Raw genomic sequence first — 57,671 nt, 5'->3', positions numbered from 1 at the left:
TGGCTGCGCTTCGCCGGACCTCTTGTGAAAGACCCAATGGTTTCTCCGCCAGTGAACGCGAGCAGCCAGTCATCAAAGGCCTCATAGGCTCCCGACGAGTTCGGGCACGAGGGTGAACAGGTCACCGACGAGGCTGTAATCCGCGACGCCGAAAATCGGCGCTTCTTCATCCTTGTTGATCGCGACGATCACTTTCGAGTCCTTCATGCCGGCGAGGTGCTGAATCGCACCCGATATGCCGACCGCGATATACAACTGGGGCGCGACGATCTTGCCCGTCTGCCCGACCTGATAGTCGTTCGGCATGTAGCCCGCATCGACAGCTGCACGCGATGCGCCCAGCGCTGCACCGAGCTTGTCTGCCAATGGCTCCAGCACCTTCGTGTAGTTCTCGCCGCTGCCCAGACCGCGGCCGCCCGACACGATAATCTTTGCCGACGTCAGCTCCGGACGATCGAGCTTCGTCACTTCGCGGCTCACGAACTGCGAGATGCCTGCGTCGGCTGCGGCTTCGATCTTCTCGAGCGAGGCGCTGCCGCCTTCCGCGGCGACCGGATCGAAGCCCGTTGCGCGCACCGTGATGACCTTGACGAGGTCAGCCGATTGCACAATCGCGATCGCGTTGCCCGCGTAGATCGGGCGCTCGAACGTATCAGCACTAACGACTGCCGTGATGTCGCTGATCTGTGCGACGTCGAGCTTCGCGGCGATACGCGGCACGATGTTCTTGCCGTAGGCGGTAGCCGGAGCCAGGATGTGCGAATAATCCTTTGCGATATTCAGCACGGTCGCTTCGATGTTTTCCGCGAGACCGACTTCGAGGTGCGCCGCATCGGCCAGAAATACTTTGCTGACGCCCGCGATGTTCGCTGCCGCGTCGGCCGCGCCTCGCGCGTTGTGACCCGCAACAAGCACGTGAATGTCACCGCCGAGCTTCGTCGCGGCGGCAATGGTAGTCAGCGTCGCTGCCTTGATCGACGCGTTATCGTGTTCTGCTATTACCAGGCTAACAAGATTCGTCATTTGCCCTTTCTCCGCGTTCTATCTAAAGCACCTTCGCTTCGTTCTTCAGCTTCTCGACCAGCGTCTTCACGTCCGGCACTGTCACGCCGGCGGAGCGCTTGGACGGCTCGGCGACTTTCAGCGTCTTGAGACGCGGAGTGACATCCACGCCGAGGTCTTCGGGCCTGATCGTTTCCAGCGGTTTTTTCTTCGCCTTCATGATGTTCGGCAACGTCACGTAGCGCGGCTCGTTCAGACGCAGATCTGTTGTCACCACGGCGGGAAGCGTCAGCGAGAGCGTTTCAGCTCCGCCGTCCACTTCGCGCGACACGGTGGCCTTCCCGTCAGCCACAACCACCTTCGACGCGAACGTCGCTTGCGGAAGGTTAGTTAAAGCGGCAAGCATCTGCCCGGTCTGGTTCGAGTCGTCGTCGATGGCCTGCTTGCCCAGCAATACCAACGAAGGCTTTTCCTTGTCGACCAGCGCCTTCAGCAGTTTGGCAACGGCCAGAGGCTGCAGGTCTTCGGATGACTCGATCAACACAGCACGATCCGCGCCGATCGCCAGCGCCGTACGCAGCGTCTCCTGCGCCTGAGTGACACCGCAAGAAACCGCCACCACCTCGCTAACCACGCCGGCTTCCTTCAACCGCACCGCTTCCTCGACCGCGATTTCATCGAACGGATTCATCGACATCTTCACGTTGGTAGTGTCGACCCCCGTGCCGTCCGACTTGACCCGGACCTTCACGTTGTAGTCGACCACTCGCTTTACACCTACCAGCACTTTCATACCGTCTCCTTCGAATATGTCGAAGCCGTGCGCGTCGTCATCGGCGAACGGATCAGGTCAGCCGCGCGCTCGGCCAGCATCAGCACCGTCGCATTGGTGTTGGTCGAGGTTATCGACGGCATCACCGAGCCGTCGACGATGCGCAGGCCGGTCGTTCCGCGCACCCGCATTTCAGAATCGACGACGCTCATTTCGTCCTCTCCCATCCGGCACGTGCCAACCGCGTGATACACGGTCGAGCCATTGTCACGCACGTATTGCAATAACGCCTCGTCGGTGTCCGCGTGACGGCCCGGTACGGTTTCGTCGACGATATAGCGGGCGATCTCGGGCTGCGCGAAGATCCGGCGGCCGATCTTGAGTCCTTCCACCATCGTGTTGCGGTCCAGTTCGCAGCTGAGGTAGGACGGTGCGATCGTCGGCTCTGCCGTGATGTCGCTGCTGGTGATATGGACGTGCCCGCGGCTTTCCGGGCGCATCTGCCAGACGCCGCAGGAGACACCGGGCTCAGACTCCAGTACGCCAATCCGTCCCTCGACGAAGCTGCCTGGCGCAATCACGAACTGCACGTCAGGCCGGGTCGCGAGCGGCGTCTGTGCAAAGCCGCCGACGATCGCCGCGCTATACGTCAGTACGCCGGTGCCCGACACGACGTAGCGCATCATCTCGCGCGCGAGCGCGAGTCCGTGCGAGCGCTCGTTCGCGGTACCTGCACCCCGTACTCGATAGCCGAGCCGAACTACATAGTGATCTTGCAGATTGTTGCCGACGCCCGGCAATGCGATGCGAGTTCGAATGCCCGCATTGTCGAGCACGTCCTTATCGCCGATGCCACTCATTTCGAGCAGCTTGGGCGTGCCGATCACGCCGGCGCTCAAAATCACTTCGCGGGTCGCGCGAAACTGCATGGAAGCGCCTGCGGTCGTCGCATTGATGCCGCTCACGTGCGTCCCGTTCATTTCGAGCCCGGACACCTGGACGCCGGTCACCACCGTGAGATTCGGCCGCGCCGTTGCGGGCCGCAGATAACCGCGCGCAGCGCTGGACCGGCGACGTCCGTCGCGCGTTTGCTGGTAGTACCAGATCGACGGACCGCGCGTGTCGCTGTTTGGATCGTCTACAAACTCAAGACCGGCCGTTTGGGCGGCTTGCACGACCGCACCGCAAATCTCCGGCGGATTCTTCACCCGGCTGACCTGAATCGGACCCTGCGTGCCGCGTTTCGGACTGTTGCCCTCGGTCCACGTTTCGGAGCGGCGGTAGAACGGCAGACAGTTGCCGAAGGTCCAGCCCTTGGCGCCTGACTGTTCCCAGCTATCGATATCCTCCGCGAACGGGCGCACATAAAGCAGGCCGTTGATCGCACTGGACCCGCCGAGTCCGCGTCCGCGCGGAAACAGGATCGCACGGCCGCTGGTCTCGGCGTCGGCCCGCGTGCGATAGCGCCATGTCACGGTTGGATGATCGAGCAGTCGCACGAAACCGGCCGGTACGTGGATGAACGGGTGACGATCGCGCTCGCCGGCTTCGACAAGAATCACTTTGACGTTCGGATCTTCGGTCAGGCGGTTTGCGAGCACGCAACCCGCCGTTCCCGCGCCGACGATCACGTAGTCCGTTGTGTACGATTTCATGACTTCGCTCCGGCGACGGCCGCTTCACGACCTTCGAGTGCCGCGATCTCATCCTCGGCGAAACCGAACTCGACAAGCACTTCAGCCGTGTGTTGTCCGAGCGTAGGAGGCGCACGGCGGTAAGCTACCGGGCTGCCGTGAAAATTCACCGGACTCGCGATGTTCGTCACCCTGCCCGCAACCGGATGTTCGATCTCAACGACCGCGTGGTTATGCGCGATCTGCGGGTCTTCCGTCAACGCGGTGTGATAGTCCTGCACGATCGCGCATGGCACGTCCGCCGCACTTAGATGCGCCACCCAGTACTCTGCGGTATGCAGCAGAAACTGCTGTTCGAGGATCACGTCGAGCGCGTGCCGATTCGCTGTCCGCGCGGTGTTGCCGATGAAGCGTTCATCGCTCAGCAAGTCTTCGCGGCCCAACGCCCGGCAAAGGTTCTGCCAGAATTTTTCGGTGAAGCAGGCCGCGAAGAAATAGCGGCCATCGGAGCCCTGATAGTTGCGATACGGCACCATTGTCGGATGGCCGCTGCCGAGGCGCTCCGGCGCTTTGCCGCTTCTCAGCGTCTCGCCGTCGCGCGGGATGGTGCTGAAAAGCGCAGCCGACAGCAACGACGTATCGATGCGCTGCCCTTCGCCGTGCCGTTCGCGATGCAACAACGCCGCCGAAATCCCGAACGCGATCAGCGCAGCCGCGCCGAAGTCGGGCAACGGTGCCCCGAGCCGAACCGGATTGCCGCCGGCTTCGCCCGTCATGTCCATGAGACCCGCCACGGCCTGCACGATCGGATCGTTCGCGGGCCATGCGGCGTAAGGACCGCTTTGTCCGAACGCCGACACGCTTGCATAGACGATCATCGGATTGCGCGCTTTCACGGCCTCGTAGCCGATGCCGAGCCGATCCACCGTGCCCGGTCGGAAGTTTTCGACGACGACATCCGCCTGCTCCGCCATGCGCAGGAATGCATCGCGTCCTTTCGGCGACTTCAGGTCCAGGCGGATGCTGCGCTTGTTACGGTTCTGCGACAGGAACTGGACGCTTTCCCCTGCGACGAATTGATTACCGAGATTGCGCGAGAGGTCACCGGCCTTCGGTTCCTCGACCTTGATCACGTCCGCGCCGAGATCGGCGAGCAGCACCGTACCGACCGGACCCGCGGTCATGACGGTGAGATCGAGAACGCGGTAGCCCGACAACGGGCCGACTGGCTTCTTATCCATGATTTGCCACCTGGGAATGCGATGCGTCCGTGAGTTCGGCACGCGGGTAATCGAGCACGTCGAAGGCGAGACGGAACGGGTCGGCCTCACCGCGCGTGATGGTCAATGCGTGACTGAAATGCGCGTCGTCGCGCTCAGGACAGTCGGTGCGATAGTGGCTGCTGCGCGATTCGCGCCGCTCGATACACGCCTGCACGATGACGTCGGCAGTCGTCGCCATGTTGTCGATCGTCAACGCGTCGATTACTTGCGGCGGCGTGGCCCCGCCCCCTGAGGCGAACGCCGCGCGCGCCTCGCGAGCGGCAGCCAACGCGATGTTCAGGCCGCTTTCCGTCTTCTCGACGAGGCAATGCGCCTGCATCGCTGCGCGCAGATCGGAGGCGATACGTTGAGCGTCGAACGACGCATTCGGTTTGAGCGCCGTTTCGAGGCGCCGTGCAAGCGGCGCCACATCGGACGTGCCCGGCGCCGCGCTGCCGCGTGCGAATGCGGCCGCACCCGCGCCTGCGCGATGGCCGAAAACCTGCCCTTCCGCAAGCGAGTTGCCGCCCGGACGATCTGGACCGCGCACGCCGCCCGCGAGTTCGCCGATCACGAAGAGCCCCTGGATGGTCGACATCGCGTCGGTGCTGGTCATTCGGACACCGCCATTCAGGCATTGAAAAGCAATCCCGACCTCGAGCAGGTCACGCTTCGGATCGAGTCCCTTGGCGCGCATCCAGCGCATGGTGTTCGGAATGGTGGCCGCCAACCGTTCCTCGGCGATGTCGGCGAAAGAGAAATGCACCGCGCCGCGTTCCGTGCCCCTGCCCTGCGCGATTTCCGTTGCGATCGCGATATCGATATAGCGCGACTCGTTCGAGATCGTGAACGGGAACACTTTCTCGTCCATCGCAGCCTCGGGGGTCACGCCCGTCGGTAGATAGTCCGGGAGGAATTCGTGACCGTCGCGATTGAGCATCTTCGGATGCAGGATGAAGCACGACTTGCTGAAAAGTTGCACGTAAGGGTGCACCATCGCCGGCCCGAACTGGTGGAACTCCATGTTCACGAGTTCTGCGCCGTGGCGGAAGCAGATCGCCTGGCCGTCACCGGTCATCTCCGCGGTCGACACCTGCTGCGAGAACAGACCGTGCGCGCCGCCCGTGCCAAGCACGACGGCCCGCGCTGAGACCACCAGCAGCCGCCGCGAATCGAGGTCCATCGCAACCACGCCGCTCACGCGCCCTGTCGAATCGCGCAGGAGGTCGATCAGCGCCGCCGGCTGACGGATCTCGACACCGAGCTTTCTGGCTTCGTCCGCGAGCGCGCTCACGAAGGCCTTGCCGGTTTTGCCCTTCACGCCGAGCGCGCGCGCATAGCTGCCGAAGTCGCTGCGGATGAGCTTATAGCCGTCGTCGACGCGGTCGAATGGCACGCCGAGTTCGATCAGGTCAGCGATGCGCTTCGGTGCGTCCTCTGTCAGCACGCGCACCAGGTCACGGTCGATGAAGCCGGCTGCCGGACGCATCGTGTCTTCGTAGTGCACCGTTGCGCTGTCGTCGGGACTGCCGTAGCCGGATGCCCCCATGCTCATGATTTCGCTAGCGCCGTGCACCGTGCTGCCACCCTGTCCGACCGGCGCCTTGGCCAGCATGAGGACCTTCGCACCCGCCTGTGCCGCGGAAACGGCAGCACGCGACGCCGCGCCGCCACCGCCGACCACGACTACATCGGCTTGCGCGTGGTCGACGCCAAAGCCGAATTTCTCCAACGTCCGAACTGCCGTCACGTCTGTCTCCGCTTACGATTTGAGCGCGCGTGCCACGATGTTGCGCTGAATTTGATTGGTGCCACCGAAGATCTGGAACATCTTGGCTTCGCGGTAATGACGCTGCATCGCGTATTCGGCGGAGTAGCCATTGGCACCCATGATCTGGATGCCGTCGGTCGCGACCTGCACGTAGGTGTCCGACGCGAAGTACTTCGCCTGCGACGACTCCACGTCGCAGTTTTCGCCTTCGTCGAGCAGCTTCGCCGCCCGAAACGCCATCAGCCGGGCGGCATCCACGCGCGTCTGCATATCGGCGAGCAGATGCGACACGGCCTGGAAATCGATGATCGACTGCCCGAACTGTTTGCGGTCGTTCGCATACCAGCGCGCAAGATCGATCGCCGCCTGCGCGCCGCCCACACACATCGCCGACAACGCAATGCGCTCCTTCGACAGCACCGTGGTGAGCTTCTTCCAGCCGACGTGCAGGCCGCCCACAATCATGTCTTGCGGGACACGCACGCCGTCGTACACCACTTCGCAGGTCCGGATAGCGTGGCCGCCGAGCAGATCGATCGGATTGATGGTCAGGCCTCTCGATTCTTTCGGTACGAGGAAGAGGCTGATCCCGTCGTGCTTCTTCGCTTCCGGATTGGTACGCACCGCGGTTAGGATGTAGTCGGCCTGCAGCGCGCCGGAAATCCACATCTTGGTGCCGTCGAGAATGAAGTCGTTTCCGTCGGCCACGCCGCGCGTGGTCAGCGAGGCGGCGTCCGACCCGGAGCCGTTTTCGCTCAGCGCAAAGGCAAGAAAGGCACGCCCTTCGGCCAGCTTCGGCAACACCAGCGCCTTGATGTCGTCTGTAGCGAAGCGCGCCAGCGCGCCGCCCGACATGTTCACGTTGGCGTTCCAGAAGCGCGCGAGCGCAATGGTGTGATACGCGACGACTTCCAGATAAGCGGCCATGTCGAGATAGCCGCCGATGCCGCCGTATTCTTCGGGCAGCGTGATGCCGAACCAACCCTGTTCGGCGGCCACCTTCACGAGTTCCAGTGGGAAGCGCTTCTCTTCGTCGCACTGGCGCACGTATTCCGGCGATGCATGGCGCGTCAGCACCCGATTCACCGAATCTCTAAACTCGAACTGATCGGCATTCAGATAGGGTTTCAGGTCGCGCCGTTTGACCAGATTGCTTGCGTATTCGGGATTCACTATGTCTCCTTCTTGACCGATCAGGATGCCTTGCGTTGCGCCGTCTCTTGTTCCGCTTGCCCGAGCGGGATGGCGCGCAACATCTGCGAACGCGACTTCGCCCCCGTCATCAGGAACGCAAGGTCCGAGCCGCTGAGAATGAAACGCGCGCCTTTTTGCACGTATGCGGTCATCAATGCCTCGTCGTACACGCCGCCCACGCCCGGCACCTTGCCGTGCCGGTGACATGCGGCGCACACGGCGTCGATGGCGGCCGCCACACGCACGTGGCCGAGTTGTCCGGTGATACCGAGATCCGCCGCAAGATCGGTCGCGCCGACGAGCAGCACGTCAATGCCGGGCACGGCGGCGATCGCGTCGGCGTTTTCGAGCCCTTCGCGGGTTTCGATCATCGCCACGACCAGCACTTCGTCGTTGATCGCGCGAACCACATCGGCGATCGGAAGTGCCTGGAAGCCGACCTGCGGCAACATGCCCGGGATCGACCGTCCGCCGGCAGGCGGGAAGCGGCACATGTCGGCGATTCGCGCGGCCTGTTCAGGCGTACTCACGTGCGGCACAACGATGCCCATCGCGCCGGTATCGAGCAGACGAGTGGCGTGGAACGGCTCGTGCCCCGGCACACGGATGATCGGCGTCACACCGCCCACCAGAGCAGCGGCGCAAATCTGCGCGGCCGTGTCGATGTCCATCGAATTGTGTTCCATATCGATGAACAGCCAGTCGAAACCCGCCGTCTGCGCGATCTGCGCGATGTCGACGGTGCGGGCCTGGCGCAGCCCCATGCCGAGTGCCAGTTCACCCGCGGCGAGTTGCGCTTTTGCGTGATTCTTGATGCTTCGCATGATCAATCCCATTCAGGCGGTGGCGTCGAGCGGCTCGTCGTTCGCCAATTCCAGGTTGATGAATTTACTGTCCATGTATTCGCGGATCGCATTCGGTCCGCCTTCCCGGCCGAATCCGCTGTCCTTGCTGCCGCCGAATGGCGTCTCCGCCGTCGACGCTACAAACGTGTTCACGCCGACTACGCCGGCCTGCAGACGCTCCGTGGTTTCCAGCGTGTTGCGCATCGAGCGCGTGAAGACATACGCCGCGAGCGCGAACGGCAGCCGGTTCGCCTCGGTGATGACTTCGTCCATCGTAGTGAATGGGGTGAGCGTGCCGACCGGGCCGAACGGCTCGTCGTTCATCAGGCCGATGTGCGAAGTGGGGTTGGCGACGAGCGTCGGCTCGTAGAACCAGCCGCGCCCGAATTGCGCGGGGCGCCGGCCACCGCACAGCACGGCGGCGCCTTCACTCACGGCTTCATCGACGAGTCGTTCGATTGCGTCGCGGCGCTTCGACGTGGTCAGCGGACCCAGATCGGTGTTCTGCTGCAACGGATCGCCGACCCGAAGCGCTTTGGAGCGCTCGACCAGCGCTTTCACGGTCTTATCGAAGATCGATTCATGGATGTAGAAACGTGTCGGCGAGGCGCAAACCTGACCCGCATTGCGGAACTTGCCCAGCGATGCGAGATGCGCAAAAGCGCCGATGTCAGCGTCGCGATGCACGATCACGGGCGCATGGCCGCCGAGTTCCATCGTGACCTTCTTGAGGGTCTTCGCGGACATTTCGACGATCTGTCGGCCGATCGGCACCGAGCCGGTAAAGCTGATCTTTGCGACGCGCGGGTCGGCCATGATCGTCGACGTAATCGTGTCCGCTTTGCCGATCACCAGATTGACTGCGCCTCCGGGGAACCCGGCATCGACGAAACAGCGCACCAGTGCCATCGTCGCGCCGGCCGCTTCGTTTGATGGACGGATCACGATCGCGTTGCCGGCGGCCAGCGCCGGGCCCATCTTGCGGGCCAGCAGGAGCAGCGGGAAATTCCACGGCGTAAACGCGGCGACCACGCCGAGCGGCTCGTAATGCACCAGATACCGTCCACCCTTGACGCGACTTTCGTAAGACATGCCGAACACACGGCGCGCTTCATCGGCGAACCAGTCGATCGACTCAGCGGACGCATTGGCTTCGCCACTGGCCTGTGCGATCGGCTTACCTGTTTCCAGCGCCACGATGCGCGCGAGCTGCGGCGCGCGTTCGCGGATGAGCGTCGCCGCGCGGCGCAGCAGCGCTGAGCGCTCCCATGGCGTCAGCTTGCGCATGGCAGCTGCGGCCTCGGTCGCGGCGTCGACGGCCTCGATGACCTGAGCCTGGCTGGCCAGTGGCATATAGCCCAGCCGCTGTTCCGTCGCCGGATTGATTGAAAGCTGGCCGTCGTCAGCCGTCGCGGCTTGCCAGCGGCGTCCGAGCAGCAAGCCGTGCTCGCGGTAGTGCGCCTCTAGTTCCATTTACTTCCTCCTGACAGGTATCGCAGACGTCCCGGTTTGTAGGTGCTTTCCCGGGGACTTTATTGCATGCACTCTTTTACTTATATCAACACCTTGACATCAAAGTGTCAACACTTTTATAGTTTGTGTCAGCGAAATGCGATTCGTCGCATGCACTCTCAGTAGCCGAGGTTCATAAGAAGAACGACACAGGCGCTGCCGAATGCCTCATCCAGCATTTCCTTTCCATGGAGCGAGACGAAAATGAGTTTGTATTCCCGTCGTACCTTTCTGCAAACGCTCGGAGCCGCCACGGTGGCGGCAACGGGGACCGGCGCCTTGCCGTCGCTCGCTCGGGCGCAGACAGCGCAGTTCAAGCTGAAGTACGCGAACAACCTCGCGCTGTCCCATCCGCTCAACATTCGCGCAAAGGAAGCCGCGGACGCCATCAAGAAGGAATCCGGCGGCCGTGTCGAGTTGCAGATTTTCCCGAACGGTCAGATGGGCACGGACACCGACATGCTGTCGCAGGTTCGATCGGGCGCGATCGACTTCCTTACCCAAGGTGGCGTGGTGCTGTCGACGCTCGCGCCAGTCTCGGCGATCAACGGCATCGGCTTCGCGTTCAAGGATTACAACCAGGTATGGGCAGCAATGGACGGCGAGCTCGGGAGCCACATCCGCAAGGCGATCTCGAAAGTCGGGCTCGTCGCGATGGAAAAACCGTGGGACAACGGCTTTCGGCATCTCACGAGCTCGGTCAAGCCAGTGCAGAGCCCGGCCGACCTCAAAGGCCTGAAGATTCGCGTGCCGGTCAGCCCTCTTTGGACCTCGATGTTCAAGGCGCTCGATGCCTCGCCCACCAGCATCAACTTCAGCGAGGCGTATTCGGCGCTGCAAACCAAGGTCGTTGATGCAGAAGAAAACCCCCTCGCGCTGATCGAAACCGGACGCTTCTATGAAGTCCAGAAGTTCTGTTCGTTGACCGGCCATATCTGGGACGGCTTCTGGTTTCTCGGCAACGCCCGGTCGTGGGAGAAGCTACCGCCGGACTTGCAGACCATTGTGGCGACACACCTGAATTCGGCCGCAGTGGCCGAACGCGCAGACGTCGCCGCACTGAGCACGTCGCTGATCGAGAAGTTGCAAACACACGGAATGGCGTTCAACAGGCCCGATATCCAGCCGTTCCGTGCCTCGCTTCAGAAAGCCGGTTTTTACGATCAGTGGCGCAAGAAATACGGCGATGAAGCTTGGGCATTGCTCGAAAAGTACACGCAGAAGTTCGCATGAGCGCGGACCATCGAAGAGTTTCCGGAGAGCGAGCCATGACTTCCCGAGTTCATCCCGAGCAGGTATTCGCCCACAAGGTCGGCGCGCCGAAAGACCGACATGCGACATCGAAAGTCGTGCGCGTCGGCAGCGCACTGGAAACGGCCATCAAGTGGATCACCGAAGTGCCCGCCGCGTTGCTGCTGGTGGCCGAGGTCGTGCTGTTGCTCACGAACGTTACCTGCCGCTACGTGCTGCGGGATCCGTTGATCTGGGGCGACGAACTCGCGTCGATCCTGTTCATCTGGCTGTCGATGCTCGGCGCGGTGGTGGCGTTGCGGCGCGGCGAACATATGCGCCTGACGATATTCGTCGCCAGAATGTCGCCGCAACGCCGCGCGTTTGCGGAAACGCTTGGAAATTTCATCGTGATGACGTTCGTACTGCTGCTGGTGCGGCCGGCGTCCGAGTGGGCGATGGACGAGTGGATCATCAGTACGCCGGCGCTGGATCTGCCAAACACCGTTTCCGCAGCCGCGATTCCCGTGGCCGCCGGCCTGATGCTCGTCCTCGCCATTACCCGGTTGCTCGAACGCTCGTCGCTGCGCGATTGCGTGAAGGCTGTCGCGCTGGTAGGCGGGGTCGCTGTTGCCCTCTACTTTGCACGGCAAGCACTCGCGCCACTGACCGCAGTCAGCCTGATTCTTTTCTTCGCCGTCGGCGTGATTACGATCATCTGTCTCGGCGTGCCCATCATGGTCGCCTTTGGCGTATGCACGTTTGCTTATTTGGCAACCGTCACTGGCGCTCCATTGTCGATCGTCGTGAGCACCATGAATCAGGGGATGTCCAGCCTGATCCTGCTCGCCGTCCCGCTCTTTATCCTGCTCGGTGCGTTGATGGAGGCGATGGGGCTCGCCGAAGCGATGATCCGCTTCCTCGCCTCGCTGATCGGACATAAGCGCGGCGGCCTCGCCTACGTGCTGATTGGCGCCATGTACCTGGTGTCGGGCATCTCCGGTTCGAAGGTGGCGGATATGGCCGCGCTCGCGCCGGGCCTGTTCCCGGAAATGAAAAAGCGCGGCGCGAATGAAGGCGACCTCGTCGCAATGCTCAGTTCCTCGGCGGCCATGTCCGAAACCATTCCGCCGAGTCTGGTGCTGATCACCATTGGTTCGGTCACCGGCGTTTCGATTGCAGCGCTATTCACAGGCGGCTTCATGCCGGCCGTGGTCGGCGCGGTAGCGCTGGCGGCAGTCGTCTGGTTCAAAAGCCGCGGGGAAATCCTGCAAGGCGTGCAACGGGCCTCCCGAGTTGAGATCGGCCGCGCATTTCTGGTCTCGCTACCTGCCCTCGCGCTGCCCTTCGTGATCCGAGCCGCAGTGGTCGAAGGGATCGCGACCGCGACGGAAGTGGCGACGATCGGCGTCGCCTACACCTGCGCGGCGGGCTTGTTACTGTACCGCCGCTTCGACTGGAGCCGGCTCTATCCTATTCTGGTGGAGTCGGCCTCGCTGTCCGGCGCGATACTGATTATCATCGGTTGCGCAACCGCGATGGGATGGGCCCTCACGCAGTCAGGATTTTCCGCGCAACTCGCGAGCCTGATGATGGCAGCGCCTGGGGGCTCGCTCGGCTTCCTGGCAATCTCCGCCGTTACATTCGTGATGCTCGGCAGCTTTTTGGAAGGAATTCCCGCGATCGTACTGTTCGGTCCGCTCCTGTTCCCGATTGCGCGCGCGATGGGTATCTCCGACGTGCACTATGCAATGGTCGTGGTATTCGCCATGGGACTGGGCCTGTTCGCGCCACCGCTTGGCCTCGGCTTCTATGCGGCGTGCGCGGTGAGCAAGGTCGATCCGTCGACCGCGATGCGCCGCGTCTGGCCTTATCTGGGAGCTTTGGCAGCGGCCCTCATCGTGATAGTGCTGGTACCGTGGGTATCGACAGGTTTTCTGCAAGCAAAATAAAAAGTATTGAATGGCGCACAAAGGGCAACGGACATGAAAAACGCGTCCAACAGTGAAGCGAACGGCAAGGTGAACGCGCGCGCGCCTGAGGTGATTGCGTCGAAGCTCGACGACATTCGCGAACAGGTGCGCAGCATGATTCAGCGCGGGGACTTGCGCCCCGGTGAACGTGTGAATGAGCAAGCACTCGCAAACCAGATCGGCGTCGGCCGCAATTCGGCGCGCGAGGCCCTGCGCTCGCTCGAACAGGCAGGACTCGTGCGAATCGTCCCCAATCGGGGTGCCGAAGTTCGGCGGCTATCGCTCGAAGAGGCCATGGATCTCTACGAGATTCGAGCGGGGCTCGCGCGCACGGCGGGACGTCTCGCGGCGCTGCGTCTGACCACGGACGAGGAGCAGGTGCTAAGCCTTCTTATTGACCAGATGGATTCCGCCGTTGCCGAGCGCAGCAGCCATCTGTATCAAACCCTGAACACCGAGTTTCATCGTCAATTAATGGCCGTGACCAAGAATCCGCGGCTGATCACGATTAACCAGGCCGTCGAAGACGAACTGACACTTTACATTCACAAGGGCGTGTATTCGTTCACGCAAATGCAGCGTTCCTCGAAAGAACACCGCGAGCTCTTCGAAGCGCTGCGTGCGGGTCATGCCGACGCGGCTGCACAGGCTTTCGAGAATCACGTGCAGACGGGGAAGAAGCGCATGCTCGACACCGTGTCCACGAGCCCGCCCGAACGTTAATGAGCTTGGAGTCGCTGTTGAAAACCATTGTGTTTCTGGACCGCGCGACGCTGTCGGCTGATCTACCCGATTTTCCGTTTCCACATCGCTGGGTCGAATATTCGTCCAGCACGCCGGGACAGGTGGTAGAGCGCTGCCGCGACGCGCAGATCGTCGTGACCAACAAAGTGCCGCTGCCGGGCGAAGTCCTCGCGCAATTGCCGCAACTGGAAGTGATTGGTGTCCCGGCCGCAGGCGTCAATCATCTGGATATGGAAACATGCCGCCAACGGGGCATCGAAGTAATCGCGTGTCCGGGATATTCGACGATCTCCGTGCCAGAGCACGCGTTCGCACTGATGCTCGCGCTGCGCCGCAACCTCGTTCCTTACTGGCGCGACGTCTATGGTGGGGCCTGGAGTGGGTCGCCCACTTTCTACGCTGAACTGCATCCGATCGAGGATCTGCATGGTTCGACGCTCGGCATCGTCGGCGCCGGTCACGGCGGAAAGCGACTAGCCGAATTGGCCGGCGCGTTCGGCATGCGTGTGATCTTCGCCGAGCGAAGGCACGCCACCGTGGTGCGCGAAGGGTACGCTGCTTTCGATGAGGTGCTGCGCGAAGCGGATGTGATCAGCCTGCACTGCCCGCTTACCGACGAAACGCGGCATCTGTTCGGTCTCGCCGAATTCGAGCGAATGAAGCGCAGCGCGTCGCTCGTGAACGCCGCGCGCGGCGGCATCGTGAACGAGGGGGCGCTGATCGAGGCGCTCGACCGCAAGCTGATCGCGAATGCCGCGCTCGACGTCCTTGAGCAGGAGCCGCCAGCGATCGATCATCCGCTGTTGACCTGCGCGCGTACGGATCTGATCGTGACGCCACATGTCGCATGGCGGACTCAGGTGGCGATGCAGCGGCTCGTCACACAGCTCGCGCAAGGCATCGAACAGCATTACGCGCGGCGCTGAGAGCGAAACTCGAAGAGCTGGTGTTGCCCCTCTTGGAACTGCTCCGCGTCGTCGGCTGAAAGGGCACCGGTGAGGCGGATGGTGTCCATCGTGGCGCAGAAGCGCCGCTACGGCGTTGCCGCTTTCATCGCTGGCAGCGTTGATAGCCGGTTGACGAACCAGAAGCGTCTGGCGTCCGTACGTCAGGTCAGGGCTAAGTGTGCGCAAGAGGAAGCGAGAACGGATCGCTGTTGTCGAGCGCGGGCGCCGCCAACACGCTGGCCCTGAATCAGAAATGCTATCCGAGGAGCTTGAGCAAGTCGTGCAATCTATACGACGCCGAGCGAACCCGCAAGTCACTCGGATATCTGACGCCCAAACAAGCTGCACGGGCACGTCGAACAATGCTGCAGTATTCAACTTGAACGCCGAATGCAGTTGAAAGTGGAGCACGACAGGTCACGTTGACGCACCGCTCGCGACGTGTTATTGTCGGACAACCTGATTAATCGTCGACGCAATGCTTGAGCTTGAAAGACCTGACTCGCTGGTGCAGCGGGTAGTAGGAGCAATCCGCGCGGAGATCGAGGCGGGCAACTTCCCGGCGGAATCTCGCTTGCCGACCGAGCAGCAACTCTCGGAGCGGCTCAATGTCAGCCGATCGGTTGTCCGCGAGGCGATTGCTCAGTTGAAGTCCGATGGGGTGCTGATTGCGCGCCGGGGTGCCGGATCGTTCATCTCGGACACACCTTCAGGCACGGTCTTTCGCCTTCCCAGCCACGAAGGCAACCGGATCGATCTTCCGCAATTGTTCGAGCTTCGTCTGTGGATGGAAACACAGGCAGCTACCGCCGCCGCGCGACGCCGTACTCGCGCCGACCTGAAGCATATGAGTGACGCGATCCGCGAAATGGAAAAGAAACGCAACGATTCCAAAGCGGCGTCGGCGGCGGATGTCGCCTTTCATCGCGCAATCGCGGCGGCGACGAAGAACGAGTACTTTGTCGCGTTCCACGACTTCCTGCATAGCCAACTCGCAATAGCGCGGCGCGCGCAGTGGGAAAAGACGGCTCACCACGCAGGCGACTTCGCCTGGCGCGAGCACGGTGAACTGTTCGACGCCATCGAACGCGGCGATTGCATTGAGGCAGCCGCCTCGGCCGAGCGCCATCTGCGCGCGGCGGCCAAGCGTCAAGGCATCGACCTGACTAGCAACGACTGAATCGCCGGCGCCCAAAGGCAACAAGGGCGCCGCCGTCTTTTTGCTGCACTTTGTCTGACAACCTGATGTTCTGACTAATTCACGCTACATCCATTCTTCCGATACGAAGCAATTACAAACTGGAGACATTGAGTGAAACAGCAAGTCCAAGTTCGCGCCTACCTTAAACACCTTCCATTGGCGGGGCTCGCCGCAGCATGCGCCTTGACGGCGGCCGGCAAGGCGCATGCGCAAAGCAGCGTGACGCTATACGGCATCGTCGACGAAGGCGTGAACTACACGAGCAACGTGCAAACGAGCCCGGGCAACGGCCATAACCTGTATAGCCTCTCCAGCGGCATACTCAGCGGCAGTCGCTGGGGGCTGCGCGGCGTGGAGGACATCGGCGGCGGGTTGAAAGCGATCTTCGTGCTGGAGAACGGTTTTGACGTGAACAACGGCAGGATGGGCCAAGGCTCACTGGAATTTGGCCGTCAGGCTTATGTCGGATTGTCCACGAAGTTCGGATCGGTTACCCTCGGCCGCCAGTACGATCCGGTCGTCGATTATGTGCATGCGCTGATGCCGAGCGCGATGTTCTCAGGAAGCATCGGCGCGCATCCGGCTGATGTCGACAACCTGAACAACGCGAACCGGGTAAACAATGCGGTCAAATATCGCACCGTCAACTGGAACGGTTTTTCGGCCGAAGGGCTTTATAGCTTCGGCGGTGTTCCCGGTAGCGTCGGCGCGAATCAGATCTGGTCGATGGGCGTCGGCTATTCGAGCGGTTCGCTCAACGTCGGCGCGGGTTACCTCAATGCGCGCAACCCCAATGCTTCGTTTTTCGGCACGGCGGTCGGCGCCACGGCCACGAGCAACAACTTCGGCAGTTCGCCCGTGATCAGTGGTTATGCGTCGGCGCAAACCGAGCAGATCATTGGCGCCGGCGCGACCTACGCGATCGGCCGTGCGACGCTAGGGGCCATCTACTCCAACACCCGGTTCAAGAACCTGAGCGGCACCGTATCCATCCTGAACCCCGCAGGAGCCAGCGGCACGGCGACCTTCAACAGCGCCGAGCTCGACTTCCAATATCAATTGACGCCGGCGCTGTCGCTCGGTGCCGCCTACAGCTACACGAAGAACAGCGGCGCACATGACGCCAGATATCACCAGGGCGCACTCGCTGCGGACTACGCGGTCTCCAAGCGGACCGACTTCTATCTGATCGGCGTCTTGCAGCACGCGTCGGGCACCGACTCGACCGGCCATGCGGCGCGCGCGTCGCTCAACGGCCTCACGCCGTCGTCGTCGGACCAGCAGGCGGCCGTTCGCTTCGCCGTGCGCCACAAGTTCTAACGAGTCGCCACACTCGCTTCATCTTCAACAGGACGCTTCCATTGAATACCATCCGTTCGCTCACCGACGAGAACCGCGCGCGCCTTCGTGGCGTCAGCACGGCGACCTTGACCACTGCACTTTTCAAGCGGGGCCTGCGCAACGTCTGCATCCAGGGCGTGCTACCCGTCAATCCAGCGGCCGCCCGGATGGTCGGCGAGGCGTTCACGCTTCGTTATATCCCGGCGCGCGAGGACCTCGACACCCTTTCCGTCTTTAACGATCGCAGTCACCCCCAGCGGCGCGGCGTCGAAGAAATTCCGGCCGGGCACGTCATGGTCGTCGATTCCCGCAAGGACCCGCGCGCCGCTTCTGCGGGCGGCATCCTCATCACACGAATGAAGATGCGCGGCGTCGCCGGAATCGTCACCGACGGTGGATTTCGCGACACGCCGGATCTGGGCTCGCTCGACTTCCCGTGCCATGCGGCCCGTCCGTCCGCGCCGACGAATCTGATACACCACCACGCTGTCGATCTGAACGTGCCGATCGCGTGCGGCGATGTCGCCGTGTATCCCGGCGATATCGTCGTCGGCGATGCGGAAGGCGTCGTCGTGATCCCAGCGCATCTGGCGAACGAAATCGCCGAGGAAGCGGCCGCGATGACGCTTTTCGAGGATTGGGTCGATGCGCGCGTGCGCGAAGGCCGTTCCACCTTTGGCCTCTATCCGCCCGATGAGTCGACGCGAGCAGAGTTCGAGGCCTGGCAAGCAAACAGCAGCAACTAGGCGGCAAAGCCGAAACAGTTGCGCGACGCCTTCGGTGCGCGGCGCAACTGCAATATCCTTGAGCGCCACGGCGAGCGGAGAAAGCCGCCGGGCATGGAGACCATAGTGACAAACCGTAGTGCGGAAGCTCAACTTTTCACGCGCGTGGCGTGGCGGCTCGTGCCGCTTCTCATCGCGATCTTTCTCACCGCCTATATCGACCGCGCAAACATCGGCTTCGCCAAATTGCAGATGCTCACGAGCCTGCATATGAGCGAGGCATCGTATGGGTTCGCTTCGTCGCTGTTTTTCATCGGCTATCTGTTGTGCGAGGTGCCGAGCAATCTGGCGATGCATCGCTATGGCGCCCGCCGCTGGATTTCGCGCATCATGTTCACGTGGGGCGTCGCGACACTGCTGCTCGCGTGGACGCCGTCCGAAACTGCGTTCCAGGTGCTGCGCTTCCTGTTGGGCGCGGCCGAAGCGGGGCTTTACCCCGGCATCATTCTTTATCTCGGCATGTGGTTCCCGGAGCGCCAGCGCACGGGCATCATCGGATTGCTCACGCTTGGCAGCAGCATGGGCAATATGCTCGGCTCGCTGATCGGCGGCTTCTCGCTCGAACTGCACGGATGGCTCGGCCTCGAAGGCTGGCAGTGGGTGTTTCTCACAACGGGCACGCCCGCCGTGTTGCTGACTTTCGTCTCCTTGTACTTCCTGCCGGACAACCCGCGCTCGGCGCGCTTTCTTTCCGAGCGCGAGATGGAAGTCATCGAGGACAGTCTGCGCCGTGATCCGGCGCCGGTTCAGACGACGGGCGGCGCCTGGTCATTCGGTTCACTCTTGACCGTGGCGCTCTTTTCGATTGGCTATGGCACGATCTCGATTGCGATTTACGGTATCGCCTACTGGCTCCCTACCCTTGTCCGGGGCTTTGGCGTATCGAGCAGTGTCAACGGCATGCTCAACATGATTCCGTGGTTCCTCACATCACTGATGCTGCTGTGGCTGCCGCGCCGCTTGCGCACGCCTCGCACCGTGCTGACGGCCGCGTTGGCTGCCGCGTTCCTCGGCATCCTTTGCTTCATCGCGAGCGTCGGGCCGTTTTCGAATGCGGTCCGTTTCGCGGCGCTTTCGGCCGGCGCACCGTGCCTGTATCTGATGATCCCGTGCTTCTGGGCGCTGCCGCCGCGGCTCTTGCCTGCATCGTTCATGAAGGGCGCGGGCGGCGCCGCGGCGCTCGCGGTCATTGCAGCGGGCTCCAGCGTCGGCGGCTTCCTGGCGCAAAACATCATGCCGTGGGTCGGCAAGACGATGCACAGTACATCAGCACCGATGCTCGTGCCGGCCATCAGCCTGCTGTTGCTCGGAGCCGGGGCGCTGGTCGTGTGGTTCCGTCTCGGTCTGGCGGGACGCGACGGCAACGATGCGGTCACCGCCACGCGCTGATTTTGCTCAAAAGCCTGCCCTCCTGGGGCGTATGAAAACGGTCTGCGCGCTCGTGACGAAGACCGACGAGCGCGGGGACCACTGGAAAATGGAAGGTCGTTGCGCGGCATGATCACAATCAGGCAATCCAAAAGCGTCTCCCGGCAAATGCGCGGCTTCCTGTCGCTCGCCGATTTCGAAGCAGCGGCCAGGCGAAGGCTGCCGCGCCCTCTTTTCGGTTACGTCGCGGGCGCGACGGAAGACAATGCGTCCCTCGCGGACAACCGCGCGGCTTTCAACGAACTCGGCTTCGTCCCGCGCGTACTGCGCAACGTGGCGCAGCGAAGCCAGTCGATCGAACTCTTCGGCGTGCGTTACGAGTCGCCCATCGGCATTGCGCCAATGGGCATCAGTTCGTTGACGGGCTACCGGGGCGACCTCGCACAGGCGCAGGCGGCGCGCGCGTGCGGTGTGCCCATGATTCTCAGCGCGGCGTCGCTCCTCCGGCTCGAAGAAGTCGTCGAGGCCGCGCCGGGAACATGGTTTCAGGTCTACATGCCGAGAACGCTCGAAGAGATGCGCGCGCTGGTGGAGAGAGTCAGCGCCGCCAACGTATCGACGCTAGTCGTCACGGTGGACTCGTCGGTCGTGCCGAATCGGGAGAACAACATGCGCAACGGCTTCAGGACTCCGCTCAGGCCGAACTTTCAGCTCTTGCGCGACGGCCTGACGCATCCGACCTGGTCGCTCTTCACGTTCCTGCGCACGTTGGTTCGTCATGGCATGCCGCATTTCGAAAATGCCTCGGCGCAAAGGGGCGAACCGTTGCTCTCGCGTCGAGCCAACCGGGATTTCAGCGGGCGTGAGCACCTGGACTGGGATGCGATCCGCGAAATTCGCGCGCGCTGGAAGGGACCGCTGGTGATCAAAGGCATTCTGCATCCGGACGATGCCGCGACCGCGCGAAACCTCGGCGCCGACGGCATCATCGTGTCCAACCATGGCGGCCGCCAACTCGACGGATCGGTCTCGCCGATGCGCATGCTGGCTCCCATCGGGGAAGCGTGTCCGGACATGCCGCTCATGATCGACAGCGGCTTTCGACGCGGCACCGACGTATTGAAGGCTGTCGCTCTCGGTGCGAAATGCGCTTTCATCGGGCGGCCAATGAACTACGCGGCGTGCGTGGGCGGCCAAGACGGGGTCGAGCATGCCATCGGTCTCGTGAAGGCAGAGATTCATGCGGATATGGGATTGCTCGGCGTGAATCGTCTCGACGAACTCGGGCCAGAATTCCTGCGACTGTTGAGGTTTGGGCCCGGTGAGCTGAGCGCGGGCGTGTATCGTTGATCGGATGCGAGCCCCCGCGCGGGCGAGAGCGGCGAGCGCAGCGACGCGCCGTGGACCTGGTCGCGCAAATAAGCGGTATATTGCCAGCTTGGCTCAATACGGCATCCGGAGACCGTCACGTGCAGCGCCTGAAGGACGTCAGAGGCACCCCAACGACCACGGCACCTGGGCAAGAGTCCGCGACCACGCTCAACCAGGAAGCCTATCGGCGTCTGGAGGAAATGATCGTGACGCTGGAACTGGCGCCGGGCGCGCTCGTATCTGAAGCCATTCTCAGCCGGCAACTCGGCATCGGCACCACGCCGATACGCGAGGCGCTGCAACGGCTTGCGCGCGAATACCTGGTGGAGATCATTCCCCGGCGCGGCGTGGTTGTGACGACCATCGACGTGCGCCGCCAGTTCGAAGTGCTCGAAACGCGACGCGAACTCGACCGGCTACTCAGCTCGGCGGCGGCGAGGCGGTCCAATGCCCTGGAGCGTAAGGCTTTCGCGGCTAACTTCGAGCGCACGGAACGGTCGGTCGCCGATGGCGACACGCGCGAATTCCTTCGGCTAGACGCCGAACTCAATCAATTGCTGTCCAAGGCTGCGCGCAACGCCACGGCGGCCGCGCTCGCTTCGACGTTGCACACGGTCTCCCGCCGCTTCTGGTTCTATCACCACGACCAGCACAATCCGCTCGGAGAGATCGGTCCGGTGCACTGCAACCTCGTCGAGGCGATTGCTTCCGGCGATCCGGCGCGTGCCGGGCGCGCCTCGAACCGCCTCATCGACTATCTCACCACCTTCGCGCAGTCGACACTCCCCCATCCGCTGCCCCTTGACTGATCGCTCGTCCCGGCCTGGCCTAAGCTCCCGTCGTAGATAGGGTTTTCTCGCAGTTGCAGGCTGCACGACAAGCGCCTTACTATCGCCTCATTACTGGCATGCCAGTCACATACCAGAAGGGAACCGAAACTTTTCCAAGGAGCGAAGACGATGGAGCAAGCCGAACTCAATACCGATTACGTCATTACGCCGCTGGCGGACGCGCTGGGCGCAGAAGTGACCGGTCTCGATCTCGCGCAGCCGATTCTTCCCGAGACGATCGCAGAAATGAAGCGAGCCATCGCGACATACGGCGTGCTGTGCTTTCGCAAGCAGTCGCTCACGGAAGTGCAGCAGATCGAATTCTCGAAGCTGTGGGGCCCGCTCGAAGACTTCCCGGAGGAAGACAAGACCGTATCGGCGCCATCGGTCTATCACGTGGCGAACGTAGCCGCAGACGGTCAAAGCCTGCCGGAAACCGATTTCCGCGTGATTTTCCAGAAGGTGAACGCGCGCTGGCATACGGACAGTTCGTATCGCTATGTGCCCGCGTATGTTTCTCTGCTTTACGGAATCGAAGTGATGCCGAAGGGCGCGCCGGGCGGACGCACAGGCTTTTCCAACATGGTCTCGGCGTATGCCGCGTTGCCGGAGGATCTCAAGGACGAAATCGAGCCGCTGCATATGGTTCATACGTACGAATTCGGCCGGCGGCTCTTTCCCGAACTCCCGCCTCTCACGAAATTCGAGAAGGAAGCCGTCCCGCCCGTGAGTCACCCGCTCGTTCGTGTACATCCCGATCGCAACTACGAGCGGTCGCTGTACCTGACGGCAAACGCCGGCAACGAAATCAGCGGTCTGCCATTGGACGAAGCCCGCGCGCTGCATCGCAAACTCGTGGAACACATTTCGCAGCCGCAGTTCACCTATTTCCACGAGTGGGAAAAGGGCGACCTCGTCGTATGGGACAACCGCACCATGCTGCACAAGGCCGAAGCCTACGACATGAGCAAGTATCGCCGCGTGTTCCGCCGTACGACCGTGGCGGGCGACGGCCCCGTGCTCGGTCCGTATTCGCGTGTGGTGATCAATCAGGCTCGCCCGCGTTGACCGCAGCCGCCTGACCGCCTGCAGTCGCGAATAAGCGATAACGGCCGCAACGTCTCGCGGCCTTCGGATAAAAACTCGGGAGGAGACACCATGCACGAGAAATCGACACGCCTGAAGCGAATCCAGGTCATGGCGATCGCGTTGCTGACGATCGCGGGCATCGTGAATTATCTTGACCGCAGCACCCTTTCAATCGCGAATCATTCGGTGAGTGCGGAACTGGGCTTGTCTGCTTCGCAGATGGGGTTGCTCCTCTCCGCGTTTTCCTTTGCCTATGCTTTCGCGCAGTTGCCTATCGGCGTGTTGCTGGACCGCTTCGGCGCACGGATCATGCTCGGCGTCGGCATGTTCGTCTGGTCGACCGCCCAGTTGTGCGGCGGACTCGTGTCGAGCTTGACGCAGTTTCTCGCTGCGCGCGTGGCGCTCGGCCTTGGCGAGTCGCCGAACTTTCCGGCGGGCGCGAAGGTCGTCAGCGAATGGTTCGGAGTGCATGAGCGCGGCAGGCCGACGGGCATTTTCATCACGTCGTCCACAATCGGTCCCGCACTCGCGCCTCCGGTACTGACCATGTTGCTGCTCCTGTTTGGCTGGCGCGCGATGTTCATCATCATGGGCGTGCTGGGCATCGTCGTGTCGATCGGCTGGTATCTGCTTTATCGCGACCGCCGCACGATGCCGCTCGACGCACGCGAACTCGCCTATCTCACTGACGGCGAAAGCGGCGAACGGGCGGAGCGCCGCATGACGATGCTCGAATGGCGCAGCCTCTTCAGCAAAGCGACGACGTGGGGCATGATCTTCGGCAACATGGGCGTGATTTACATGGTGTGGCTGTATCTGACCTGGCTACCCGCGTACCTGGAACACGAGCGGCATCTGTCGATAGCGAGCACGGGGTGGCTCGTATCGATTCCGTACCTGTTCGGCACGCTCGGCATGCTTTCGAGCGGCTTCGTCGCCGACGGGTTGATGGCGCGCGGCATGGCGCCCATGCGCAGCCGCAAATGGCCGATTTGCGTGGGTCTTGTCGGCGCGGCCCTCTTCACCGTTCCCGCAGCGTTCACGCCGAATCTGACGTTGGCAATGGTCTACCTTTGCGCTGCAATGTTCTTCGTGAACATGGCGAGCGGCGCGTGCTGGGCGCTTGCAACGGTTGCCGCGCCACGGCACATGGTCGCGTCGCTGGCGAGCATCCAGAATTTCGGCGGCTACTTCGGTGGTTCGTTCGCGCCGTTCATCACGGGCGTCGTCGTTGACACGACGCATTCCTTCGTCAACGCGTTTCTCATCAGCGCGGGTGTCGCGTTCGGGGCCGCCATCGTCTATATGTTCGTGGTGCGCCGGCGGATCGAAGAGCCGGAGGCAGACGTTTCGAACCTGGCTCTCTCGAGACTGAATTGATTGCCCGAAGACCGGTCGCCGGGTCGAGTTCGCGAGAGTCGGGATGCAGTCGCTTTCCCTCGCCGGCCGGTCGGACGGAAACGCGGCCCGCCTTTCATGCTTGTTGTCGACACTTTCAGAGATGTCCATGCATCCAGTTGGCAAGCCAACGGTGAATCATATTGGAGATCCTTCTTGGGCAACAGGGGAGCCTCACCGCGGAATTCACTCGTCCCGCAACGCTCGGATCAGCGGCTATGCTCCTGCCGACGCGCAGCCGAAGGTGTTTGCGTAGGTGGTCCGAAGACGCGGTGCGCAGCTATGGCTTCAGACCGGTAGGCGTGATCGTGGCGGGTTCGCCGTGATGAAGCGTAACCCGCAGTGAGATGGACATTGACTGCCATTCCAGCCCGCTCGAGCTGCACAGTTGATCGGCGCGAGCGCGACCGATTACTTGAAGGAAGATAGGTGCAGACGGTTATCATGGATGTCGCGCAAGGTGGACGTCGATGGCGCGGCCTTCTATGACGACGGGCTTATCGTCTAGTGACACGGTGCAATGGCGCATTGGAATGTCCATATGTGTGCGATTCACAGACATCATTTCACTTTCTTGAAGACCGCTTTTCTTGGCGTTCTAGACTTCGCGTCTTCTACCGGAGTCGCAACATCAAGCGCGCGCCGATGATGCTGGGCAAGGATCTTGTCGACTCGCCATTCGCGATGTCGGATTCGCTCTTTCTCCTCGTCGTAAGCGCTTTCCACCTGCTCCGCGAGAGGTGTGATTTCGCTCACTTCCGCGATTCGGTCAACCGGCGTCTTGCCCCCGAGTGAGCCGTGTGGGCGGCCCCAGTTGTACTCGAACTGCCACTCCTCAATTCGCCGGTCAATCGCATCCTCGGTTGGAGTATGGTGGGACCAGAATTCGTTAAGGTCAGCAAGCTGCGAGCGCTCGACCTTGCCATTGAGGTGTGGCGAGCGTGGCGGAATCGGTCGGAATTTGATGCACTCGCTCATCAAACGCCGCTGCACTGGTTCGGCGAAGAACTCGCCGCCCCTATCGGTCTGGATACGCTGGATAGGAAACGGCATCTCCTCGATCACGCGATCAAGAAAAAGCAGCGTATTACGGGCATTTCTGCGGGGATAGACGGCCAGTACGCGGAAGCGCGAGCAGTCGCCGATGGCCGTGTACTGATAGACGCCTCGCGCGATCTTCATTGTGTCCATCTGGACCCGATCCCCAGGAACCGGGCGGCTATAGCGTTTGGGATGTGCCGGCCGCCGGGAACGTACCAACGGCTTCACAGACGCTTCGCATAGCACCTTGTGAATGGTTGCAAGGGACAAGTCTCTTTGCTCGCGGAGTCGCAACTCGTTCTGGATCCGCCGTGCTCCCTTGTGTTCGGAACGCAGTCGTAGAATCGTCGCCCGGTCAGCCTCGGAGACCTTCCGGTTTGGACTGTTGAGAGGGCGGCGACTTTGAGAACGAAGACCTTCTTCTCCAGCATCCTGATAGCGTCGTAACCACTTGCGAAGTGTCGGTCTCGAGATAGCCACACCGTGCGCATACGAGACCGGCGTTGCCGGTCTCGTGATACATCGATTCCCACCGTAATCGTGTTGCGATCTCGCGGTCCATCGCTTCATTCTAGTTGAAACGATGTCTCTGAATCACACAAAAAGGAATGGGAATCGACCTGCAACTCCTGAGCAACCAGGAGAAGACGATGCTGGCTGATGCCCTGAAACAAACCGTTTCTTCCGGAATTTTAGCCGTCTTGGGGCTTGCTCGCAGTTCCTACTGCTATTACCGTGCACGTTGGCTCGTCGCTGATAGGCATGCGGGTGCGCGTCGCGTCATCGCAGACATCTTCGAGCGCAATCACCTCTGTTACGGCTATCGTTGAATCCGCGCAGCCCGGATAAGGCACCGACTGCTCATCTCGGAGAAACTGGTGCGACGCTTGATGCAACAGGAGGTCTGATCGCAGCCTCGATCAGACGACGTCGCTACGGCTGCTACCGTGGGGAAATAAGCCCTGCGCTGGAGAATTTTATCAATCGAGATTTCCGTGCAGCCGCCCCGAACCAGAAGTTCCAGCACGCGGCACCCTTCTTCAGAATCCTTGCGAAGGGATAACGGCGAAGCATGCGTTCATACGGGCGCATATCAACGAGCATAGTGTGCGCTCGATGTGCCACGTTCGCGGCGTTCATCGCAGCAACTAGTACGGCTTGCTTAAACACGGCGGACGCGCGCATGATTGAACGTTCGCTTCATCGACGACACGCCGCCATGGCTGACTATCTGAACACCGCAGCACTGATCGAGCACGCACGACGCGCGGAGGCCAAAGCCTCCGGTGCTTGCACATGCACGAAGACTCCGCTCGACGGCTGGCAATCCCAGCCGCTTTCCCTCGACGAAGCGCAGTTCCGCGAGATCGGCACCTTGCTGCCGGAAGACGATCCCGAACCGACCTACTCCGAATATCTTCCCAACGGGACCACCTACTGGGCGGCCGATGCGCCCATCGCGCCGCGTTACTTTCCGTACAACCGCTGCGGCCTGTGGAAATGTTCGTCCTGTGGCCGTCTCTATCTGCGCTATACCGAGGGCGGAAGCTATTTCGTCGATCGCAGGATCCGCGCCGTGTGTCTGGATCTAATCGAGGACGTGCCGCTCTGAACCGCCCTTGCGCCCAGGGTCACTGGCCCCGCGAGGGAGTCGCGCCAACTTACACCATCAATCCTAGCGTATTTGATGATTCGGGTCTCCCCGATCCTGGCATCGTGAAGCGGTCGGTGACCATAGCCCAGACCTTGGCCGACCTCCCCGTGGTGGCACGCCAAGGAAAGCATTCCGACGTGTGCCCGTCCACTCGAAGCGGGTCAGCGCGCGACGACGAAGTGCTCCTCCGACACCACACGGACTTCTAGACCGCTAACGCTCACAGCTGGCGAATCAGGCCGAAACCCAGCAAGTTGCCCTGGAACGCGGCGATCTGATCCCGCGTCACCACCCGCTTGAACCGATCAATTCAATGCCCGTATCCAGCGGATAGACCGGTCGTTTCAAGTTCTGAACGAGAAAAGGCCGTAGTCGGAACTCGTGACGCCACGGCTATCGCATTCAACGAGGCCACCCGAAATCGGCACAAACACAGGGCGGCAATACATGCGCGACTTGAACATCAAGAACTTGGCGGCACGCGGATCGATACCGACGCTCTCGAACATGCTTAGATCCCACGGTTCGTGCGTACGCTCCGTGACGAGGATGCGGGCCGTCGGCGTTTCAAGCACCGCCGCGCGACCCATGTACGCGTGTTGTCCGGTGTAAGTCGGACGAGTTCCATTCGCCTGCCGTGAGTATTTCGGTAAACCTGACGACCATCATCCAAACGTCATATGCGAAAAGACAGGCCCCTCGGGCCTTAGCTTCCGACCATCTTCATCGCGCTCATGGTTATCGCGACTCCGAATATGTTTATGAAGCGTTTGACCCAGATGGGCAGTTCAAACTCCTCCACCTGTGGGCGGCTAAATTCCCCCAGGCAGGACCAGTGGATTATGCGTCGGATTCCTCAGTGACGGCAAGCCTGGTCGCTGCTTCCCGGAGGCGATAACTCTTTCCTTCAAACTCGAGTAGTTTGGAGCGATGCAGGAGACGGTCAAGAATCGTCGAGGCCATGGTGCTGTCGCGAAGGTAGCGCCCCCAGTCCTGGACGATGCGGTTGGATGTGACGAGAATGCTGCGGCGATGCTTGTATCGTTGGTGAACAAGGGTCTGCAGCAGTTCGGCTGCGGCATCAGGGATGCATTTGGCGAGGAACAGATCGTCAAGCACGAGGAGTTCGGGCTCAACGAGTGCCTTGAGCAGACGGTCCTGATCGGCCCGTGTTTCCACAGCATAGCCGGCGAACACGGTGTCGGACTCGACGTAGCGCACCTTCATTCCCTGCAGGGTGGCGTTGTAGGCGATGGCCTTGGCGACGTGGCTTTTGCCGGTGCCCGTTTTTCCTATCAGCAATGCGTTGTCGCTGTCGGCGACGAACTTCAGGGTGTGTAACTCGAAGCAAGCCCGACGAGGTACTTTGGGGTTGAAGGACCAGTCGAAGTCACTCAAGGTTTTTCGCTCGTCCAGACCGGACTGCTGGTAACGTCGTTCGAGAAGCCTGGATTGCCGCCGATCGAGCTCGTCCTGCAGAATCATGGAGAAGGTTTCGAGGAACGGCTGCTGGCTGGCCTGGGCTTGCAGCACCCTGGTTTCCAGCGTCGCGCTGATGCCAGACAGACGCAGTTCGCGCAGGGCGCGGTCAATTTCAGCGAGGCTCATGCTCAAGGGAGATCTCCGTTGGGTGATGACATGGCGGCGCTATGACTGGCGCCGAGGGTGAACAGGTCGGCATAGTCGTCGCCGTCCCGGATGAGGTGATGTTCCTGAGTCAAGGGCAGTTCGCCCTGAAGGGGCGTGTCCAGGTCAGCCAGCGCCTGCTCCAGCAGACGCTCGGTCAGCGCTTTGACCTGCTTGTAGCTGGTCACACCTTCTCTCATGGCGATCTCGCACGCCGAATCGATCAGGCGGCGGGGGTACCGACGGACGAGACCGACGATGCCCCCAGAGCTTGCGCTGACCGATTCGTCCTTCGGTGTCGAACAGTTGCTGACACAAACGCTCGGCGGACGGCCCGATCGCCTTTGCCTGCAACAGGATGCGGCGCGTTTCCCGAGAGGGATTGAACGGTCGCTCATCCTGCGGCAACACCACCGATCCCGGCTTGTCGGCCAGAACGTGCGTGCGCAGCAATGCCTGTGTCTGGAGGTTACGGACTTCCAGGCGACGGGCAAACTTGCGCACGAGCACCCGGCTGCCGATGGGAGCCGGTCGGGCGGCGTAACTGCTGTGATCCACCCGTACGCATGTGTCGTCGCAGACCGTGTAGACCTTGTCGATGAAGTATTCGAAGCCGCGTGCGGGCAAGGCACGCAGATGGGGGCGCTCTTCCTCGAACATCGCCTGAACCTGGCGGCGGGTGCTGCCGTGGATCCTTCTGGCCGCCCAGTTCGATTCCCATTGATCAAGGAAGGCGTTTTGCTCCTCGATCGATTCGAATCGTCGCCCCTTCAGGGCCGTGCCCTGGGTGTGCTGGATTGCGCTCTCGACGGTGCCCTTGCGATTCGGATCCCGTACGCGGGCTGGGTCCGCCACTACGCCGTAGTGAGCGAGCATGGCGGCATACACTGGATTGAGCTCCGGCTCGTACAGGTCCGGTTTGACTACGCCTTCCTTCAGATTGTCCAGAACGACGTATTGCGTGACGCCACCAAAGTGACGCCAGGCCTGCTCGTGCAGTTCAGCCCAGACCTGTTTGCTGGACTTCCACACGACGCGGCGGAAGCTGCGCCGCGAGTAACGCAGCGTCATTACGAACAGCCGGGGCTTGCGGTATCGGTTGGTGCCCGGCACCCTGGTCAGGGCGCCTTCGCCATAGTCAACCTGCGCCTCTTCGCCAGGCATGAAGTCCAGCCGGTCGAACTGGGCCGGCTCGTGCCGACGCATTGTCCGGACGAACCTCTTGACGCTGTCGTATCCGGCGGCAAAGCCGAATCGGTCCACCAGATCCTGGTAGATGGCCATGGCATTGCGCCGAAGCCACAACTGAGCCTCTATGAACCCCCGGTGAGGCTCGCAAGCTGATATCTGGCTGCCCTTTGTCGGTGGGCATGGTGGAGGAATTTGCAGCGCGGAGCCGGTGGGCACCGTGGGGGAATTTGCTTGCGCCGCTGCGAATTGCTCTTGGTACTTGCGAATCGTCTTCCGATCAACCCCGGTAACCCGGGCGATTTCCCGCTGACATTTGCCCGCGGCGACGAGTGTGGCGATGGTTGTTTGCAGATGCGGCTTCAAGACGTTCACTCCAGCCACCCCTCTTGTTCATTCTTCGAGAGGTGCACGGTAACGTCCTGCCAGACCGCGTCAGCATCATGCTCCGCGTGTCTCTAGGTGGGGGATTTCGAGGTGCCCACAGGTGGGGGAATTTGCCCGCCCATCGGGGCGTTTGATGTTGTAGGCTAGCACCTGAAGACTCATCTCGGTGCTCACCGGCTTGAGCGTCCGCGTCAGAAAGTGTGTCGCACCCATCCACTGCTTAAGCGTGCCGAAAACATGCTCGACAGTGCTTCGTCGGATTGTCATTGCATCTGGCTTCCGATCGAGCCGTCGCTGCATGACTTCGAGTATGTGTTCGTGCTCCCATCGTCGGATGCGGCGATAGTCGCTGGGCGAACATCGCTCCTTTAAATGACAATGCGGGCATGCGCTGGACCAGTAAACTTGAAGATTCATGCCATGTTCGACTGTCATGAATCGACGAATCGCACGTTCGCCGGCGGGGCATCGATATTCATCGTGCCTTGCAACGTAGATAAAGTCGCGCTTGGTGAAAAGGCCTTTCTTTCTTGACGCTGATGTGAGCGGCTTTGGGACATACGCCGTGATACCTGCCAGTTCGCACGCCCGGATATCCGGACCGCTGAAATAACCTCGATCGGCCAGAACCTTCAATTGAGACTTGCCCATCGTCTTTCTTGCCGCAATCGCCATTCCGCTAAGTTGTCCGTGATCGCCTCCGACATTCGTCACTTCGTGTACAAGGATCAGATGATGCTACGCGTCCACGGCGACCTGAACGTTGTAGCCAACTGTTCCGGTTCTTTTGTCACCGCTGGTCATCGAGCGTGAATCCGGATCTGTGAGAGGTAGCTGTTTGTCCGGTTGGGTTTTTAGCTGCTTTCGGATCTGCTCGAGCTCTCGCATCCGTTGGCGTAAGCGGGCGATCTTCTCGTGCAAGCGCACCGTCTTCACATCGAAACCTGTTGGGCTGGTGCGGTCTGCGCTTTCGATCGCGTCGAGGTAGCGTTGCACGCTTTCTTCGATTTGCTGCGGACGCTTGTCGATCTTGCCTTCTGTGTAGTTCCGGTCACGACTGTTCACAGCTTTGAACTTACTGCCATCGATGGCCACTGTATCGCCGGAGAGCAGCTTCAGCCCTCGGCACAACCCGACGAAACGGCGACACACGCTGCGAATAGCCGGACCGTTGTCGCGGCGAAAGTCTGCGATGGTCTTGAAGTCTGGCTGCGTATTTCGGCGAACGTGACCGCCGATTTCGGGAACGTGACCGTTTGACGCGGTCGGCGTTGCGCGGTGTCGATTGTAGATTTCCTTGCTAGTTTTGGTCGAGTTCTGGTTCGAGCACGCTGGGTTTCGGAGATGGTTTTCTCAGAGATTCGCCCGTCAGTTTGATGCGGTGATGTCGCTGCATAAGGCGATCTAGCATTGCGTCGGCGATCGTCTCGTCGCCTATCCAGCCATGCCAGTGTTCGATTGGTAGCTGGCTGGTCACGATCGTGGCTTTACCGGCAGACCGGTCATCAATCATCTCGAGCAAATCGTTTCGAACCATCGCGTCGAGGGGAGCCATACCCCAATCGTCCAGCAGGAGAACATCAACGCGAGCGACCTGCAGCAACCATTTGGTGAAGCCACCGTTGCCGTGGAGGACGCGCAGTTCCTCGCCGAGACGCGGAACGCGCAGGTACAACGCGGAGTGCCCGCGTCGGCAGGCATACTGCGCGAGTGCGCAAGCGAGCCATGATTTACCGGCACCGGTTGGGCCGCTAATGAGCAGGCTGTATCCCGAGTCGACCCAGTCACCGAGAGCCAGGCTCGTGAGCGAACGTGGGTCCACGCCTCGACCAGCGCGCGTGTCGAGATCTTCGATGGCGGCCTGCGGATACTTCAGGCGCGCTTGCTTGAGCAGTCGGGTGCGGCGACGATCATCGCGCCAACTTGCTTCCCGGTCGACCAGCAACGACAGGCGTTCCTCGAAGCTCAGAGCCGCCGTGCCGGGCTGCGTCAGTTGCTCTTCCAATCCGTCAGCGAACCCATCCAACTTGAGGGTGCGTAGTTGCGTCAAGGTTTGATGCATCATCATGGCGGGTTCTCTTTATTGGTAGTAGCTGGAGCCGCGTACATGCGCGTGACTCGGACTGACCCATTCGACAGGCGTGGTCGCTGCCGCGCGGTCGCGGTTGTTGATGAGGATGTCGCGCACGTGGCGGTAACGATGTACACCCAATTCGAGCGCCAACGCGCACGCCGCTTCGAGACGGTCGCGACCATAGCGACGTGAGAGCGAGAGCAAGCCAAGGCACGCCCGATAGCCGTGCTCGGGATGGCGCTGTTCCTGCAGAAGCCGCGCGACGAGCGCGCCGGTGGCGCCGCCAATCTGCTGACCCCAGTGGATAAGCCGCTGCGGAGTCCATTCGAGATGGGCGCGGTGTGCCGCCGGCATGTGCTCGACGACGGTGGTGTAGCCTCCCACGCGATCGTTGCGTGCATGGCTGGCCACACGGCGACCGCGATGCAACAACTCGACGGCACCCGCTGTGATGCGCGCATCGAGCTTGAGTCCAACAAGCGCGTGAGGAACGCTGTAGCGATGTTTATCGATCTCGATGTGGTAGTCGATGTGTTCTGTGGTCGACCACAGAACACATCTTGTGTGGCGGAGCGATTTCTGTGGCCTCGGCGCTGATGAGCTGCTTCCAGCGGAGATCCCCGCAGTCTGGAGGCCACAGAAATCCGGTTACAGTGAGCGCAGGAAACGCAGCAGGTCGGATTCAATTCGGGGCCTCGGCGCCTCGCCGGATGGCTGTAGTTGCGCCAAGGCGCGCGACTTCATCTCCAGGTCGATTTGTGCGTAAATGTTGGTGGTGTTGAGCGACACATGGCCGAGCCACGCGCGGATGGTGTTGATGTCGACACCCGAGCGCAGGAGATAGGTAGCCGTTGTATGGCGAATCGTGTGCGGGCTCACCCGCTTCGCGCCGACCGCAGGGAACCTCGTCTCGATGCGCTTCGCGCAGCGCTCCACCAGGGAGTGGACTCCGAATCTAGTAATCGACGTACCACGCCGGTTCAAGAAAGCATACTGGTCCGCTGGCCGACCGGCAATCAGTGCCGAGATCTCCGCTGCCGTTTGCGGCCAGAGGGGACACAATCGAACCTTGTTGCCTTTGCCAAGCAATCTGACAAACGCGTTGCCGTTGCCATCTCGCGACTGCAATTGCAGATCCTGCACCTTAACTTGAGCGACCTCTGTCGCTCGCGCGCCAGTGTTGTACAGGAACATCAGCAGCGCATGGTCACGCGTTCCCTGTGCCGTTCGTAAGTCTGCAGCAGCAAGAAGCGCATCCATCTCAGGTTTCTCAAGGTAGGGAATCTCGGGGCGCGCGAACTTACGGAATGGGATCGCTAAGACACGCCCGGACCATTCAAGGTGCTCTGGTCCGTATTCGCCCACGAATCGCGCGAAGCTATGTAAGGCCGCGAGACGTTGGTTGACGGTTCTCGCGCACAAAGCTTTACCGGCCGTCGTTGTTGGGAGAAATCGATTGATCAGGTCTCTGCTGATGTCGTCGATCTTCAGCAGGTCAGGACGCGTTCGTAGTTCGCCCGCAGCGTAGCGAATGAGCCTGGCCAGCGTGTCGCGGTAGCTCAATTGCGTGCTTCGCGCCACACTTCTTACCGTGACAAGGTAATCGGCCAGGAAGCGTTTGATCCATGGGGCCAACAGGTTCAGATCGTTCATGACTGGCTCTCCAGCGCGACGTATCGTCCGAGTCGGTTCGACGCTTCCACGAGAAGTTCCGGAGACATAGGCAGATAGACCTGGGTGGCCGCTATGCTCGCGTGTCCGAGATAGATTGACAGCAGAGGAAGAAGTCGCTGCACGTCGGCACCTTGCTGATACCAGCTGGTCAAGCGATGTACAGCGAACGTTGCTCGCATATCGTGCAAACGCGGCTGATACCGGGCGCCGTCGTTGCGCCGAACGCCAGCCTTTGACCTGAGCCTCGCAAATGCGCGCCGGACGCCGCTCCCGGTTGGCCGACCACCGTCATGACGGACAAACAGTGGCATGTCGTCGCGAGCTTCGACGCTGACGGATGGGTGAACCGCCACCATGTATTCTTGCAGGATGTGGACGAGCTGCATTCCAATTGGAACCCATCGTGTCTTGTAAAACTTCGTGTCGCGAACCGTGAGCAACTGCTGTGGCAGATCCACATCTGCGAGGCATAGGTTCAGTGCTTCGCACAATCGTAAGCCGGTCCCGTATAAAAGCAGCACGAGGACTCGAAGGGTGCGTGCTTCAATCGGCGTCGCGCGTGCACACTCAAGCGCAGCGATCAGTCGGTCGACGTCGTTCTCGGAATACACATAGGGTTGGAAATCCTGATAGCAACGTGGTGTCCGGGTAGGTAGAGGAATGGCAGATACCAAACCGCGTGCGAGCGCAAAGCGGAAAAAGCCCACGAGAGCAGAATGCTTGCGATGCCAATATCGGCTGATCGGGAGATTCCCGTCGAGGAATGCCCGAACCTCCGTCTGAGATATCGAACTGAGTTCCCGCTCACTTCCCACGTACTTGGCAAACAAGACGAGCACGCCGTGAATACTATCGCCCTTGCATCCACCGGCGCGGATAACCTGCATATACAGTGAGATTGCAGCAGCGAGCTTCATAGAAACCTCCCGAGATCAACGTCAGCCACCTGGCGCAAGCCGTCGATGTCGACCTTCGCGTATAACGCCGTGGTGGCGGGATGGCAATGTCCGAGGAAATCTCCAATCTCCTTCATGGTTAGACCTCGTCCGAGAAGCTGGGTCGCACACGCATGCCGCAAGGAATGCGGTCCCTTGTGTTTGATCAACAGATCCATTGGCCTCAGCTGACGATTCACAATCTGCCAGATCGCGCTGCTGCCAAGTGGTTGATATGGACTACGCAGCTGGAGAAACAGCTCCCGCCGATCAGACTTCACTCGAACGAAGCGCAGATACCTCGCAAGAGCATCCGCTACGTCGCCGGCCAGTGGAAACACTGCAACATGTGGGCTTTGCTTGGAACGGTGCACGCGAAAAAGCGCTTCCTGCCAGTCAAAATCGTCGAGACACAGTCGGCGCACTTCGGCCACTCGCAATCCGTACACCGCGAACATCATCAAGATCGCGCGATCACGAATCGCGCCGGGCCGGTTCCCCTCGAGATTCTCAAGGACACGAAGGACTTCCGGCCAAGCCGGACCGGCAGGTAGCGCCTCGCCTTGATATACCCGCGGCGGTTGTATTGACGAGGATAAACCGGGTCGGCATTGCCCGTGTTCTTCCAAATAGCGGATGAAACTTCGAATGTTGTAGCCATAGGTTTGCATCGACGCGCGTGTCAGACCATCGCGGCTTCCTTCGAGGCAAGAATGAGATCGACGGCTTCCCAGTCAAGTCGAGAGATGTCATAACCCTCGGCATTAGCGAGCCGGAGAAACTCGGAAGCGCGACCGCTACGCGTTCGAATTGTTAGTGCGGAGAGGTTACGCTCGTCGCGCATGAAGCGAGCGTAGGCTGCGATCTGCTCCGAGCCAGGCTGCTCGTTGGTCACCGCTTGCAGTCGTCCAAGAAAACGCATCCAGTTCGTCGCTGTCGAAACATACGCCGTTCGGGATGCTTCCCCATCGGTGCGGGTAGGGTTAGTCGCTCGCCGGTTACGCCATCGATCTGCGAGCTTACCAAGTTGAGCAGCGGTGAAGGAATCCGGTAACGTCCATCTCAATGCCTCTCCTATCCGCAGCATGTACGTTGCATTGCGAATTAAGGTCTTGCGTGAAGCCCAATGGCGTTGCATGTACTCGAGGTATCGAACCCGCTCGCCGTAGAGCGGTGCGGTGGTGTGACGGGAAACTGCAGCCGGGTCCTTGAAAAGTTGATCGAACATGATGAGCCCTCCTTCCGCAAGAAAAGCGGAAAGGTAATATTGCTCCTCAAATCGAGACCTGCTTCTGTGGTCTTCAGACTGCGAGGATCTCCGCTGGAAGCAGCTCATCAGCGCCGAGGCCACAGAAATCGCTCCGCCACACAAGATGTGGACCGTCACTGCCTTGAACCGCGCGAGCTCATACGGCTGCACCGGCAGTGGCTGTAGGGCCGGCGCGTCTAATTCGGTGAACGCGCTGGCGCGGCATCCCGGCAGTTTCTGAAATGGGCGCTCGTTCAAGTTCTTCAGTAGCGGGCGGATCGCGTCGTCCACCGACTGGACCGACTCGAACTGGCGATGACGCAAGCGCGCCATGATCCAACGTTCGACCACCTGAACCGCCACTTCGACCTTCGGCTTATCGTAAGTCAGCAACTGCTTGTCGTGATGACGGTCGCGCGACTGTAACGGTCGAGATCACCCATCCGTTTCATCCCCTGCGCGGTACCCGGATCCAGCTGGCTACTCGCCGTCAGAACTGGGGAGAGGATCGTGTGATGTTCTATGACGAACATGGCCGGCTAGTATCGATACTGGCCTCATGGACTGATGTGGACGAACCGGACGCGTTCGCTCAGACCGCAGCGGGACGCTCCGAGTTTCGTGTCGAGGACCTCCGAAGGCTGCGCGCGCTGATCGACGACCTAAAGCCGGAGGTCCTCGGTCGTGTCAAATAAATTATGCCGGCAGTGTAAGGTAAATAACGCCGCGTCTGTTGTTCAGACGCTTGGCGACGGTGGCGCGCATACTGTTATTTCGGCAGTATGGCTGAGACTCCATGGCTGGTCAGGCCTTGACATTGAAATAAATGCGGCATATTTTAAATTACATAGCTTTAGCCGGCACAGTGACCTTGACCAAGCTCGATTCGAAGCAGGACCGCCTCAGGCGCCTCGGCGTGCTGAACCCTCATCCCGAGCGGGTGCGGGCTCCCTGGTTTCAATCGAACGATTTCTTCGACGCCCGCGATCTGATCCAGGTCAAGTACGAGATGCTGCGCCACGTCAGCGTCGACGGCGCCTCGAAGGCCGACGCTGCAGAGCTGTTCGGCGTGTCCCGCCCGACCTTCTATCAGGCCGAGGCAGCATTCGCGCGCGACGGCCTGGCCGGACTCATGCCGAAACCGCGTGGGCCCAAGGGCGCACACAAGCTCAATCTCGAAGCGATGGCCTTCGTCGAACGACATCTCGAAGGAGACGGCTCCATTCACGCCCGCGCACTAGCCGAGCAACTGGAATCCGAGCTTGGCATCTCGGTCCACCCCCGCAGCATCGAACGCGCGATCGCACGCAAAAAAAAACCGTAGAACCATCTGTCGCCACCCATCCCCTCGCGCAAACCTTGACTGCTGCCTACGAGGCGCTACGCGACGCGGTGATAGAAGGCGCCCCTTGCCCAGAGGGTATGGCGGCGATTCGTTACCACGGCATGCTGCATGGACTTTCCATGCTTGCGATGACGGCCCCTGCGACCAGCGACGCTCCTGAATCTCGCAAAGAGGAACGCATGGGCGCACTCCCATCCAGCGACGAATTGGTACGTCTGTTGGCCAATCTCGTTCTGCGCACCCATTCGGAGCTCGCCCATGTCTACTGACCCGTACCAGAAAGTCACGGCCGACCACTTGCGCCGCGACGCCTTTCTATACGTGCGGCAATCTTCGCTGCGACAGGTATTCGAGAACACCGAGAGTACCAAGCGCCAGTACGCATTACGCGAGCGTGCCGTATCGCTGGGCTGGCCCATCGAACGCGTGCACGTCATCGACAGCGACCTGGGTCTGTCCGGCGCGAGCGCAGAAGACCGGGACGGTTTCCAGCAACTGGTCTCGGAGGTCGCCATCGGTCACGCCGGCATAGTACTCGGACTGGAGGTGTCACGTCTCGCGCGCAACAACGCAGACTGGCATCGGCTCATCGAACTTGCCGCATTGACCCACACTCTGATCCTTGACGAAGACGGCGTCTATGATCCGGCTTACTTCAACGACCGCCTGCTGCTCGGTCTGAAGGGAACCATGAGCGAGGCCGAATTGCACGTTCTGAACGCGCGGTTGCAGGGTGGGATGCGCAACAAGGCGCGACGTGGCGAGCTCGAACTCCCGCTGCCCATCGGACTGGTCTACCATCCAAATGGATCGGTTGTACTTGACCCTGATCAGCAAATCCACGCGAGCCTGCGACTGTTGTTCGATACTTACCGGCAAACGCACTCGGCAAGCATGGTTGTGCGCCGGTTCCGTCGCGAAGGCTGGGTCTTCCCGCGGCGCATCCGCCGCGGCATCGGCAAAGGCGAAGTGCAATGGGGCGGGCTAAACACATCGCGTGTCCTGCAGATTCTGCACAACCCCCGATACGCTGGGGCCTTTGTGTATGGGCGGACACGTATTGGACGCAAGGCTGACCTGACGAGCACGCAGTTTAAGGTTGCACAATCCGACTGGCAGGTGCTCATCCGCAGCGCTCACGTCGGCTATATCGACTGGGACGAATTCGAGCGCAATCAGGTTACGCTCAGGCAAAGCGCAAACGGATTTGGTTCGCTCGCACGAGGTACTGTCCCTCGCGAAGGCGATGGACTACTACAAGGGCGAGTCATCTGCGGGCTGTGCGGAAATCGAATGCGCGTGCGCTACCAGAAGGTAAGCGGCAGGCTTGAGCCTTACTACGTATGTCATGACGTCGCTGCCCATGACGCTGGCAAGCCTTGCCAGTCGGTACGTGGACGCGCAATTGATGATGCCATCAGCGCATTACTGCTTCAGACGGTTGGGCCGGCAGCCATCGAAGTGGCGTTAGCGGTCGAGGACGAGATCGCCGAACGTATTGAGCAGGCCAACTCCATGCGCCTGAAGCAACTGGAACGCGCGCGTTACGAAGCTGAGCTCGCGCGCCGTCGTTACATGAACGTTGACTCAGCAAACCGGATGGTTGCCGACACGCTTGAGGCTGACTGGAATGATCGCCTTCGTCGACTGGACGTGCTACAGCAGGAACACGAACGCCAGCGCCGATCGGATCAGGATCTGCTTGGCGACGAGGCTCGTGCGCGCATTCGGGCTCTCGCGGATGACTTCGCCGTCGTGTGGAACGACAGACGTATCGAATCCGTCGAGCGCAAGCGTATGCTAAGGCTGCTCATCGAAGACGTCACCCTGGTGAAGTCGGAGAAGGTCTCGATCCATGTGCGCTTCCGCGGCGGCCGCACGATCTCACTCGCAGTCGACAAACCCAGGTCGATGGCACTTGTACGCAAGACACAACCGGCGGTCGTCACCGTCATTGATGGGCTCCTGGAAACGTGCACCGATCAGCAGGTCGCCACACAACTTAACGAGCTCGGATATACAAACTGGCAGCACCAGACATTCACCGCGCGGAAGGTGGCTCTGGTACGGACCACCTATGGGCTGCCGAGTCGATATGAGCGACTACGCGCGCGGGGCCTGCTCACCGGCGCCGAACTCGCCACGCAACTCGAAGTTAGCCAAACTACGATCCACCAATGGGGACGGCAAGGGCTTCTACGGCGGCACGTGTACGGGCATGATCACCGCTGCCTATACGAACCTCCAGGGAATGTCCTGTTCGTAAGAGGCACGGGTGGACGCAAAGCTACACAACCAACCTTCATCGCCGCTCCAACTACCGAACAAGGTGCAATGTGAAACCTACTCCTTATCCTGCGGGCGATAAACGCGTGCAGGCAGAAATGAGGTGCCGTAGTGACGCGCGAAGTCCAGCACGGTGTCGCCCGCGCGCGGCTCGTAACGGTCGGGGTCGGCGATCATCGCGCGCGGGTTGTCCGGCACGATCAGTTGTGGAACGCCGCCGTAGAAGGTCAGCGCGCGGGTGATACCACTCAGCCAGTCCTCCATCGTCTCGGCCGGCGTGGCGCATGCGAACGTATAGCTCGATGCGCCCATGGCGGCCACGAAGATGTGCGCGCGGCGCCCTGTGGTCAACGGCAAAGTGGGACCGGCGAAGTCGACGAATAGCTTCTCGCCAGCACGGTGGATCTGCCGCATGGAGCGCTTCAGCCGTTTCGCGAACGCCTTATAGTGCTCGCAGAACTGCGTGTAACGGTAGGTCTTCCGATTCGCGAACTCCGCCTGATATTCCTCCCACAACAACGTCAGCGTCACGCCCTTGCGGCGCAGCTCTTGATGAATGCGACCGTAGTCGGGCTGTGCATAGGCTGCGGGTCCGGTGGGCTTGCCAAGAAGCCGTCGCTCGAGCTCGCCTTCGTCCATATCACGGGCGATCGCCCAATCCAGCCCGGCGGCACCCGCCAGTCCGACGTACTTCGTGACCACGCCCTTGGAAATTCCCAGCGACGCGGCGATTCGATCATGCGAGAAACCGCCGTCGAACTTAAGTCGTAAAACATCCTTGATCATGCGCATGTTCATCCGGTGCGCGGGCATGCTCTCTCCGGCAAAAGCCGGCGAGCATAGCTCGCGTGGTTGATGTCATGCGCAACGCCAGTCCTGCCGTCCGGTTCGTTCGGTCACGTTCCCGAAACGGCCGGTCACGTTGCCGAAATCACCGGTCACGATCCCGAAACGGCCGGTCACCTTCGTCCGAAATACGCAAAGTATGGCTGTGTAGCGCGCATTCCCCGCCATCAGTAATCCAGGCCGAGATCACGTGCGTTGTCTGCCATACGGTCCAATGCAGATTCTTGCCGCTCGCGCATTCGATTGGCGTAGGCCATCAGATCTCCGAAAGCAACTCGCCGATGCGTCCCGACCATCCGATGCGGGAGTCTTCCCGCTTCGATTTCCTTGATCACGAAAGGCCGTGAAACGTTGAGGAAGTGGGCTGCTTCGACGGTCGTGAACTCTTTCTGGCTTGGCACGACCGAGATCGCACGCCCTTCGCTCATTGCGCCCAGAAGCTGACCAATTAGCTTGAGCGCCGCTGGAGGCACGTCGATAGACGGATGCTCGCCCGTGTCGGTCGTCAATGTAATCGCGGCCGCACGCGAGTGATCGAGCGCTTCCATAATGCAACGCTGTGCAACCCGCGCCATTTCGAGATCATGCTGACTCATCGGAGGTGGAGATACCTCGCGAATTCGATTCGTCGTTGTCATGGGACACCCCTCGTTTAGTTTTCTAAACCAGAGTACCCGATAAATGCAATAAGTGCAACAGGTGCAATATCTGCCGCTTTTGCGCCGGACGGGCCGCGCTCGTACAGATCTGGGTACCGGGCATGCAGCGCGATGGGTTTGCTGAGCGACATCATCGTCATTGCGACGAGCGTCCATAAGAACTTGCCACGTTTTCGAGCCGGCGTCTCCGCGGTGAGTGAGAACAATTTGAGCAAGCAGTCTCCACCATGGTTGCCGGAGCGACGACAGCGAGGACGCGGACTGACGGCGGCGATCTTTGAAGGTGACTGGTAAAATCAGGAGTCTGATTTAAGGTACGCACGATGGGATTCGAACAGCTCACTGCGCTCAAAGCGCAGCTGAACCATGGCGCGACCAGCAAAACGGTTGCTTCACGCTCGACGTCATCGCCAGTGGACGCCACACGGGATATCAAGCAGCCACCGAAGCCTCGACACACGTCTGCCGACGCGGCCGCGCGCGCGATCAATACGTTGCAGCGACTTTTCCCGCGGGCGTTTCCGCGCAGTCCGGCACCAAAGGTCCCGCTCAAGGTCGGCATTCTCAAGGACGTGCTTGCGAGAGCGGCGTCGCTTGGCCTCAGCGAACGAGACGCTCGTAACGGCCTGAAGCTCTGGTGTCGTGGCCAACGATATTGGACCTGTCTCGTCGAAGGCGATGTCCGCGTGGATCTCACCGGCGCAATCGCCGGCGTTGTCACGGCTGTCGAAGCGGAGTATGGCGCAGGTCAAGAGAAGATCCGGCTCGCGCGTAGGCGGGAGCAGATTGCAAAGGATCGCCCCGGTCAACCGCGCTGACCGGCAAAACCCGCGTCAATTGCACGATCAATTTAACATAATTGTTTCTATCAACTTTTCGTGGGATACTTAATATCGACGTTCGTCAGCGCGGAAAACTGACCCTCCGACATCGGCAGGCCGAAGGTTTCGTCTAATTACAACGGGCTAGATTAATTCAGATATGTCACGTCATCACGCTCAATCGCCGGCCATTAGCACACAATCGGACCCAATCGCGGGCTGCGGTCGCATGGCCACAGCATCCTACGGTCAACAGACGCAAGCCGATGAAGCGCTCCACAAGCGCCGCGACGACGCCGCCGTGAGACCTTGGTCATTGGATTCCCGCAGAAACGTAATCTGCACCTGACGGTCGCACGGAGCATCGCCGCCTACCCAGACCATTGAAATTTTCGACGGAAGCGCCCACCCGTAATAGCGGCGATGGAAAACTGTGAAAATGCGGCCACGTGGCGTAAAATGTAACGACACGTGGCAGAATGGAGATCGAAATGAAGCTGACAGTCCGCGACAGCGAAACCGGAAAGCCGTTTCGGAGCCTCGTCCTTGCGATTCAAACCCGCATTTCTTCTTTCGGATCATATGTAAGCAACGGGACGTCCCAGTTCGGGGACATGGCAAGAGTTGCTGATATGACCCCGTTACAGGCTCACGACGTCGTAACGAGGGGGCTACCGGTGGCCCTCGCGCGCGAAATGATCGATGAGTATGGTGTCGTCACGCGTGAAGCGTTACTGCTCGCAATCGGCGTGAGTGAGCGAACCCTGCAGCGCGGCAAAGACGAAAGCCGCCTGCTCGACAGCAATGCCACGGATCGGCTACTCAGGCTTGCTTCCATTACCGAACAGGCGATTGATGTCCTCGGATCGAAAGAAGCCGCAGAGCGATGGCTATCGCAGCCCGCGATCGGGCTCGATCAGCGTCGGCCAGTCGAACTGCTGCAAAGCTCCGAGGGTGCCGAACTAGTTAAGACACTGCTCACCCGCATGGATTACGGGGTGTACTCTTGACGCCTTTGCCGGCGGGGCTTGGGACGAGCGCGCTTACCGTTTGGCGCCTCGAACGAGAGAAGCACTTCCCTACCTGGAGCACGGCCGAAGGCGCTTTTCTCGTTGGAGGACGGTGGTCGTCGCCCGGACAACGAGTGATCTATGCCTCACTGGACCCTGCTACTACGATATTGGAAGTTGCTGTGCACAAGGGCTTTGACGTGTTGGATAGCGTGCCCCATCGACTACTAGAGATTGAACTCGGAACCACGGCTGTCAAAATCCTCCTCCCTTCCGAGGTTCCAAATCCGCACTGGTTGAACCCGGGTGCCGTCAGTCCAAATCAACAGAAATTCGGCGACGCGCTGTTGGCTGCAAGCCCGCTCGCCTTAGTCCCGAGTACCGTCAGCAAACATTCTTGGAACTTGCTGATCAACGTTGCTTCAGCATCAGACCAAATCGCCTTGAGAAACCACGAACGCTTTGCGCTCGATCCTCGGCTAACGATGATCCGCTAGCCCGGGGATTGAGTTTCGATATTGCGCAATCGCCCAGGTAAGCGTCCTGTTGCCCGTTCAGTACGAAATCGGGCTGAGAAGAGCAGGAGCGCCGAACTCCTGCACCTTCGCATTGGATTGCTGAAAATACAGCGTCCAGAACTGCCTGAGCGCCGTCATCGTCTGCGGATCGCGATATGCGCTGCGCGCTTTCGCATCGCCGGAGAGCAGCCCAGCGCCGATCACATAGACACGCGCTCCGCCGAAATCGGCGATCAGACCCGCCACGTTCGCCTTCTTCAGCTCCACCGCAGGATCGACGCGCCGGACGGTGTTGTGAGCGTAGAAGCTCGCGACCGAACTATTTTCGAGCATGTCCGATGCTAGGAAGAGCATGCGGTCGGCGGCCGGAGAGGCGCGCACTTTGTCGCCGATGTCCTTCAGCGCGGCGAGGATGTCCGACCTCGCAAGATCATTGGTCGCCGTCGACTGGATCTGCACGACCGCCGCCAGCAATGACTTCTTGGCGAACGCGGACTGGCCTATCATGCACGCGTCGAACGTGCGTAGCGCGCGTTCGCTCACGTCGTCGCGCAGCTTCGCCGATATTGGCGCTTCGATGATTCCGCGTGTCACCACTTCCGTGTAGTGCCCTTGCGAGAATGCCGAGAAGTCGATCAGCGTGTAGGCGCTCCCCGGCTTGACGGCGGTAGCCGCGGTCGCGGCGATCTGCGCTTGTAGCTTCTCATCGAAGACGGTGGTCTGATCGATCGCCATGAACAGTTCACGGTCGACTCGACTCGCAGGCGGCTTGATGTGATTGGCCGCGTAACAGCTTGGAATGTCGTTACTAATGCCTGCCATCGCGGTACTTGCGGACAGGGTCATTGCGGCCGCGGCAAATGAGCTTTTGACAATTCGCTTCATGGCCGCAGTCAAACCTTGAACAAATCGTCGAGCTGCGATTCGAGCGCAGTTTTGGCCTGCTCCGCGCGCTCCTTTCGCAACTTGATCTCGGCGATGACCTGTGTCCGCACTGGTTCATTGAGGCGATAGATCAGCTCCTTCTTGCGCGCGAGATCGGCTGTCCCCTCGATTTCCGACACGAGTTCATCGATCGTGGCGCTGGCCGCGACATTGGCAACGGGAGACGGCGTCACGGGCCGAGCGGCTTCACGTTCATCTGCTCGCGTGTTGGCAGGCGCGCGAACCGGAGCAGCATCGAGATCGGACTGCGCGCGCAACTCTATCGCGTAGTCGCGGAAGGTCTTCGTGAACGTCTTTCCCGAAATGTCGGCGTTCTCGGCCATCCGCTTCTGCAGATTTTCCAGTTGTGACTGCGTGATCGCGCGCAGCGGTGCGAAGTAGTTGTTGTAGTCCTCAAACGTGGTGAAGCCCTTCGTCGTCTTCCACGCGGCGCGGCTCTCGCGACCGCCGAATCCCCAAGCGAAGCCGCCGAAGATCCCGACGATCTGCGTCACCACAAAAATCACTGCGAGCGTGATGAACGCGGCGGCGCCTTCGCTGCGCGTCGACGACGACTCTTCCGCGCGCGCCCGGTCATCGGCAGCCTTCTGGCTAGACATGAGTTCCGCAGGGACTGCATTGGCCGTGGCGAACGGATTGCCGGCATCGGCGCTTTGGCTCATGCCCATTGCTTCACGCGTCTGCTCGGCGTTGAGATTGCTCCAGCGCATCCAAGTCGACGTCACAGCGATGATCACAATCACTGCAATCGTCACGCCCACCATGAAGTAGCTGTGGTTGGTGCCGATGCGATTCACGACCTGTGTATAGTCCGGTTCGCCGTCGTCGAGCGACTGGTCATCGTCGAGCTTGACCTTGCGGCTTGAGAAGCGCTCCTGGGTCTTGTCTTGCTTCCACTGCTTGCGGCTACGGACGACAAGATTCGAGCGGTATAACTGATGCCCGGCCACGTGCGTCAGGAACACCATGATCACGCAGAGCACGAGTACGATCGCCACCATCAGCAGTGTGTGCGTATTTGCACTGCCGTCGCGAGCCATCCAGCTTCCGAGCAGATATGAAAACCCAAGGCCTTCGGCGATGACCAGCACGGTCAGGAGCGCGAGAAGCCACACCGGCGTCGGGGAGCGACCACTGTCATCGGCCTTGGAGAGATATGCGTTGCGCTTGTTGAATTCTTCCTTTGACAGATACGAGATGAACTTGTTGTAGTCGCCACAGAGCGTGCGTTCCGAGTCGGTCCACCCGCCCTGTCCGTGAATCCCATGGCGCGCGAGGCGTGCAGTCTTGCCTAGCACGGGAAACGTGTATTTCCAGTGGTTCAGCCAGAACTCAAGCGTCGAACGGTATGCGAACGCGCCGACCGCAACGACGGCGGCCACGACGCACCAAATAACGGTGCTGAGATTGGCCTGTATGAGGTCCATCATGATCGTTTGTTCCTATTCTTATGTGCGTGCGATGACTGGCACGTATTCGACAGTGAAATACTGGCTGCTCTTATGGCGCACGAGTTCGCCTGCAGTCGCCTTGCCGTTCGCGAAGATGATGTCGGCGCAATCGAATACGCCCGCGTTATTGACGAACACTCGATACAGTACGCCGCCATCCACAGCGTAGGCATTGACTTCTGGAGACAGGCGCACCTGTGCGGGGCCTGCCAAACCGCCGCTCTGCTGATAGTCCTTCCAGACCAGCAACGTCGGCTTCGTGCCAGCCGTCGAGCCGTTGCGGAGGACGGACACGTCCTTCAGCGCGAGATACTGTCCGTTCAGCGTTGCGCCCCAGCTGCTGCCGTACAAGTTCTGCACGTGGTCCCTCACAGGCACGGCCTGATCGTCCGCAACTGACTTCATCGCGTGCGAAACGCGCGGGCGATCGTTCATGCAACTCTTCGTGACCGGCGCTTCGTCGGCGACTGCCTTGGACATCAAGGAGAAAGAAGGCGAGACGGGCGTGGCGGCGAAACGAAGGCCGATTGCTGCGGGCATCGTTTCGCGCCAGCCGAAGTCGATGCTATCAGTTGTCACCGTCGAGACAGCTTCGATGGGCTTCGAAGTCGAACCCGACGGCGCTGCGGCGATCCGGGTCGTGCTCGTCTGCGCCTTCTTCGGACGTGCGGGCCTCTGTGCGACCGCCGTCTGCGTCTGGCCGGGTTTCACGCTCGCCGCTTGCACGCGGGCATCGTCTTGTTGCGACGACAACGGCCGATAATACTGATACTTCGGAACGCGGCTGCTCGCGTAGCTTTGCAGGATGTCGGTTCTCGCGCCAGCCAGATCCACGATCTCGACGCGACGATTCTGCGCGCGTCCTTCCTCGGTCCGGTTATCCGCGATCGGCAAGGTCTCGCCCGCGCCTTGATAAAAAACGTTCCCCGCTGCCACGCCGTGTTCCGCGAACAATTTGGCCACCGTGCGCGCGCGGCGCTCCGATAGAGCGGCGTTCAGTTCCGAGTTGCCCGTGTCGTCCGTGTGGCCGATCAACAGAATCTTCGCATTGGCTGCGGCAGCCTTGTCGCCATCGCCCGAGGCCTCTGCTACACGGGTCGATGTCCGGTATTGCTCTGCGATTTCGGCGAAGTAGACTTTCGCGTCGGGTGTCAGCTCCGCGGAACCAGTCTCGAACTGCGTGTGGCGCGTCGTATCAACGATCGTGAACGAGCTTCCGATCTGTTCAGTCTTGCCCGTGTCTGCCGCCCGGACTTCGAGCGGAGCGGCCGTATAGATGAGATCGTGCTTAGCTGCAATCTTAGAAAGCGCACAGCGCCGGCTGTCGACAGCATGGCCGACCAGTCCGCCGGCGATACCGCCCGCCGTCGCCGCGATGGCCGCTGCCGCCACTTTATTCTTGGGCGCAATGACTGCGCCGAGAATCGCGCCAAGGCCAACGCCCACTGCAATACCGGTGTTCCGGCTGCTGTTCGCACAGGGATCGGGATTGGCGAATGTGCTTTCGAAGATATTGAGGTCGCTTTGTCCAGAAGCGCCCTCTCTGTTGTTGCTTTGAAGGCCGCCAGTGTTGGCGCACCCCGTCACGGCAAAAATAGTGATCGTGGCAAGCCATAATGGCCTTGCCCTGCCAAATGCGATTGACATTCGCCCCTCAGTTCTTGGTTTTTATCGCGTCCGTTCGGCCGCTGCTTTTCGTTCCCCGTCGATGCGGCATGACAGGCCCACCTGGAGTGGTTTACGGCAAGCTCTTAATTAACTTTAGTGCTCTCTTGGCGCTATGAGGCAAATCGATCAAAATTTGAGAGCGCGAATGATGGATTGAGTTACGAGCCTGAGCGCGTCGACCCCTTCGAACCGTCAAGGCGGTAGGACCGGGCTCCATTGTGTGCAGACCGGCGAGCCATTCAACATAGTGTCCGTGCCTCGCGCCGCGCACATGCGCATGACTTTGCTTACCCGCATCCGCAACTTCTGTCTCGAAGGTGATCACTGCACCCAAGCAGGCCGCCGCCCCGAAAACAGATCCGACGACGAAGGCTGCAGCCATTGCCAGCGCAATCAAGCGATCAGTTTGCTGAGTCATCGCGCACCAAGCACGTGGCAACGGGCCTTGAGCCGAAGCAGATCACGGTCGTGCTCACCGCGTTGGAAGAAGTGACGAAGCGATCCTCGGCCGCGTGTTTTTTTTGAGAGAGACAAGCGAAGGAAGAGAAGCTTCTCGCGGTCATCGATTGATACTTCCGCCTAGTGAACTTGCTCAAAAGGACAGGTGCAATGGCTGAACGAGACCTTTCCCGACGACGAACGCGGCTCGGCCTTTGCAGACGTACAGGCACCGCCCTTCACTCGGCTGCTGCAGATCGCTTTCCCGACGTTGGATGTTCAGCCTCCCCGAAATTCATAGTCGGCCAATGAGAACGCCCGACCATTAAGCGACCCCCAATTCACCAAGAAGCAGTGCCATCAAACATGGACTTGCGGCTCCGTTGCGTCCACTGCGTCGGTGGGGCTGCCCAACTCACGTGTGGCTTAGCCGGTCGAAAAAGCATCTGTGCTGAGCGTGGATCGCAGCAAATCGTGACCTATGGTCGTCCGCTTACATCGGTTTCTCCCGACGGCAGGCTTGCGGGGCGAATTGTGCAGCGCTCGCCGCCTCTCAATGAGCTTTACAGCACTCGCAACGCGCCAGTGAGTGTTCGCCTACCTGTTGAGTAGTTCAAGCCGCGACTGCCCCTCGATCTCACAGTGCTTGTAGTTCATCCAGTAAAATGGCGCCGACACCAGATGTTCAACGAGATAGGAAGCATGGCGAATATGATGCCGGATGAATCACCGCTGTTCTCCGTTGTAGCCAGTCTGCCACGAGAGTCGTTGAGGAAGACAAGCCACGTGTATTTGGTAACGGACAACTGGGACGACTGGGATAAGTACCGTACGCAATTCTCGGTACACGTCATTGATGCGAAAAATGTAGACCATTTTCTTGGTTCTGCGAAGATCGGTGAGGTCGGTCTTCGTCCGAAAAGTAAACGCGAAGTGTTGGCACCCGGCTTCCGCGCACCTACCCTCGAGTCTGAGTTTGCAACGCTCGGGCCGAAGCACTTTTCCGTTGGGCAAAGTGAAAATTACTACGAGACTTTGAATGAAATTGATGACGAACTCTTCAGAACTCGCGTTCTTGAAGGTCTTCGCGACTGCGCTTACGATCTCACTACCCTTGACCTAAACCTGAACGAGGACGTAATGTCCGAGTCTCTTCTTAGAGACGTTCAGGAACGCAATGTAAGATATCGCTACCATCGCCTCGCGAACGGCGACGCGATCCTCACGAGGTTTCAATTCAGCTATACGCTCCCCGGTAGCACAGCGGAAGATAGTCCGCCGACTCTCACTTTCAAGGTTCGACCGCACAGCGAACCGCCCACAAACGTTCATGTGTTGATCGGGAGAAATGGTGTTGGAAAGACTCGTTGCATTCAGAATCTAATAACGTCCGTTCTAAGAGGCGATAGTGTAGAGCCGAAGTATGGGCGACTGGAGCGGCTCGGAGACAATGCGGAGAAGTGGACATTCGCTGGTGTAGTATCTGTATCATTTAGCGCGTTTGACGACTTCCATCCACCTTCTGTTGGTGATTCCGGCATACGAGCTTCACAAATTGGTTTGCGAGCCAAGGCTCAGGAAGATGTCGAAGGGGGCTCACACATAAAAACACCGGTTATGTTGGCCGATGATTTTGTCGACAGTCTCGAATTATGCCGAAGCGGGCCGAGGGCGAGACGGTGGGTGCAAGCTCTGGACACGCTCGAAACCGATTCGCTGTTTAAAGAAGCTAACGTCCGACATCTGCTTTATCTGGAGGATGAAGCTTGGAAGGCCGCTGCTAGAAAGCTGTTTAGGAAGCTGAGTTCTGGCCATGCGATAGTCTTATTGACGATGACTAGGCTGGTCGAACTAGTCGATGAGCGCACTCTCGTTATCTTGGACGAACCCGAAGGTCATCTCCACCCGCCTCTCCTGGCTGCTTTTGTTCGTGCGATCGCCGATCTGCTTGGCAAGCGCAACGGGGTCGCCTTGGTCGCAACACATTCTCCCGTGGTTCTGCAAGAAGTACCCATGTTATGCGCCTGGAAATTGCGCCGTTCGGGTGCCGTATCGGTGGCAGAGCGACCGACAATCGAGACGTTTGGGGAGAACGTTGGAATTTTGACGAGTGAGGTGTTCGGCTTGGATGTGACTCGTTCTGGTTTTCACAGCCTGCTCGAAAAAGCTGTTAGGGCGAGCAAAAAATATGAGGACATACTCGACCATTTCTCGGGCGAATTGGGCTCGGAAGCTAGAGCCATCGTACGGGGATTGATTGCCGCAGAGAAGCACGGATAAGAAATGAGAGTAATAGAGCGACCAAAATACGCCGTGGCCCAAGTCTTTGCAGATTGCCTCAAAGTCAAGAGGGACAAGAACCTTAAAGCTCGCCTTCAATGCGTTGCGTCCGAGATCACGGCAATGTCCCGGGCGTAGTTGAAGGTTGAAGGCGGCGGTTCCCCGTTGGAAATCCGAGAGAATCGGGTTTCGACGACCAACTTCCCGGACAGGGAACCAAGGAGAACCGCCAAATGAAGCGTACCAAGAAGAAGCCCCAAAGCGCCAGCGCGCCGTTGCACGTGGTGCCCAAGCAGGACCCGGAAGGACTGCGTGCCTGTTTTGCCGAGAACAGTCAGCTCCTGTTGCCCATGCTCGATCTGATTCAGAACACCCGCGCGAGCATCGACGAGTTGATGCACGAAGCCGGCCGTAGCCTTGTCGAGCAACTGCTGGTGATCTCGGCGACGGAAGTCGCCGGCGAGAAGCATCCGGGCCGCAGAGGCGGCGAGATCCGCTGGCACGGCTCGCAGCAAGGCCAGATTGTGATGGACGAACGCAAGTTGAACGTGAAGCGGCCGCGCCTTCGGCGTCGTGGCGGCGGCGAAGTGCCGGTCCCCGCCTACGAGCAATTGAACGAGAATCCGCGGCTCGCCGAGCGCGTGCACGAGATCATGGTCACGGGCGTGTCGACGCGCAAATATGCCAAGGTCCTGCCCGAGATGGCCGGCACCGTTGGCATCTCCAAGAGCAGCGTCTCGCGCGAGTTCATCAAGGCCAGCCAGACGGCGCTCACCGAGCTGATGGGGCGGCGCTTCGATGACAAGGACTTTCTGGCGATCTACCTTGACGGCATCATCGTCGACTCACGTCACATCATCGCCGCTATCGGCGTGGACAGCCCCGGCGAGAAACACCTCCTGGGTCTCGCGAGCGGGTCGAGTGAGAACGCCCAGGTCGTCAGGATCTGTTGCGCGGACTGATCGAGCGCGGCGTGCCTGCGGATCGCGAATACCTGTTCGTGATCGATGGTTCCAAAGCGCTGCGCTCGGCCATCGAGGAGTTCTTCGGCGAACGCGCCCACGTGCAGCGCTGCCGTGTGCACAAGCAGCGCAACGTCCTCGAGCGCCTGCCCAAGGAGAGCGTTTCGCAAACCGCCGCGATCATGAAGGCCGCCTACAAGTTGTCGACCGACGATGGCATCGCCAAGCTCAAGACGCACGCGGCGTGGCTCAAGGCCGACTATCCGGACGCCTCGGCCGCACTGCTCGAGGGGCTGGAGGAAACTTTCACGGTGAACAAGCTGGGCCTGACGCCGGCGCTCATGCGCGGGCTGTCGACGACCAACATCATCGAGAATCCCAACGGCGCGGTGCGCCGTGTCGCGGGGCGCGTGAAGCGCTATCGCGACGCCGACATGGCGTTGCGCTGGACAGCCGCGGGCTTCCTGGAAGCTGAGAAGCACTTCCGAAAAATCCTCGGCGTGAATGAACTCTGGATTCTCGCTGCGGCCTTGAAACGGTCACGCTCGAAATCAATTGACCATGATCGGAAGGTTGCCTAACCTATGCCGCACCCGCCGTCCCAACCTTCAACTGTCTTCGGGACATCGCCGAGATCACGACCGCGGAAAATCAGTACAGACAAAAGGCAGATATTCTGGCCTTTCATGAGGTAATTAAGACAGACGGGGTTGGGACGTGTATCTCGACGAAGGAAATGGAGAATTTATACGATACAGTTTTCGCGAGAAAGTCATCGCCTGTTCGGAAGTCGTACTACGACAAACTCATGTTGGCGCCCAAAAATGGAATCTGTCCATTGTGCGGGCACAGAGACGTATCAACCATAGACCACTACCTACCGAAGTCGGAGTATCCCGCTTTCGCAGTGACTCCCATTAATCTTGTTCCTGCGTGTTCGGAGTGCAATCACACTAAATTACAACATTTTCCCGAGAGCGATGTTGAGCAGCTAATACACCCATACTTCGACGTCTTACCGTCAGGAGTTTGGTTGGTCGCTGATTTGGAGCATTCGCAACCGCCCTCCGTGCGATTCCGAATATCTGTAGAGGGCGATTTCGATCAAATGCATTTGAAGCGCCTGAAGCTGCACTTCGAGAAGTTCGAGCTCGCGAAGCTATACGCATCACAGGCCGGCACCATTCTTTCCGGTATTGCAGGAAAGCTCACAAACGCGTGGGTGCGCGGAGGCAAGGACGAGGTGAAATTCCTGTTGACCGAGGATGCCGACTCTTGGGGAAAGCACCATAAAAATTGTTGGCAAGCCGCGCTATACACGACGCTTGCAGATTCCAACTGGTTCTGTGAGGAGGGCTTTGCTTATGCCGCGGTGGAGGCCGTAAGCGAATGATCGAGTCATTCGACGTGAATGTTCATGCCGATTTTTGGGCAGGATGTGCGTCCGCGCTTTCGCATCAAGGGGCATATTGGAAACGACCGTCGTGACCTTGGATTTTCGATCACGCGGTGTTGGTGGACGTCATAGAATTTTCAGATACGCGTCTCGCACGTTGGAAGTCATGTCGCTCGTAGAGACGAGCGCGGGCTTCTCGTGCATGACGCGCAACAAGTGCGTATGCCCCGCCTCCGCCGATATGTTCCCTTCTTGCGTTTACTTCGTGACTGGTGCAATTTCTGCCGCTGAACGTCCCTCCGTTAGCGTCTCCTCGACGATGCCGCGTTTTTGGTCGCGGTGCGTCGCCGGTACTCTGTGGACACCGTCGCATTTGTGCCCGCGAGAGCATGGCCATTCTCATCGGACGTTTACACGGTCAGGTTCCGACGGAAACCCGAGGCAGCGAGGAGCGTCTAAGTTCGAGGGTCTAATCGCTGTACTGGTATAATCGCGCAGAAAAACGAAAAAACAAGAAAATGTCCAGCTTCCCTAGCAAGCTTCCCGCTGATTGTCCACTCGCAACCGCGAAGCCATGCGGCGGCGATGTTTACCACGCCTGCAAGACCAGTGTCCCGGACGCAGGCGACTTTGCTACCTACGAGGAGATGGGATTGCGCCCAAATGCTCGGGGCGATGCCGCGTGCAAGCGATTCGGGCTATCCGTCTTTCCGAAGAAATCGGACTGCGAACACGCCATGCGACTGATTCCATCAATCGGGACATACGTTGCGAGAGCAACGCTTCGAGCCGACCACGGAGAAATCGCCGACACGCACAGTACATTGCCGAACCATCAGACATGGTGGCCGTTCGAAGACGTTGATCGTGCATCACTGTTCTCGTGATAGGGGCAAGCCATGTTATGGACGTTTGACGGAGCGTCAGAGGATCCAAGTAGGTTTGGAAGCCTTGAACCCGAGCATGTTCTCTATGAACTCGACGGCCCAAAGATTTTCACGCTTAGGGTGCAGGGAAAGTTGCATCTTGTCTACGAGTCCTGCGTAGATGTGGAGTCGAAAACGGTCCGATTTTTGGTCGCGCCGACTAGCAGCCTCTTGCTCGATGATTTGACGTCGGGAACGAGATCAGTGCTGGAAGTTCTGGATCAGCCTTGGGTGTGGGTAGTGGACCAGGGGTTCCAAGGCGACAGTCTGTCATGTCATGTTTTGGATAATGGTCTCGCATCCGTCCCAATCGGATTCAAACCCGAAAGGGACATCATGCTCTGGCCGCACCTTATGCCGCTATTGGCCGTCAGGATGATTGGGCCTGATATTCGTCGAGGGAATGTTCCGGCAAGTGTAATTAAGCGGGCGGCAGATGCAGTTCCGGCTGCACTCAAGAAATGTTTCGATCGACGGAATCGCGATGCAACGACGCAGGGCCGACCGGATAATTCCCGGCGAACTTTTTACGATCTACCCGCACAAAGGTTCGCCTTCAACAGCTTTGAAATAGCCTTCCACGAAGGATTGTCATCCACACAGAGCCATCTCAATCTCTCTGACGACGCTTTCGGCTACGAGGCAGATGGAGATGAACTCCGGCGCGCTCTTGAATGGGCGAAGGGGGATACCGATTCAAACCCAGACGTTGTTATGGCCGAAGCAGTGGAGAAACTCGTTCCCCCCATGCATGGCGTTGTAGAATCGGTCGAAGTGAAGGGAAGAATGCTGCAGAGCATTGAACCCATTGTGTTAAAGCGCACTGCAACTAAGCGAGTGAAACTCTTTCTTGCGACGCAAAGGGCGGCAGAGCGAGTCCTTGTGGGATTCGAAGGTTTCGTGGACGAATTGGATAAGGGCAAGCTGTCTTTCATCTTGCGTGGTACCAAAGACGGCGCAGAAATTACCTTCACGTTCTCCGAAGAGTTCTATGACGACATTCTGGAAGCTTTCAGCTCCAGCGCTCGAGTCGCAGTGTCAGGAAGGAGGACCCTCGCTCGACAACCAATTGAAGTCATCGGCTTTGAACCGATATCTGCCCGATCGAGTGACCTAGACGCTGACTGATTGAGTTCAGAGACCTTTGTCGTTGTTGTTAGGTTGCCCACCTTTTCCACCGATGGCCAGCCCATCTACGGAAAAGCTCTTGTGCAACAAGACATGGCCGGACAGGATCGAGGCGACGCTGTGCTCCCGATTTTCTTTCGCCGCTTCAACGGCTGCGTGGTCAGGCATTTTGGCGTCGAGAATGTCCAGGATCAATTGCTCAGGCGCTGCGACCTCACGCTTCAATCGAACCCACTCCTGCCGCAGAATGACGTTTGTTAAGTTCGTGGCAATGTCGATGGATCGCGCCATGCTATCGAACGTTTCCTTGGCATCGTATTTACCCGCTTCTGCAGAACGCTCAAGGTCGTGCAAATACACACGCAGAGCGTTAATGGCATCCAGTAAGCCCTTGTGCGCATCTTCGACCTTATTCAGCCGCAAGACGATGCGCACCTGAATCTGATGCTGCTCGCTGAGACTCTTGGCGTTATACGCGACGAAATCCTTGCGCTGCGTTTCACAAAAGTCGAACACTCCTTGAGGATCTTGATCCCAACGCTTATCGTGCTCTTCGCCGAGCTTCGAGAAAAGCGCTTTCCAGCCCTCAGCAATCTCCAAGGTCAGCGACACGTAACGGGACACGTCGCCCCGAAGGTCGTCTATCCATTTTTGGCGCTTTTCAGCGATGAAGGTGGATGCAGTGCGTGCGGTGGAGACGCGCTGCACGTCGAGCGTGTCGCGAGATATCTTCTCGGCTTGTTTGAGCGAGCGGCGAGCGATGTAGAACTGCATTCCGACGCCTGCGGCTGCGACGATTGCCGCCCAACCCGCTGAATGAATGCTCATCTGTTCGTTTGTGTGTTGGTCCGTAAGCGGCCAGCGAACCCGTCTTGACGGGCGAAGGGCTACGCGACAGACGTGAGAGGCTGCCAGTTATGAGGCAGCAAAGATGCGATATCGCACGCTTTGTGGGTCGGCAAGCGTGTCAGGATGTCTTTCAGATACGCGTGGGGTTCGTGCCCGTTCAGTTGCGCTGAGCGAATGAGGCTCATGATCACAGCCCCACGTTGGCCTGCGCGAAGCGACCCCGCAAACAACCAATTGGTCCTGCCGATGGCCCATGGGCGTATTTGATTTTCGACCCAATTGTTGTCGATTGGTACGTGCCCGTCATCGAGGTAGCGCGTCAGCGCCTCCCAGCGCTTCAGGCTGTAATCCAAAGCCTTCGCAATGGCCGATCCGTCAGAAACGAGTTTCCGCTGTGTGACAAGCCATTCATAGAGCGCGTCGCACACGGGCTTGGCTCGGCTTTTACGAAGTTGGCGTCGAGCTTCGACATCCAAGGTCGCGGCATCGCGCTCGATGTCATAGAGCTCGGTGAAGAACGGTAGCGCCTGCTCAGCAAGCTGGCTGCTGTGATTGGCGTGCAGTTCGAAGAATTTGCGCCTCGCGTGAGCTGCGCAGCCGATTTCGGTGATGCCCTGAAGAAATGAGGCCTTGTAACCGCCGTAGTCATCACACACCAGCTTGCCACGCCAGCCGTCTAAGAACGTACGGGCATGCTCTCCAGCTCGGCTGCCCGCGAAGTCGTACACCACCGCGCGAAGGTGACTGAATTGCGTGGACGTATATGCCCACAGATAAGCCCGATGCGTCTTCCCTTGCCGGGGCTGAGCATCTGCACCGGCGTTTCGTCGGCGTGCAACACGCCTTGCTGCAAGATCTCTCGACGAAGGGCGTCGACCAGTGGCTGCAACTGCGCGCCACATGTGCCCACCCACGCTCCCAGCGTGGATCTCGGTATCGCCAGGCCCGCCCGAGCAAAGATCTGCTCCTGACGGTACAGCGGCAAGTGATCTGCGAATTTGTTGACCAGTACCGACGCTAGAAGTCCGGTGGTTGGGATGCCCTTGTCGATGACGTGCGCGGGCACGGGTGCCTGGATTAGCGTCTCACAGTGGCGACATACCCATTTACCGCGAATGTGTCGCTCCACCTTGAACACGCCCGGCGCGTAATCTAACTTCTCGCTGATGTCTTCGCCGATACGAACACGTTCGCATCCGCATTGGCACACCGTGTTGTCCGGTTCGTGACGGATGTCGACACGCGGCAACTGCGGCGGCAAGGGTGCGCGCTTGGACGGTTCGTGTTGGCGCTTGCGTGAAGGCTCGAGCTCTTCGAGCTCTATCTCAATGGCAGCCAGGTCGCCATCAATCGCCTCGTCAAGCAGGCTCATTTGCTCGCTGTTGAGCTGTTCGCTGCGCCGGCCAAACTGCTGGCGCCTGAGCACGGAGATCTCGTGAGTCAGTTGGTCGATGCGAGTTTGTCGGTAATGCAGCTCCCGTTCTAGCTCACCGAGCTCTCGCCGTTTCTCCGTTACCTCCAGATCCTTGGCGTGGACCTCGGCGAGCAGTTGCGCTGCGAGGGCGCGCAACTGCTCTGGATTGAGGTCGTCGAGGTCGGCCGGCGGGTTCATGCAGACCAGTCTGCCAGAACCCCGCAAACGCGAGAAGCAGAACTGTATACGTCGCCCTTAACGCGTCAGATTATGCGTATCACGCCATCTTGGCCGATGCGCTGCCACGGCAGCCCGAGCACCAAGCCCGCCAGTTGCTCGTGCGTGAGCAACTGCTGCTTGGGTTCGCTGCCAGCGTGCGGCCAGACGAACCGCCCCTCGTTCAGCCGGCGCGCTGCCAACCAGATGCCGATGCCATCGTGGACGAGAACCTTCAGTCGGTTGGCGCGGCGGTTGGTGAACAGATAGGCGTGGTGCGGATGCGCGGCGCCGAACACCTTCACCACGCGCCCCAACGCCGTGTCGAAGCCGGCCCGCATGTCCAGCGGATCGACTGCTAGCCAGATCTCGTCGACACGAATCACCGCAGCCACTCGCGCAGCCACGTCGCGCAT

At 60.1% G+C, this 57,671-nt stretch carries 44 protein-coding genes and 10 pseudogenes (1 of these 54 running past the window's edge); 26 read left to right on the top strand and 28 right to left on the bottom strand.

The genetic code is table 11. The features are described from left to right. The 9 genes in view from LY284_RS33405 to LY284_RS33365 are tightly spaced (at most 22 nt apart) and all read right to left on the bottom strand, a layout consistent with a single transcriptional unit that may run on beyond the window. Positions 1-73: the beginning of a hypothetical protein gene (locus tag LY284_RS33405; RefSeq protein WP_233391206.1), read on the bottom strand. 230 nt of this gene lie to the left of the window's left edge; only the first 73 of its 303 coding nucleotides appear in the window; its start codon is at positions 71-73; its stop codon lies beyond the left edge, outside the window. Positions 74-81: 8 nt separating this feature from the next. Then, complete coding sequence (locus tag LY284_RS33400; protein WP_233391204.1) at positions 82-1,023, bottom strand: electron transfer flavoprotein subunit alpha/FixB family protein; 942 nt, start codon at positions 1,021-1,023, stop codon at positions 82-84. 22 nt (positions 1,024-1,045) lie between these two features. Then, positions 1,046-1,795 (bottom strand): electron transfer flavoprotein subunit beta/FixA family protein, encoded by a 750-nt coding sequence (locus LY284_RS33395; RefSeq protein ID WP_233391201.1) that lies wholly within the window; start codon positions 1,793-1,795, stop codon positions 1,046-1,048. Further along, complete coding sequence (locus tag LY284_RS33390; protein WP_233391199.1) at positions 1,792-3,429, bottom strand: GMC family oxidoreductase; 1,638 nt, start codon at positions 3,427-3,429, stop codon at positions 1,792-1,794. The genes LY284_RS33395 and LY284_RS33390 overlap by 4 nt, the downstream gene beginning before the upstream one ends. Next, positions 3,426-4,649, bottom strand: a complete 1,224-nt coding sequence (locus tag LY284_RS33385; RefSeq protein WP_233391197.1) for a CaiB/BaiF CoA-transferase family protein — start codon at positions 4,647-4,649, stop codon at positions 3,426-3,428. Before LY284_RS33385 ends, LY284_RS33390 begins: the two co-directional genes overlap by 4 nt. Beyond that, positions 4,642-6,420, bottom strand: a complete 1,779-nt coding sequence (locus LY284_RS33380) for an FAD-dependent oxidoreductase (RefSeq protein ID WP_233391191.1) — start codon at positions 6,418-6,420, stop codon at positions 4,642-4,644. The genes LY284_RS33385 and LY284_RS33380 overlap by 8 nt, the downstream gene beginning before the upstream one ends. A gap of 12 nt (positions 6,421-6,432) precedes the next feature. Continuing rightward, positions 6,433-7,614 carry an acyl-CoA dehydrogenase family protein gene (locus LY284_RS33375; protein ID WP_233391189.1) on the bottom strand — a complete coding sequence of 394 codons (1,182 nt, stop codon included), beginning with the start codon at positions 7,612-7,614 and terminating at the stop codon, positions 6,433-6,435. 20 nt (positions 7,615-7,634) lie between these two features. Next, complete coding sequence (locus tag LY284_RS33370; RefSeq protein WP_062607828.1) at positions 7,635-8,459, bottom strand: HpcH/HpaI aldolase/citrate lyase family protein; 825 nt, start codon at positions 8,457-8,459, stop codon at positions 7,635-7,637. A 12-nt stretch (positions 8,460-8,471) separates the two neighbouring features. Further along, on the bottom strand, positions 8,472-9,953 hold the full coding sequence (locus LY284_RS33365) for an NAD-dependent succinate-semialdehyde dehydrogenase (RefSeq protein WP_233391188.1): 1,482 nt from the start codon (positions 9,951-9,953) through the stop codon (positions 8,472-8,474). Positions 9,954-10,196: 243 nt separating this feature from the next. On the opposite strand from LY284_RS33365, the gene LY284_RS33360 reads away from it, so the two are divergent. From LY284_RS33360 to LY284_RS33305, 12 genes are all read left to right on the top strand, one after another. Continuing rightward, positions 10,197-11,225, top strand: a complete 1,029-nt coding sequence (locus tag LY284_RS33360) for a TRAP transporter substrate-binding protein (protein ID WP_233391186.1) — start codon at positions 10,197-10,199, stop codon at positions 11,223-11,225. Between the two features lie 35 nt (positions 11,226-11,260). Further along, a complete protein-coding gene (locus LY284_RS33355) occupies positions 11,261-13,174 on the top strand; it encodes a TRAP transporter large permease subunit (protein ID WP_233391184.1) in 1,914 nt (637 codons plus the stop codon). Positions 13,175-13,243: 69 nt separating this feature from the next. Beyond that, positions 13,244-13,918 (top strand): GntR family transcriptional regulator, encoded by a 675-nt coding sequence (locus LY284_RS33350; protein WP_233391182.1) that lies wholly within the window; start codon positions 13,244-13,246, stop codon positions 13,916-13,918. Between the two features lie 17 nt (positions 13,919-13,935). Then, entirely contained in the window at positions 13,936-14,865 is a 930-nt protein-coding gene (locus tag LY284_RS33345; protein ID WP_233391180.1) for a D-2-hydroxyacid dehydrogenase, read from the top strand. Between the two features lie 499 nt (positions 14,866-15,364). After that, on the top strand, positions 15,365-16,066 hold the full coding sequence (locus tag LY284_RS33340) for a FadR/GntR family transcriptional regulator (RefSeq protein WP_233391177.1): 702 nt from the start codon (positions 15,365-15,367) through the stop codon (positions 16,064-16,066). A gap of 132 nt (positions 16,067-16,198) precedes the next feature. Continuing rightward, positions 16,199-17,407, top strand: coding sequence for a porin (locus tag LY284_RS33335; protein ID WP_375294320.1), 1,209 nt, complete (start codon positions 16,199-16,201; stop codon positions 17,405-17,407). Between the two features lie 50 nt (positions 17,408-17,457). Next, positions 17,458-18,174 (top strand): ribonuclease activity regulator RraA, encoded by a 717-nt coding sequence (locus LY284_RS33330; protein ID WP_233392057.1) that lies wholly within the window; start codon positions 17,458-17,460, stop codon positions 18,172-18,174. A 93-nt stretch (positions 18,175-18,267) separates the two neighbouring features. Further along, complete coding sequence (locus tag LY284_RS33325; RefSeq protein WP_255725293.1) at positions 18,268-19,602, top strand: MFS transporter; 1,335 nt, start codon at positions 18,268-18,270, stop codon at positions 19,600-19,602. Positions 19,603-19,710: 108 nt separating this feature from the next. After that, positions 19,711-20,931 carry an alpha-hydroxy acid oxidase gene (locus LY284_RS33320; RefSeq protein WP_233391174.1) on the top strand — a complete coding sequence of 407 codons (1,221 nt, stop codon included), beginning with the start codon at positions 19,711-19,713 and terminating at the stop codon, positions 20,929-20,931. A gap of 119 nt (positions 20,932-21,050) precedes the next feature. Beyond that, the gene (locus LY284_RS33315; RefSeq protein ID WP_233391172.1) at positions 21,051-21,761 is read left to right on the top strand and encodes a GntR family transcriptional regulator; all 711 of its coding nucleotides are present in this window, start codon (positions 21,051-21,053) and stop codon (positions 21,759-21,761) included. Between the two features lie 150 nt (positions 21,762-21,911). Then, positions 21,912-22,850 carry a TauD/TfdA family dioxygenase gene (locus LY284_RS33310; protein WP_233391170.1) on the top strand — a complete coding sequence of 313 codons (939 nt, stop codon included), beginning with the start codon at positions 21,912-21,914 and terminating at the stop codon, positions 22,848-22,850. A gap of 90 nt (positions 22,851-22,940) precedes the next feature. Continuing rightward, entirely contained in the window at positions 22,941-24,251 is a 1,311-nt protein-coding gene (locus LY284_RS33305) for an MFS transporter (protein WP_233391168.1), read from the top strand. A gap of 579 nt (positions 24,252-24,830) precedes the next feature. On the opposite strand, the pseudogene LY284_RS33300 reads toward LY284_RS33305, so the two are convergent. Next, positions 24,831-25,872 (bottom strand): annotated as a pseudogene (locus LY284_RS33300) (IS481 family transposase). Between the two features lie 31 nt (positions 25,873-25,903). Between LY284_RS33300 and LY284_RS33295 the strand changes: the two are divergent. Then, positions 25,904-26,364 (top strand): annotated as a pseudogene (locus tag LY284_RS33295) (IS3 family transposase); the annotation flags it as partial. 165 nt (positions 26,365-26,529) lie between these two features. Next, positions 26,530-26,922 carry a hypothetical protein gene (locus LY284_RS33290; RefSeq protein WP_233391167.1) on the top strand — a complete coding sequence of 131 codons (393 nt, stop codon included), beginning with the start codon at positions 26,530-26,532 and terminating at the stop codon, positions 26,920-26,922. Positions 26,923-27,249: 327 nt separating this feature from the next. Here the strand turns inward: LY284_RS33290 and LY284_RS33285 are convergent. From LY284_RS33285 to LY284_RS33240, 10 genes and pseudogenes are all read right to left on the bottom strand, one after another. Next, positions 27,250-27,581, bottom strand: a pseudogene (locus tag LY284_RS33285) (MlrC C-terminal domain-containing protein); the annotation flags it as partial. 223 nt (positions 27,582-27,804) lie between these two features. After that, entirely contained in the window at positions 27,805-28,572 is a 768-nt protein-coding gene (gene istB, locus LY284_RS33280) for an IS21-like element helper ATPase IstB (protein WP_233392055.1), read from the bottom strand. Positions 28,573-28,574: 2 nt separating this feature from the next. Next, positions 28,575-30,153: pseudogene (gene istA / locus LY284_RS33275) on the bottom strand (IS21 family transposase). Positions 30,154-30,219: 66 nt separating this feature from the next. Then, positions 30,220-31,374, bottom strand: a pseudogene (locus LY284_RS33270) (IS1182 family transposase); the annotation flags it as partial. A gap of 91 nt (positions 31,375-31,465) precedes the next feature. Continuing rightward, a complete protein-coding gene (gene istB / locus LY284_RS33265) occupies positions 31,466-32,233 on the bottom strand; it encodes an IS21-like element helper ATPase IstB (RefSeq protein WP_014190255.1) in 768 nt (255 codons plus the stop codon). A gap of 12 nt (positions 32,234-32,245) precedes the next feature. Beyond that, positions 32,246-32,773: pseudogene (locus LY284_RS33260) on the bottom strand (IS21 family transposase); the annotation flags it as partial. Positions 32,774-32,887: 114 nt separating this feature from the next. Continuing rightward, positions 32,888-33,892, bottom strand: coding sequence for a tyrosine-type recombinase/integrase (locus LY284_RS33255; protein WP_233391165.1), 1,005 nt, complete (start codon positions 33,890-33,892; stop codon positions 32,888-32,890). Further along, positions 33,889-34,830 (bottom strand): tyrosine-type recombinase/integrase, encoded by a 942-nt coding sequence (locus tag LY284_RS33250; protein ID WP_233391161.1) that lies wholly within the window; start codon positions 34,828-34,830, stop codon positions 33,889-33,891. The genes LY284_RS33255 and LY284_RS33250 overlap by 4 nt, the downstream gene beginning before the upstream one ends. Further along, entirely contained in the window at positions 34,827-35,519 is a 693-nt protein-coding gene (locus LY284_RS33245; RefSeq protein WP_233391159.1) for a tyrosine-type recombinase/integrase, read from the bottom strand. Before LY284_RS33245 ends, LY284_RS33250 begins: the two co-directional genes overlap by 4 nt. Positions 35,520-36,220: 701 nt before the next feature. Next, positions 36,221-36,478 (bottom strand): annotated as a pseudogene (locus LY284_RS33240) (IS21 family transposase); the annotation flags it as partial. A gap of 53 nt (positions 36,479-36,531) precedes the next feature. Here LY284_RS33240 and LY284_RS33235 point away from each other — a divergent pair. The 4 genes from LY284_RS33235 (at position 36,532) to LY284_RS33220 (ending at position 39,782) form a co-directional block, all read left to right on the top strand. Then, positions 36,532-36,792, top strand: a complete 261-nt coding sequence (locus LY284_RS33235; protein WP_144404197.1) for a DUF5372 family protein — start codon at positions 36,532-36,534, stop codon at positions 36,790-36,792. Positions 36,793-36,968: 176 nt separating this feature from the next. Further along, positions 36,969-37,421: a helix-turn-helix domain-containing protein gene (locus tag LY284_RS33230; RefSeq protein WP_073426921.1), complete on the top strand. Its 453-nt coding sequence runs from the start codon at positions 36,969-36,971 to the stop codon at positions 37,419-37,421. Positions 37,422-37,456: 35 nt separating this feature from the next. Beyond that, positions 37,457-37,711: a hypothetical protein gene (locus LY284_RS33225; protein WP_233391158.1), complete on the top strand. Its 255-nt coding sequence runs from the start codon at positions 37,457-37,459 to the stop codon at positions 37,709-37,711. Beyond that, positions 37,701-39,782 carry a recombinase family protein gene (locus LY284_RS33220; protein ID WP_233391155.1) on the top strand — a complete coding sequence of 694 codons (2,082 nt, stop codon included), beginning with the start codon at positions 37,701-37,703 and terminating at the stop codon, positions 39,780-39,782. The genes LY284_RS33225 and LY284_RS33220 overlap by 11 nt, the downstream gene beginning before the upstream one ends. Positions 39,783-39,791: 9 nt before the next feature. Here LY284_RS33220 and istA (LY284_RS33215) read toward each other — a convergent pair. Next, a pseudogene (gene istA, locus LY284_RS33215) lies at positions 39,792-40,520 on the bottom strand (IS21 family transposase); the annotation flags it as partial. Between the two features lie 221 nt (positions 40,521-40,741). Next, positions 40,742-41,212 carry a helix-turn-helix domain-containing protein gene (locus LY284_RS33210; RefSeq protein WP_233391150.1) on the bottom strand — a complete coding sequence of 157 codons (471 nt, stop codon included), beginning with the start codon at positions 41,210-41,212 and terminating at the stop codon, positions 40,742-40,744. A 122-nt stretch (positions 41,213-41,334) separates the two neighbouring features. Between LY284_RS33210 and LY284_RS39345 the strand changes: the two genes are divergently transcribed. From LY284_RS39345 to LY284_RS33190, 4 genes are all read left to right on the top strand, one after another. After that, positions 41,335-41,391 (top strand): hypothetical protein, encoded by a 57-nt coding sequence (locus LY284_RS39345; RefSeq protein ID WP_375294340.1) that lies wholly within the window; start codon positions 41,335-41,337, stop codon positions 41,389-41,391. Between the two features lie 165 nt (positions 41,392-41,556). Further along, the gene (locus tag LY284_RS33200) at positions 41,557-42,051 is read left to right on the top strand and encodes a ProQ/FinO family protein (RefSeq protein ID WP_233391143.1); all 495 of its coding nucleotides are present in this window, start codon (positions 41,557-41,559) and stop codon (positions 42,049-42,051) included. A gap of 494 nt (positions 42,052-42,545) precedes the next feature. Beyond that, positions 42,546-43,064 (top strand): antitoxin Xre/MbcA/ParS toxin-binding domain-containing protein, encoded by a 519-nt coding sequence (locus tag LY284_RS33195; protein ID WP_233391141.1) that lies wholly within the window; start codon positions 42,546-42,548, stop codon positions 43,062-43,064. Continuing rightward, a complete protein-coding gene (locus LY284_RS33190) occupies positions 43,061-43,561 on the top strand; it encodes an RES domain-containing protein (RefSeq protein WP_309243234.1) in 501 nt (166 codons plus the stop codon). Before LY284_RS33195 ends, LY284_RS33190 begins: the two co-directional genes overlap by 4 nt. A gap of 57 nt (positions 43,562-43,618) precedes the next feature. On the opposite strand, the gene LY284_RS33185 is transcribed toward LY284_RS33190, so the two are convergent. The 3 genes from LY284_RS33185 to LY284_RS33175 form a co-directional block, all read right to left on the bottom strand. Then, positions 43,619-44,404, bottom strand: a complete 786-nt coding sequence (locus tag LY284_RS33185; protein ID WP_233391139.1) for a hypothetical protein — start codon at positions 44,402-44,404, stop codon at positions 43,619-43,621. 71 nt (positions 44,405-44,475) lie between these two features. After that, the gene (locus LY284_RS33180) at positions 44,476-45,957 is read right to left on the bottom strand and encodes a hypothetical protein (RefSeq protein WP_233391135.1); all 1,482 of its coding nucleotides are present in this window, start codon (positions 45,955-45,957) and stop codon (positions 44,476-44,478) included. Positions 45,958-45,975: 18 nt separating this feature from the next. Then, complete coding sequence (locus LY284_RS33175) at positions 45,976-47,625, bottom strand: OmpA family protein (RefSeq protein WP_233391133.1); 1,650 nt, start codon at positions 47,623-47,625, stop codon at positions 45,976-45,978. Positions 47,626-48,786: 1,161 nt separating this feature from the next. On the opposite strand from LY284_RS33175, the gene LY284_RS33170 reads away from it, so the two are divergent. From LY284_RS33170 to LY284_RS33155, 4 genes and pseudogenes are all read left to right on the top strand, one after another. After that, a complete protein-coding gene (locus LY284_RS33170; protein ID WP_233391131.1) occupies positions 48,787-50,364 on the top strand; it encodes an AAA family ATPase in 1,578 nt (525 codons plus the stop codon). 233 nt (positions 50,365-50,597) lie between these two features. Beyond that, positions 50,598-51,907, top strand: a pseudogene (locus tag LY284_RS33165) (IS256 family transposase). 452 nt (positions 51,908-52,359) lie between these two features. Beyond that, entirely contained in the window at positions 52,360-52,719 is a 360-nt protein-coding gene (locus LY284_RS33160) for a hypothetical protein (RefSeq protein WP_233391124.1), read from the top strand. Positions 52,720-53,852: 1,133 nt separating this feature from the next. Beyond that, entirely contained in the window at positions 53,853-54,776 is a 924-nt protein-coding gene (locus tag LY284_RS33155) for a hypothetical protein (RefSeq protein ID WP_233391121.1), read from the top strand. A 6-nt stretch (positions 54,777-54,782) separates the two neighbouring features. On the opposite strand, the gene LY284_RS33150 is transcribed toward LY284_RS33155, so the two are convergent. The 3 genes and pseudogenes from LY284_RS33150 to tnpB form a co-directional block, all read right to left on the bottom strand. Next, on the bottom strand, positions 54,783-55,604 hold the full coding sequence (locus LY284_RS33150; RefSeq protein WP_233391119.1) for a hypothetical protein: 822 nt from the start codon (positions 55,602-55,604) through the stop codon (positions 54,783-54,785). Positions 55,605-55,663: 59 nt separating this feature from the next. Then, positions 55,664-57,237: pseudogene (locus LY284_RS33145) on the bottom strand (IS66 family transposase). A 65-nt stretch (positions 57,238-57,302) separates the two neighbouring features. Continuing rightward, on the bottom strand, positions 57,303-57,671 hold a 369-nt coding region (gene tnpB / locus LY284_RS33140), incomplete at its 5' end, for an IS66 family insertion sequence element accessory protein TnpB (protein ID WP_014194149.1).

The sequence above is a fragment of the Caballeronia sp. PC1 genome, assembly GCF_021353155.1.
GTDB classification, from domain to species: domain Bacteria; phylum Pseudomonadota; class Gammaproteobacteria; order Burkholderiales; family Burkholderiaceae; genus Caballeronia; species Caballeronia cordobensis.
This window is presented reverse-complemented; position numbering and strand designations above follow the sequence as displayed.

Excerpts from the sequence above, each read along its gene's own strand:
- LY284_RS33180 (WP_233391135.1), bottom strand. The coding sequence starts at position 45,957 with ATGATGGACCTCATACAGGCCAATCTCAGCACCGTTATTTGGTGCGTC.
- LY284_RS33250 (WP_233391161.1), bottom strand. The coding sequence starts at position 34,830 with ATGAAGCTCGCTGCTGCAATCTCACTGTATATGCAGGTTATCCGCGCC.
- istB (WP_014190255.1), bottom strand. The coding sequence starts at position 32,233 with ATGATGATGCATCAAACCTTGACGCAACTACGCACCCTCAAGTTGGAT.
- LY284_RS33170 (WP_233391131.1), top strand. The coding sequence starts at position 48,787 with ATGGCGAATATGATGCCGGATGAATCACCGCTGTTCTCCGTTGTAGCC.
- LY284_RS33365 (WP_233391188.1), bottom strand. The coding sequence starts at position 9,953 with ATGGAACTAGAGGCGCACTACCGCGAGCACGGCTTGCTGCTCGGACGC.
- LY284_RS33400 (WP_233391204.1), bottom strand. The coding sequence starts at position 1,023 with ATGACGAATCTTGTTAGCCTGGTAATAGCAGAACACGATAACGCGTCG.
- LY284_RS33395 (WP_233391201.1), bottom strand. The coding sequence starts at position 1,795 with ATGAAAGTGCTGGTAGGTGTAAAGCGAGTGGTCGACTACAACGTGAAG.
- LY284_RS33340 (WP_233391177.1), top strand. The coding sequence starts at position 15,365 with ATGCTTGAGCTTGAAAGACCTGACTCGCTGGTGCAGCGGGTAGTAGGA.
- LY284_RS33150 (WP_233391119.1), bottom strand. The coding sequence starts at position 55,604 with ATGAGCATTCATTCAGCGGGTTGGGCGGCAATCGTCGCAGCCGCAGGC.
- LY284_RS33385 (WP_233391197.1), bottom strand. The coding sequence starts at position 4,649 with ATGGATAAGAAGCCAGTCGGCCCGTTGTCGGGCTACCGCGTTCTCGAT.
- LY284_RS33325 (WP_255725293.1), top strand. The coding sequence starts at position 18,268 with ATGGAGACCATAGTGACAAACCGTAGTGCGGAAGCTCAACTTTTCACG.
- istB (WP_233392055.1), bottom strand. The coding sequence starts at position 28,572 with ATGAGCCTCGCTGAAATTGACCGCGCCCTGCGCGAACTGCGTCTGTCT.
- LY284_RS33210 (WP_233391150.1), bottom strand. The coding sequence starts at position 41,212 with ATGACAACGACGAATCGAATTCGCGAGGTATCTCCACCTCCGATGAGT.
- LY284_RS33245 (WP_233391159.1), bottom strand. The coding sequence starts at position 35,519 with ATGCAAACCTATGGCTACAACATTCGAAGTTTCATCCGCTATTTGGAA.
- LY284_RS33195 (WP_233391141.1), top strand. The coding sequence starts at position 42,546 with ATGAAGCTGACAGTCCGCGACAGCGAAACCGGAAAGCCGTTTCGGAGC.
- LY284_RS33370 (WP_062607828.1), bottom strand. The coding sequence starts at position 8,459 with ATGCGAAGCATCAAGAATCACGCAAAAGCGCAACTCGCCGCGGGTGAA.
- LY284_RS33390 (WP_233391199.1), bottom strand. The coding sequence starts at position 3,429 with ATGAAATCGTACACAACGGACTACGTGATCGTCGGCGCGGGAACGGCG.
- LY284_RS33355 (WP_233391184.1), top strand. The coding sequence starts at position 11,261 with ATGACTTCCCGAGTTCATCCCGAGCAGGTATTCGCCCACAAGGTCGGC.
- LY284_RS33290 (WP_233391167.1), top strand. The coding sequence starts at position 26,530 with ATGGCTGACTATCTGAACACCGCAGCACTGATCGAGCACGCACGACGC.
- LY284_RS33255 (WP_233391165.1), bottom strand. The coding sequence starts at position 33,892 with ATGAACGATCTGAACCTGTTGGCCCCATGGATCAAACGCTTCCTGGCC.
- LY284_RS33200 (WP_233391143.1), top strand. The coding sequence starts at position 41,557 with ATGGGATTCGAACAGCTCACTGCGCTCAAAGCGCAGCTGAACCATGGC.
- LY284_RS33320 (WP_233391174.1), top strand. The coding sequence starts at position 19,711 with ATGATCACAATCAGGCAATCCAAAAGCGTCTCCCGGCAAATGCGCGGC.
- LY284_RS33185 (WP_233391139.1), bottom strand. The coding sequence starts at position 44,404 with ATGGCAGGCATTAGTAACGACATTCCAAGCTGTTACGCGGCCAATCAC.
- LY284_RS33305 (WP_233391168.1), top strand. The coding sequence starts at position 22,941 with ATGCACGAGAAATCGACACGCCTGAAGCGAATCCAGGTCATGGCGATC.
- LY284_RS33220 (WP_233391155.1), top strand. The coding sequence starts at position 37,701 with ATGTCTACTGACCCGTACCAGAAAGTCACGGCCGACCACTTGCGCCGC.
- LY284_RS33175 (WP_233391133.1), bottom strand. The coding sequence starts at position 47,625 with ATGTCAATCGCATTTGGCAGGGCAAGGCCATTATGGCTTGCCACGATC.
- LY284_RS33310 (WP_233391170.1), top strand. The coding sequence starts at position 21,912 with ATGGAGCAAGCCGAACTCAATACCGATTACGTCATTACGCCGCTGGCG.
- LY284_RS33360 (WP_233391186.1), top strand. The coding sequence starts at position 10,197 with ATGAGTTTGTATTCCCGTCGTACCTTTCTGCAAACGCTCGGAGCCGCC.